Origin of the sequence: Stenotrophomonas sp. FR010 (assembly GCF_047520755.2) — a bacterium.
Taxonomy (GTDB): domain Bacteria; phylum Pseudomonadota; class Gammaproteobacteria; order Xanthomonadales; family Xanthomonadaceae; genus Stenotrophomonas; species Stenotrophomonas sepilia.
The window spans coordinates 115,749-159,392 of the sequence record NZ_JAXBQT020000010.1 but is presented as its reverse complement, the minus strand read 5'-3'; the positions used below and the strand labels follow the sequence as shown (position 1 = coordinate 159,392).

Here is a 43,644-nt window from a genome sequence, read left to right as displayed (position 1 = left end):
TGGCGCCATCGAGCCCCCATGGATGGGTTTACGGCGTGTCCCGCCCGCCCATCCCGCCTCACCCAACACGCAACAACACAGAGCCGACAACCCGCTGTTGCTGTTGCTGTTGCTGTTGATTTCGCAGCAGTCGCGGCCGCAGGCCGCGCGGAACACTCACAGATGCCGCAGTTCCTGCTTCAGCGTCGCCACGCACCGGCGGCTGACTTCCAGCGGCTGCTTGCCATGCCGCAACACCGCCTGCACCTGCCCGCCCGAGCCCCGACGCAGCTCCACCAGCTCGTGGCGTGCCACCAGGCAGTTGCGATGGATGCGGATGAAACGACTGGCGAACTCTTCTTCCAGCGACTTCAGCGATTCCTCGATCAGGTCCTCGCCGCGCGCGTGGTGCACCACCACGTACTTCTCCTCGGCCTGCAGGTAGTGGATATCGTCCAGCGGAATCAGGCGCAGGCTGCCGCGCAGGCGTGCGCACAGCACGCTGCGTGCCTGCTGCCCGCTGTGCTCCTGCGGCCGGCCATCGCGGCCGGCCAGGAACGTGCGCGCACGTGCGATCGCCGCCGCCAACCGTTCGGCACGCACTGGCTTCATCAGGTAGTCGATCGCTGCGGCCTCGAACGCCGACAGCGCATGCGCATCGTAGGCGGTGCAGAACACCACCGCAGGCCGAGGTTCGAAGCTGGCCAGGTGGCGGGCCGCTTCCAGGCCATCCAGCCCGGGCATCGCGATATCCAGCAGGACCAGGTCCGGCTGCAGCTCCGCGCACGCGTGCAGGGCCTGCTCACCGTTGCCGGCCTCGGCCACCACGTCCACGCCGTCCTGTGCCGCCAACAGGCTGCGCAGGCGCTCGCGCGCCAGCGGTTCGTCGTCGGCGATGACTACCCTCACGATCGTTCCCTCACTGGATCGGCACTGTCACCTGGCAGGCATAGTAGCCCTCGCTCCAGCCAGCCGTCATCCGCGCGGTGCTGCCGAAGCGCCAGGCCAGCCGATGGCCGATGCTGTGCTGGGCATGGCCGGCGCCGCGTGCCAGCGCCAGTCCCGGCGCCTGCGGATCGGGTGCCGGGTTGCGTACGCGGATCTGCAGCTCATTGCCCTCGCGCGCCAGCTGCAGTTCGATGGTGCCGCCGTCGGGCAGGCGCGAGATGCCATGCAGCACGGCATTTTCCACCAGCGGCTGCAGTACCAGCCTTGGCAAGGGCAGGTCCCATGGCAGCGGCTCGTCGCGCTGCCAACGCACCTGCAGGCGTTCGCCCAGGCGCAGCGATTCGATCGACAGGTAGCGCTCTGCCAGCTCGCATTCGTCGCGCAGGGTGGAATCGCCCTCGCCCGCCCCCAGCGCGGCACGGAACAGATCGGACAGGTCGAGCACCGCGCGCTCGGCGACTGCCGGGTCACGATGCAGCAGGCTGGCGATCAGGTTCATGCTGTTGAACAGGAAATGCGGGCGGATACGCGCCTGCAGCGCGTCGGCCTGCGCGCGCGCGTTGGCCTGCACCTGCGCGGCCCAGCGATCGCTTACGTAGAAGTAGCGCAGCGCCAGCGCGGCGATCAGCGCCGTGGTTGCCGCGCTGCCGAGGGTGAAACGCCAGAAGCTGATGCCGCTGGCGAAGCTGTCGCCCAGCACCGCGTACAGCGCGTGCACGATGCCGGCGCAGACCACCGCGATCAGGGTTGCCAGCACGGTCGCCGCAATGGCGCCCAGCACCGGCGGCAGCCGCGACAGGGTCTGCCGCAGCAGGCACAGGCTGGCGGTCACCGCCAGCGCCAGCCACAGCGCGAATCCGCTGGCCGACAGCAGTTCGCCGAAGGTCCAGTGACGGCTGCCGTCCGGCGCCAGCGCCAGTACCACCACCACCAGCTCGGCCAGGCCGAGCATCGCCGCCAGCCGTGGCAGGCGGCACAGTTCCGGCATCCACGGCGGTGTGCTGGCCGGCGACATGGCTCAGGCGGCGCCCAGGCGTTCCTGCAGCCAGTCACCCAGTGCCTGGATCTCCTCGGCACAGACCTGGTGGGCCATCGGGTAACTGTGCCACGCCACATCCAGGCCCAGCGTACGCAGCGCCTGCGCGCTGTGCGCTGCGACGGCCTGCGGGATCACCGGGTCGCCACTGCCATGGGCCATGAACACCGGCACCTGCACCGCGCCGTCAACACGCGTGGCGCTGTCGGCTTCGGGCAGATAGGTGGACAGCGCGATCAGGCCGGCCAGCGGCGCGGTACGCGAGAGCGCGGCCGTCAGGATGATCGCCCCACCCTGCGAGAAGCCTGCCAGGAAGATCTTCTCCGGCGCGATGCCGCGCTCGATCTCGCGCGCGATCAGTGCGTCCAGCTGCACCACCGATTCCTGCACGCCGGCCATGTCGGCGCGCGAACGGAAGTCCATGCCCACGATGTCGTACCAGCCGCGCATCGGCACGCCGTTGTTGATCGTGATCGGCCGCACGGGTGCGTGCGGGAACACGAAGCGCAGCGCCGGCCAGTGCGGCCGCACCAGTTCCGGCACGATCGGCGCGAAATCATGGCCGTCGGCGCCGAGGCCGTGCAACCAGATCACCGACCACTGCGGCGAGGCGCCGGTTTCCTGTTCCACCGTTTGCAGCATGATGCGGCTCCTTCAAGTTCGAGCCGCATTATGCCGCTGGCGCGGGGCAATCAGTGCAGCGGCGGTTGCTCGGCCGCTTCCCGCCGCAGCTGCGCGGCGCGTACCAGCACCGGTGGCGGGATGTTCTCTTCGGGGATATCGAGCAGGCCGAGGCGATGCAGGAAAGCACCGGGGCCGCGCGAGGAGGTCAGCGCCACCACCGGAACGGCCAGAACCATGCCGATCACCACCGGCGCCATCCAGGCCGCCAGCGACGGCGATACCGCCCAGGCCAGCACGCCCATGAAGGCGCCGAACACACCCAGGCCACCGTAGCCACGGATCAACGCCATCCACGAGATGCCGCCGTCGTCACGCTGCTGCGCGTCCCAGCCGGAATCGCGCCCGGACAACACTTCGGCCACGCCGCGTGACTGCACGTACATCACCACCGGCGCCATCAGCGCGGCGAGCACGGTTTCCACCAGCATCGATACGAAGGCACGGATCGGACCGCCACAACCGCGGCGGTCGACCGGGTCCAGCAGCATTGCCAGGTAGCCGAGCACCTTGGGCAGCAGCAGCACCGCCATGGTGGCGGCGAACAGGCGCACCACCTGTTCTTCATCCTGTGCGCGCCAGTACACGCTGGGCGACAGGTGCAGCAGGGCGTTGAAATCGATGCCTTCCTGGAACAGCGGGATGGCGATGCCGATCAGCATCAGCATCGCCCACATCGGTGCGGTGAAATAGTGGCCGATGCCGATCAGCATGTGCGTGCGGCTGATCCAGTGCAGCCCGCGGCTGCCGACCACCTTGCCATGCTGCAGGTTGCCCTGGCACCAGCGACGGTCGCGCACCAGCAGGTCGGTCAGCGTCGGCGGGCCTTCCTCGTAACTGCCACCGAGGTAGGGCACCATGTGCGCGGCCCAGCCGCCACGACGCATCAGCGCCGCTTCGACGAAATCGTGGCTGAGCACGTGGCCGCCGAACGGCTTGCGCCCCGGCAGCGCCGGCAGGCCGGCGTGGTCGGCGAAGGCGCGGGTGCGAATGATGGCGTTGTGGCCCCAGTAGTTGCTCTCGGCGCCGTGCCACCAGGCCACGCCGCGGGCGATCACCGGCCCGTACACGCGGCCACCGAACTGCTGCATGCGCGCGAACAGGGTGCGGCCGCCGATCACTGACGGCAGGGTCTGGATCAGTCCGACGTCGGCGTTGTGTTCCATGCCGGCCACCAGGCGCACGATGCTGTCGCCGGTCATCAGGCTGTCGGCGTCAAGGATCAGCATCTGCGGGTAGGCACCGCCGAAGCGGCGGACCCAGTCAGCGATGTTGCCGGCCTTGCGCCCGCTGTTGTCACCACGTCGACGATAGAACAGGCGCGTCTGCCCCTCCGGCACACGCTCGCGCAGCTCGGCGAACACCTGTTCCTCGGCAGCGGCGATGTCCTCGCGGCGGGTGTCGCTGAGCACGAAGAAGTCGAAGCGGTCGAGCTGGCCGGTGGCCGCCACCGACTCGTAGATCGCCTGCAGGCCCGCCAGCAGGCGGCGCGGGTCTTCGTTGTAGGTCGGCATCAACAGCGCAGTACGGCTGTGCACGACCGGCAACGGCTTGTCCGGGTCGATGCCGAGCCGATAGCCCCGGTCGAACACAGCGGTCAGGAAGCCGGCCAGGGCGCTGGCAAAGGAGAGCGCGATCCAGGCAAACAGGCCGACGAACAGCACCAGCAGGCAGGCTTCGAGCACGCTGATGCCATTGGCCGACAGCACCCGCCACATCATCCGCGTAGCCAAGGCGGTCATGCCGAGCGTGCCACCAAACAGGTACAGCCGGCGCAGGCCGATCAAGCGCGGCGAGGTGCGATGCCGCCGGACCTTCAGCGCGCCTTCGCGCAGGGTCTGTTCGGGCATCGGCAACGGCGATTCAGCGGGCAGCAGCGCCCAGCCGGCATCGAGCCGGGGCGTTCCTGCTTCCGCATGGATGGTCTGCACCCCCATCGTCGCTTACTCCGCGCCGTCGGCACGGCCGGCCATCCCGGCCGGGCTGCATGCACCAAGGTTCCCGGCGCGCTTTCCCGGCGCCCGCACTTGTCCTGGCTGTGTCGGCCTCACGCCGCACAGTCGATGTCTGTCACTACCGGAACCCACACGATCTCCAACGGGGCGGAATCGAAAATGCGGCCCAGTCTAGGGCCCAGAATGTAAGCCGGGTGCGAAGGTCTACACCGGGATTTGTCCCCATTCAGCAAATAGCAGGCGATCACGCCAGGGCATGGCCAGATGTCACTGCATCGCCCCCGGTACTGGATCGTAACAAACGCGAACGGTTATCATTTAATCAACCAGGCAGGTCACCGTCTTCCGCACGGCCGCGACCCACCCAGCTGCGCCGGTCCTGACCGCGCACCCGACGACCCACGGAAGGGGGGGGGGCTGCCTGCTGTCTGCCTGCGCCTGCTGCTTCCACCGGGTCACCCCACCTCCCATGGAAGCCGTCATGTCCCTGTCGTCCCGTTCCCGTTCCGCGCGCCTGCCGCGCACCCGCCTGGCCACCGCCTGCCTGCTGGCCCTGCCCGGCCTGGCCGCCGCAGAGGCCGCCGCCGATGCCTCCACCAAGGACCTGGATACCGTGGTGGTCACGGCTTCAGGCAGCCAGCAGTGGATCAAGGATGCCCCGGCCAGCATCAGCGTGATCAGTCGTGAGGACATCGAGCGCCAGCCGGTGCCGGACCTGGCCGCCCTGCTCAGCCGCGTACCGGGCGTGACCGGCGGCCTCAGCGCCGTCGGCGAGCAGTCCAAGATCAAGCTGCGTGGCATGCCGTCCAACTACACGCTGGTGCTGGTGGACGGCAAGCGCATGGGCAGCTCGGCCTCGACCAACTATCGCCCCGACCTCGGCCGCCAGGACCTGAACTGGATCTCGCCGGACCAGATCGAGCGCATCGAAGTGGTGCGCGGGCCGATGTCGTCGCTGTATGGCTCCGATGCGATGGGCGGGGTGATCAACATCATCACCCGGCGCATCGGCGACGAATGGAACGGCAGCGCCACCCACAGCTACACCCGCCCGGCTGACGGCAAGCGCGGCGATACCCAGCAGATCGGCGCCACGTTCTCCGGACCGCTGGGCGAACGCTTCGGCCTGCGCATCGGTGCCAACAGCATGCGCCGCGATTCGGACCGCTCCAACGGCGGTGTCTCCGGCAATGCCTACGCGGGCGAAAAGGACCGCAATGTCGATGCGCTGCTGCAGTGGAAGCTGAGCGACGCACAGGAACTGTCGCTGGAAGCCGGGCACGGCGTGCAGCAGGCCTTCATCGATGCGTCGCTGGAAAAGCAGGACGAAGGTGCCTGGGGTGCCAGTGAGCTCAAGCGCAGCTCGCTGGCGCTCAACCACGATGGCAAGTGGCGCTTCGGCAATTCGAAGATCAGTGCGTACTGGACCGAGTACAGGAACGACATCGGTGCTGCCGGCCGTTCCGAAGCCACCGATACGATCATCGAGGGCAGCCTGACCACACCGTTCACCCTCGGCGTTGAACACCAGTTCGCCGTAGGCGGCCAATGGAAGCGGCAGGAGCTGACCAACACCGACACCATCGGCCGCGCGCCGATCGACTATGCCGGCAACGCGGTCAGCGGCTCCACTCTGGACGTGGACACCTGGGCGCTGTTTGCCGAGGACGAGCTGAAACTGCACCGCACCCTGGCCCTGACCGTGGGCGCGCGCCTGGACCATCACGAGCAGTTCGGCGGCCACGTCAGCCCGCGTGCGTACCTGGTGTGGCACCCTGCCGAACAGTGGACGATCCGCGGTGGCGTCTCCAAGGGCTTCCGTGCGCCCAGCCTGACCGAGAACTCGGCCAGTGCCGCTACCCAGTCCGGGGGCCGCGGCTGCACCTCGCTGATCCCGCTGGGCTACACCCGCGGCGGGTGCTACATGGCCGGCAACCCGGACCTGGATCCGGAGACCAGCACCAACCGCGAGATCGGCATCAGCTTCGACAATGACCTGGTCGATGTCGGCGTGACCTATTTCCACACCGACTTCCGGAACAAGATCGAGTACGCACCACTGGGCCGGTTCAATGGCATCTGGTGGACGCGCATGAGCAACGTACAGCGCGCGCGCACCCGCGGCATGGAAGGCAACCTCAACGTCCGCTTCGGCGAGCAGTGGCGCTGGCGCACCTCGGCGACCTGGATGAAGGAAGCCAGGAACCTGACCACCGGCCGCAACCTGATCGATACGCCTGAGTTCTCCGGCTATTCGTCGCTGGACTGGGCGCCCAGCACGGTGTTTTCCGGCAGCCTGTCGGCGCAGTACACCGGCAGGCAGACCGGCACCGCCACGACCTTCCTCAAGGCCTATACGCTGTATGACCTGACCGCGGCATGGAACGTCAACGAAGTGCTGACCCTGCGCGGTGGCGTCAGCAACCTGGCCGACAAGAAGCTGTATGCGGAAGGCTCCACCGACTACTTCGTCGCCGGGCGCAGCTACTTCCTGAGCATGACCGCGCGGTTCTGACCGGCGGCACGCGCCGTGATCGCGCTGGCGACATGCCAGCGCGATCGACGGTGTTGCGGGTTACTCGCTTTCCAGCGCGGTCGGTGCCGCATCCCGCGTGGCGGCCGTGCGCGCACGGTCCATCGCCACCGCCAGTTGCTGGCGTGCGAGCAGTTGTTGTGCCTGCACCACTTCAGGTGTCGGCAGGAGCACCGGTCCCGGTGCGTTTTCCGGTGTAGCAGCTGTGGTCATGCAACCTCCATGGACATCCCGCCGCCGCACGGGTTCAGCCGGGGCGGCAGCGGAACTGCGCACCCTATCCTAAAAACGAGGCGGGCGGGTGACGGCGCGGCGCTTGGCCGCAGGCGCGGGAACAAGGCAGGCGTCACATTCTTGACGCTAGCGCTTGGATCCTGAATAGGACTTGTCCTATCATGAAAACGTTTTCTCACAGGGATGTTTCCCAATGAATACCACCGACCTGTCCCAGTTCAGCCCGAAGTGGCAGTTCCGCTTCAACTTCTTCCGCCAGCACGGCGCCCCCAAGAACCCCGGCTTCAAGCAGGCCTGGAAGGCACTGTCCTTTGGTGACCGCCTGAAGATCAACCTGAACTTCTTCGCGTTGTTCTTCGGTGCCATCTACCTGCTGATTCTCGGCATGTGGCGCAAGGCACTGGTGGTGATCGGCATCAACATCGCGCTGGCCATCGTCAGCATGTTCCTGCCGGATGTCGTCGGGCGCATGCTGTTCATCGCCATGAACCTGCTGGTCGCCTCCAGCACCAACTACAGCTACTACCTGGAAAAGGTGGAAGGACGCGCCAGCTGGAATCCGTTTGAAGGAATGTTCTGAGCCATCAGACCTGCGCAGGATGCGCGGCAAGGATGCATCCGACGCCCGGCAGCCGCCGGGCGTCTTCGTTTCCGGCATCAGGCCGCGCGGCGGGCCATGCCCTCCGGCTCGGCCTGCAGGCGGAAGCGCGACACCGCCACTGCCAGCTGCTCGGCCTGCTCCTCCATCGCACGGGCGGCGGCACTGGCTTCCTCCACCAGCGCGGCGTTCTGCTGGGTGGTTTCGTCCATCTGCACTACGGTCTGGTTGACCTGCTCGATGCCGGCCGACTGTTCGCGCGACGCGGCCGAGATCTCGGCCATGATCTCGTTGACCCGGCCGACCTGACCGACGATGTCCTGCATGGTGCGCCCCGCACCGTGCACCAGCTGCGCGCCGGCACCGACCTGGGCCACCGAGGCGTCGATCAGCTCCTTGATCTCCTTGGCAGCACCCGCCGAGCGCTGCGCCAGCGCCCGCACTTCACTGGCCACCACTGCGAAGCCACGGCCCTGTTCACCGGCGCGCGCCGCTTCCACTGCGGCGTTCAACGCCAGGATGTTGGTCTGGAACGCAATGCCATCGATCACCGAGATGATCTCGGCGATGCGCTGCGATGACGCTTCGATCTGCTCCATGGTGTGCACCACCTGGCTGACCACCTGGCCGCCTTCGCTGGCCACGCTGGCTGCGGAACCGGCCAGCGTGTTTGCCTGCAGCGCATGGTCGGCATTCTGGCGCACGGTGGAGGTCAGTTCTTCCATCGACGCGGCGGTTTCTTCCAGGTTGGCGGCCTGCTGTTCGGTGCGGCGCGACAGGTCGCTGTTGCCGGCGGCGATTTCACCGGCGGCCAGGCGGATGCTGGCCGCCGACTGCTGGATCTGGCCGACGATCTGGGTCAGCTGCTGCACGGTGCTGTTGGCATCGTCGCGCATCACCGCAAACACGCCGTGGAAGTCGCCCTGCATGCGCGCACTGAGGTCACCGGCGGCGATCGCGCGCAGCAGCGTCGACAGTGCCGCCAGGTTGTGGTCGCTGACCTGCATCATTGTGTTCAGGGTCTCCACCATGCGGCGGAAATCATGCTCGAAGCGCAGTGCATCACCGCGCACGGCGAAGTCACCGGCGGCGGCGGCGGCGGCCAGTTGCTGGATCTGCTCGTTGATCGCGGCCAGGTTGCGCTTGGTGGTCGCCATTGCGGCAGTGAACACCGCCTTCTCGCCCGGCAGCACTTCCATGTCCACGCTGAGGTCGCCCACGGCATAGCGCTGCATCACTTCAACCAGGCGCTGGGTGACCGCATTGCTGGAGGCCACCAGCTGGTTGCTGTCGGCCACCATGCGGCCGTACTCGCCCGGGAAGGCCGCAGCATCCATGCGATAGCTGAGTTCACCGGCATCGTGCCGGCGCGCCATTTCGGCCTGCGCAGCCATCACCGACTGCAACTGCCCACGCATGCCCTGCATTGCGTCCAGCAGGCGCCCCACTTCGTCGTTGCTGCGCGCCGGCAGCGTGCTGTCCAGCTTGTCGGCGGCGACATCACCGGCCACGCGTACCGCTTCGGCCAACGGGCGGATCGCCAGGCGGCGCAGCAGCACGTAGACGCCGGCGCTGAGGGTCAGCGCGGCGATCACGCCGACCAGCAGGGTCAGCCACAGCAGCTGGCGTGCCTCAGACACGATCACCGCATGCGGCATCACCACGCCCAGCGCGAAGCGTTGCGGGGCGTCGCCCACGCGCAGCGGCACATACACGCGTACGTTGCCGGCCGCGTCGGGGCTGAAGGCCTCGAACGGACGGTCGGCGGCGATGTCGGCCAGCATGCTGCGGGTCAGGGCATCGTTGCGCGGCTTGCCGATCTCGGCGGCATTGGCCGAGGCCAGCACCACGCCCTTGGGCGACAGCAGTTCGACGCGGCCAGCCCCCATCGGCTTCAGCGTTGACAGGTGCTTCTGCAGCGCTGCCAGCGAGAAGTCGACGGTGAACACGCCCAGGAATCTGCCGTTCTCGATGATCGGCGTGCTCAGGGTGCTCATGAGCACCTTCTGGCCGGCGATGTCATAGGCGTAAGGTTCGCTGACCTTGGGCAGCTTGTCGCGGCTGGGCACCATGTACCAGTCACCGGAACCGCTGGCAGTCTCGGTGTAGTCGGTCATCACCGACTGCTGCGGTTTGCCGTCTTGCCAGGCCCAGTAGCTCATGTAGCGGCCGGTGGCATCGTGTGCTTCGGTATTGACGAACTCCGCATCCTTACCGTCGAAGGCATCGGCCTCCCACATGGTGCTCTTGCCCAGCCATTGAGGATGAGCACGCAGCTGTTCGCCGAGCACCGCCGCCAGGCTGGCGCGGTCGGGTATGTCACCACGGGCACGCTGGGCCAGCACGGCCTCGACCATGGCGTCATTGCTGGCGAAAGCCGTGCCCAGATCAGCCGCCACCTGGCGTGCCTCAGCGTTGGCCTCGCTGGTCATGGTCTGGCGCGAGGCGCTGATCAGACTGGCGCTGGCCTGCCGGTAGATCAGGAAGGCGGTCAGGCCGAAGCACAGCAGCGCGATCACGGCGGTGCCCAGCATCAACTTGTGGGCGATGCTGCCCGGGCGTTGGGCAGTGGCAGAGCGGGAAGAAGACATGGGAGGGTCCGCAAGCAGTTCAGGACGACCGGCACCACGAGGGCACCGCGCAGGCGCGCGATCCGTCGCGCAGGCCACCGGCAGCCGGGGCGCGCCCGGCGCTGGAAGCGCACTGGGTTAGCGGCCGCCCGCCAACGAGGTTGAGGCGGTCGGCCTGCACATTCCTGAATCCGCTCAGGGTCGGCTCAGCGTTCCCCCCTCGCGATGCCCTCACTCGGCCACGCGGTCCTTGATCCACTGTGCCCGCGGCAGTACCTCGATGCTGCCGACGGCATACTGCTGCAGCACGTCGTCCGGCCCGAAGCACGGTTGCCAGCCCAGCTCGCTGCGCAGGCGGGCACTGTCGTAGACACGGTCGATGCTCAATGGCAGCGGCCAGCCACGGCGTTCGAACTCGGCCAGCAGCTGCGGCGCGCGACGGGCCAGCACGCTGCGCGGGTGCGTGGCCAGCTCCAGGCAGTCCTCGCGCCGGAACGGCGTCGGCGCACAGGCGAGGTAGCGCGCGAACGGGGCGCCTTCGTCGAGCAGCAGTGCAGCATGTGCGCTGGCCACATCGCGGGCGTCGATGCCGCGATGCAGGCGGAACATCGCCATCCGTTCGGGCGGTTCCGGGAAACACCGGCCCATGCGCAGCACGCGAACGCTGAAGCCCGGCGTGGCGGCGGCTTCGGCCAGGGTCTCTGCCTGCAGCTTGGTACGGTGGTAGATCGTGCGCGGCAGCGGCTCGGTGTCTTCGTCGATCCAACGGCAGCCACCGGCCACCACGGCATGGCCATACAACGCAGTGGTGCTGGTCAGCACGAAGCGCCGTGCACCGGCTTCGCGTGCCGCCTGCAGCAGGTGTGCGGTGGCCTCCACGTTGATCTGCTGGAACACCGCATCCGGCACCAGGCCGACATGCGGGGCATGCAGGGCCGCGGTATGGATGACCGCATCCACGCCCTGCACCGCACGCGCGACGGCCTGCCGATCGCTGACATCGGCAATGATGCGCGTGGTGGCAAACGGACTGCGGTCCAGCCCCACCACTTCGTGGGCAGCCGCCAACGCACCGAAGATCGCGCGCCCGATGCGGCCGGAACTGCCGGTCAACAGAATCTTCATTGAGTCCATTCACTCGAAGCGCCCGGGAACTACCGGGATGCTTCGATTCTAGGCATGCAATCGCGCATCCGCGATAGGACAGCCATGCAATCGTGCGTTCATCTTGACGACTTCGCAGGCGCCAGCAGTTGCCGCGCGATGAACAGCGGATCGTCGCCGCCGGCCACATCAGGCCTCACGCCAGTACGTTCCCAGTTTCCACCGGTGCGCAGATTGATGGGTTGCCGGTCGGGAATACTGATCTGATAGCCATCGGGCAGCAGCACAGGATCACCAAACATATGAGCGGCACCGCCACTGCGCGTGCCGACAATCCGCGCGCGGCCCAGTGCCTGAAGCGAATAGGCGACGAACTCGGCCGCCGAACCGGTGCGGCGGTCGATCAGCACCACCAGCGGTTTCAGGTACGCAGGCAGGCTGGCAGGCGGCAGCGGTACCGGCGTGCGCCGGCCGCGCTGGTCCAGCTGCTGCACCGCGTCGATCTTCGCGTCCAGCAGCGTGCGTACCAGCAGGTCGGCACTTGCATCGTCGCCGCCCCCGTTCTGGCGCAGATCCAGCACCAGGCCATCGGTGTCGGCCAGCAGGGCAAGGGCCGCAGCGAACTTCGGGCGCGCCAGATCCAGCGGATAGAAGGTACTCAGCCGCAGGTAGCCAATGTTGCCCTCCATCACCCGCACCTCGCGCACGCCGGCACCATTGCCGCGGGCATCGGCGCGCCAGGCCATCAACCAATCGTCCTGGCCGGCCGCTGCGTCCACGCGTTCAACATGGAAGTGGCCATCGAACATGTCCAGGTCCTGGTTCAGGCGTGCGCTGAACGCAACCGGATCCGAACAGCTGTCCGCATAGCGCTGCTGCACCGACCAGGTGCGCAGGGCATCGACGATACGGGCGCCCTCCGCCTCGTCAAGGTACTGCGCCTGCACGGCGGTGGCCGCCGCGCGCAGCACGCCGTCCTGCGCCGGGCAGGCCCCTGCCAGCAACGCAGCGAGCATCCAGGACACGGCCATCAACCACCTCCGCGTTGAAGATATATAAGCGCTTATATATCATCCTGGTCATGGATCTCCAACACGCCACGCTCGGCACGTTGCTGCGCGCCCTGCTCGACCAGCTGGACCCGGCGGTCGAGCAGGCCTACTGGGACCTGCAACTGGACTACCGGCCCCGCTACACACCGGTGCTGCGCACGCTGATGGCGCAGGGCCCCTGCCGGATCAAGGACCTGGCATCGGCCTGCGGGCTCAGCCATTCGGCGCTCAGCCAGACCGTGGCGGCGATGGTGCGCGATGGCTGGCTGCACGCGTCCAGCGGCGACGATGGTCGTGAACGCATCCTGCAGTTGAGCCCCCGCGCACAGCGCGCGATGCCTGCGCTGCAGGCGCAATGGCAGGCCACTGCCGTAGCGGCGCGCAGCCTCGATGCCGATGTGGGGCAGCCGCTGGAGCAGGTACTGCGCGACGCCCTTGCAGCGCTCGCACAGCGGCCCTTCGCGCAGCGCCTGCAGGACGCCCGCCGGCGCTGAAGCCTTACTGCTCTGCGGCCATTTCGATTTCGCTGGGGAACGTCCAGCCGCCGTTGCCCAGGCGCAGCTCCAGCGTGCGGCACTGCGCGGCCAAAGGAGCTGTATGGCCGAGCACGTACTCCTCTTCGGCCGAGCCCATCACGCCGGCCTGGGTGAAGGGTGCAGTTCATCCTAGCCACGCAGGGCGATGCGCGCAGCGGCGTATCTGCGCCGTGAAAAGCAGTACGGTGCGGCGTGAAGGCAGCCGCACCGGTGCGGACACTCCGTTAGCCGGGGACCGGCAAGGATGAGCTTCCCTTCCATGCAACGGGAGCCTTCCCATGGCCGACCAGCACCACGGCACTTCCCATCGTGGCTTCGCCTCGATGGACCGGGACAAGCAGCGCGCGATCGCCGCAAAGGGAGGACGCGCCGCGCATGCGTCCGGCAATGCACATGAGTTCAGCCCGGCCGAGGCACGCGTGGCCGGCCGCAAGGGCGGCGAGGCGATCAGCCGCAACCGCCAGCACATGGCAGCGATCGGCCGAGAAGGCGGGCACGCTCGCCACGCCAATGCACGGCAGCAGCGGCAAGCGGCCGAAGCGACGCCAACGAGGGACGGTCCACAACGCCAGCAGGGCTGACCGCGGCGCGTCCAGGCGCGCCTGTGCTGCCGGAGCAGCCCGGATGCCGCGAGCAGGGCCAGCACGCCGGTAGACGGTCATCGTCCCGCGCGCACCGTCAGGCGTGGCGAGGCACCATCCACCGCTCAGGCGTGGGCGAGGATGTTCAACAGCCGACCGAACGGATCGCGGACGAAGAAGCGCCGCACGCCCCAGGGTTCGTCGGCCGGGCCATATTCCAGCGCGATGCCGGCCGCGCGCATGCGCTGCAGCACGTCCTGCAGATTGTCCACTTCGATCGACAGGTCCGGCACCGGCGTGCCCGAGCCCCCTTCGCTGGCGAAGCTGACCTGCGCTTGCGCACTGCCCTGCCCGCCGTGGGTGACGATCCAACCATGGTCCATCACCACCGGCATGCCGAGCAGCTCGCCATAGAACGCAGCGGCACGTGAGGGATCGGGCGTGGCGATGTTGGCGACGACACGCTTGACGGCCATGTTCCACTCCACCAGGAAGAATGTGTCGAGACTGCCCGACCTTGCGCACGAACAGAAGAGCCCCGTCACGGACGGGGCCCGTCTTCAGCCGAGCATGGCTGGGCTTACACCGCGCCGCAGCGCTCCATGACACATCGATCGTATTCGTACTGGCATTCCATGGCATCACCACCACCGGACACACATGCCTGGTAAGCCTTCCAGCAGGGTAGATCGCAGGGCTGGACCGGTCCGGCCACGGCCACCGAGCCGCTGCAGGCCAACGCAAACACAACACCGGCGATCACTTTCCCGAAAGTACGCATCGACATCGCTCCTTGATAAGCCTGGTGATCCCAGGCCGGGCCACCTTAGCGCTGCACACGGGACGCTGGGTGAAGGCCGATCCCGCTCGACTCAGCGGTGCAGCAACCCCAGCACACGCAGCTGCCCGGCCAGCTCATCAATGTTGCGCCACGGCAGGATCGGCGAATTGCCGCGCTCGTCCGGCGGGTTGTCCGGCAGCGCATCGGACCAGCCACCGGCCCCCACCAGCGGCAGCAGCGGCCGCTTGTGCAGCCAGGCCAGGCAAACCTCCGAGATCGTACCGGCGCGCCCGCCGATCACGATGCAGGCATCACCGGCCAGGGCCATGATCAGGTTGCGCGCATCGCCCATGCCACAGGGCACCACCACCGTGGCGGGCCAATCGGTTGCCGGCATGCCGCTTTCCGGGATCACGCTGAGCACCTGGCCACCGGCGGCTACCGCCTGCTCGGCAGCTACCCGCGTAGCGGCACTGCCACAGCCGCTGACCAGCGTGATGCCCTGCACGGCCAGGAAACGCCCTGCTTCAGCTGCGCGCTCGAACGCGTCGCTGCCAGGATCGGCACTACCCAATATCGCCAACTGTGGTTTACGCAATGCGCTACGCATGGACGGCTCCAAGGCCTCGAAAAGAAAGGTCGCGGCGCCCGGCCCGGCGGAGCCACGTCATGCACCGATCACACAACATTAACACGTTCATAAAAATCCCTTCACATTACTGGGGGATATCGCCATGCCTTTGCGTTAACGGCCTTGATGTCCGTCAACCAAGGAAGTTGTCCGATGAATCACCCGCTGTACGGCCGTTCGTCCCGCTCCCTGGCGCACCGCCCGCTGGCGCTTGCCGTCGCCAGCTCGCTGCTGCTGGTCACCGCACTGCCAGCCATGGCCAGCGAATCACTCGAGGCTTGGCAGCAGCAGCGCCAGATGCAGGCTGCATGGGCGCAGCCTGCTGCCAACGCTGCACCCTCAGCGACGGCCGCTGCACCTGCCGCCAGCAGCACCGCCGTTCTTGGCAACCCGGGCGATCCGGCCAGCTGGCGCAGCGATGAGTTCAACGCCGATTGGGGCCTGGGTGCGATGGGCGCGGACTACGCCTATGCACGCGGCCTGACCGGCAAGGGCGTACGCCTGGCGCTGTTCGATTCGGGCTCCGCGCTGGCGCATCCGGAGTTTGCAGGACGCAATACCTCCAGCATCACCATCGGTGCCGACTGCGCGACGCCGGGTGTGGTCGCGGGGACCGGTGCCTGCGGGCAGACCCGCGGCGAACAGCCCGGCTACAACTACTACGGCCTCGGTGCCGGCGTTCCGGCCGCACTCGCGGCACGCCTGATCGCGGCCGGCCAGCCCTATGGCTTCAGCTACGCCGACCACGGAACGCATGTACTTGGCACCATCGGCGCCAACCGCAATGGCACCGGCATGCATGGCGTGGCCTTTGGTGCGGATCTCACCGCCGCCCGCGTGTTCGGCGACACCTACTATGAGTGGCGCCTGGATCCGGACAAGTACTATCGCCCGCGCGCGGTGTACCGCACTGATCCGGATGACGCCGCCACGCTGGATATGTATGCACAGATCCAGGCGCAGGGCGTGCGTGCCATCAACCACAGCTGGGGCATCTCCACGCGCAACATGACCGCCGCCGCGCTGGACCAGCAGTACGCCAACATCGGTGCCGACTACGGCGTGTATGGCAGCATCTACGCCAACAATGGCGATACCCCGGGCTCCACCCTCATCCAGGTGTGGTCGGCTGGCAACGGCAGCGGCGCCGTCGCCGGAATCACGGCCGCCATGCCGCGCTGGAAGCCCGAACTGGAACCGTACTGGCTCGCGGTCGCCAACGTCCGCCGGCCCAACGCCGCTGCGGGCGAAACCGACTATGTGATCGATGGCAGTTCCAGCATCTGCGGCGTTGCCGCCAACTGGTGCATCTCGGCACCCGGCACCGACATCGTCAGCACCATCGTGTCCGGCGATATCCAGGGCCGCGTCGAGAACACCTCCGCCTATGTGCGGCTGATCATCGACAGCGAGAATACCCAGTACGTCTATGGCACCAAGACCGGCACGTCGATGGCGGCGCCGCACATCACCGGCGCGCTCGGCCTGCTGATGGAGCGCTTCCCCTATCTGGACAACGCGCAGGTGCGCGACGTGCTGCTGACCACCGCACGCGACCTGGGTGCAGCAGGCATCGATCCGATCTACGGCTGGGGCATGGTGGACCTGAAGAAGGCCATCGAGGGCTACGGCTCGCTGCGCGTGGACACCAACGTGGTGATGAACCAGAAGGCCGGCGGCCTGAAAGTCTGGGAAGGCGATGCCTGGGACAACTGGACCAACGACATCGGTGGCCCTGGCAAGCTGACCAAATCCGGTATCGGCTGGCTGCGCCTGAGCGGCAACAACAGCTTCAACGGCGCGGTACTGCAGGACGGTACGCTGGAATTGAACGGCGCCAACACGCTTGCCTGGGCGGTCGAAGTACAGGGCGGCCAGTTGCTGCTCAACGGCAGCCTGGTCTCCACCGCACTGACCACTACCGGTGGCGTGAGCGCGGTCAGCGCCAGCGGCGTGTTGAACAACAGCAACCTGGTGATCAACGGCGGCGTGGTGTCCTTCAACGGCACGCAGACCGGCGGCACCACCACGGTCGGCGCCAACGGCCTGCTGAAGGGCGTCGGCACGCTCGGCAATACCCGCGTGGACGGCATCATCGCGCCGGGCAACTCGATCGGCACGCTGACCATCAACGGCAATTACGTGCAGGGTGCCACCGGCGTCTATGCCGCCGAGCTGGCCCCGGGTGGCCGCAGTGACCAGTTGCACGTGACCGGCACCGCCACCCTTGGCGGCACACTGGTCGCGCTGCCGGAGCCGGGTGTGTACTACCTCGGCGAGCAGTTCAACTTCCTGCGTGCCGACGGAGGCATCAACGGCCAGTTCGCCAAGACCGACTTCAGCGCGTTCTCCCCATTCCTGCAGTTCAGCCTGGCCTACGGCACCAACGGCACGCGCATCGACGTCGCCCGTGGCGCTTCACTGACCACCGCCGCGCACACGCCCAACCAGCGTGCCGTGGCGGCCGCCGCCGACCTGCTGCCGATCGCCCAGGGCCTGCCCAAACCACTGACCCAGCTGTTCCCGCAGCAGGTTGGAGGCGTGCTCGATGGCCTCAGCGGCGAGCTGCATCCGGCCACGGCCATCGCCCTGGTCGAGGGCAGCCGCTACGTGCGCGATGCCGCGTTGTCACGCCGTGCCGGCGCCGCCGCACCCGGTAGCGACGTGGGTGACGCGACGGGTGCATGGGTGCAGGCCATCGGTGGCAACAGCAAGCTGGACGGTGACGTCAACACTGCCCGCACCGAAGCCAACAGCAACGGCCTGCTGGTCGGCATCGACCGCGAGTTCTCCGGCTGGCAGGTCGGCGTGCTGGCCGGTACGGGCCGCACCGACGTGAAGCAGCAGGAGCGTCGCGCCAAGTCGAAGATCGACAACACGCACTTCGGTGCCTACGCCAGCCACAACTGGGGCGGTTTCGGCCTGCGCGGTGGTGTGGCGTGGAGCAAGCACGAGGTGAAGAGCACGCGTGATGTCGCCTTCGCAGGCTTCAGCGACAGCCTGAGCGCGCGCTACGACGCCCGCACCCGCCAAGCCTTCATCGAAGCCGGCTACCGCTTCGGTGGCCCGGAAGCCGGGCTGGAGCCCTACCTGCAGGTCGCACGCGTGGAAGTGGACCTCAAGCGCGTCAACGAACGCGGTGGAGCAGCGGCACTGCAGGGCAAGGTGGACGATACCGGAACCACGATTGCCACTGCCGGCCTGCGCTTCGACAAGGGACTGAAGGCTTCGTTCCAGCAGGAGAGCTGGCTGCACCTGCGCGGTGGCGTCGGCTATCGCCGCGCTTCCGGTGATCGCAGCCAGGTCGCCAACCTGGCCTTCGCCAACGGAAGCACGACGTTTGCGGTCAACGGCGCGCCGATCGCCGACAACGCGGTGGTGGCCGAACTGGGCCTGTCGGCCTGGCTGACCGAGCGCCAGCAGCTGGAACTGGGCTACAGCGGCCAGTACGGCAGTGAAAGCCGCGACCACAGTGCGAATGTGCGCTGGTCGGTGCGCTTCTAGTTCCCGTCACGTGTTCTCATGAAGGATTGGGGCGGCCTGATGGCCGCCCTTTTTTTATCACCGGCCGAGGCTAGCGGCGGCCGCGCAACATCGCCGCGGCGACCAGGCTGGCCACTGGCAGCAACAGCCCATAGGCCACCAGCGGCCATACCGTATCGCCTGGCAGCAGCACCGTAGCCAGTGTTCCGAAGCAGGCCACGATCAGGCTCTGCATCGCGTAGTAGAGCGCCACCGCCATACCCGACGCATCGGCAAATTCACTCAACGCGCCGCTGGCAGCCACCGAAACCACCATCACCAGCCCCACCGCGATGCCCCACATGGGCAGCACGGCGCTGGCGAATGACAGTGGCAACTCCGCAGCGAGCGCCATCAACAACACACCCGCCACCATCACGCACAGGCCACGCACGAATGTGCCAGGCACCGCCCAGCGCGCGATGAACGTCTTCGCCATGCGCGACGTGAGGACCATCACCAGTGCCACCGTCGCGAACGCCAGGCTGAAGGTGATCTGGGAGTACTGCATGCGCTCGACCAGCACGCGCGGTGCGATCGAGAAGAACACGAAGAACGTGCCCATCGCGGCACTGAATCCCAGCGTGTAGACCCAGAAGGCACCACTGCGAAGAATTTTCTGCAGTGCCGGTCCAGCGTCCCTGCGCCCTGCGGGTCGGGTTTCCTGCCACTGGCGTTGCGCGCGCAGGACGGCGACCAGGCCAAGCACACCCAGCAGCACGAAGATCGCACGCCAGCCTGCTGCTGCAGCCACCAGTGCACCCAGCATCGGCCCCAGTGCCGGCACGAAGGCCAGCATCGAAGCGAACAGTCCATACAAGGACGCCCCCTGCGGTGTATCCGCGTATACGTCGCGGACGGTGGCAAACGTCGCTACCAGCGCTGCCGACGCGCCAATCGCCTGCACTGTGCGCCAGGCCAGGAAGAACCCGCTGTTGCTGGACAACGCCAGCGCAAACGAGGCAACGGTGAACAGCAACGCCCCCAGCAACAGCACGGGGCGGCGCCCGATCCGGTCGGACAACGGGCCGAACAGCAGTTGACCGACGCCGAGCACCAGCAGGTAGATGCTCAGCGTCAATTGCACCCGCGCAGGCGATGTTCCCAAGGCGCCAGGCATCAAGGGCACTACAGGTAGATAGATATCCATGGCCAGCGAGGCCAGGAGGTCGAACGGCGCCATCAGCGCAATGGCCGATGGCAGGGTATGGGCCCAACGCGGGGCCTGTCGATTGAACATGGGGAGTCTCCGCCCAGAGTGAGTCCGGCGGTGATCCATCCACTTCGCATGCATGGCAGGGATGTTCACCGCAACAACGTCTGCGTCGTTGTTGCGGCTCAGCGAACTGTCTGCGGACCGTTCCCGTTGTTCATGGTGCTCATTGTTGGCAGTGCGGAACCGGCAAGAGTGTAGCAGCGACCAATTCAGGGTGGCCGGGGCAGCGGTGCCGCCCCGGCCGCGGCGTCCCTGGGGAGTGGGACGCCGCTGATCGTCAGGCCGCCTTCATCGCATGCTTGCGCGCGCGCATCACGTTGTGGCACTCCTGCACTTCCGGCAACAGCTGGGTGACTTCTTGGCGGACCGCCGGCGGAAGCTCGTTGTCCTTCAGCACGTCCTTGAACGCGCCCAGCAGGCGGTCCTCCGATTCTTCCAGCTCGGCCACATAGCCATAGTTGGTGTCACCGAAGGCTGCACGCACCTTGCCGTAGAACTGCTGCATCGAACCCACCACGGTGCCATGCTCGGCCGGCTTGCCGCCGCTGGCAGCCACCGAGCCACTCAATGCGGCCACGATGCGACCCTTGACACCGGCAATGCGGGTGAACAGGGCCGACAGCTCGGCATCCTTCACCTTGGTTGCGGCTTCTTCATAGAACGACTTGCCGTCACGGGCGATCTCGATCAGGTCGTTGAGACGGTGTTCGATGGTGGACTGGGTGCTCATGGCGTTGCTCCTGTATCGTCGTTTCGGGGGAGAAAAGCAGCCTCGACCGCGCTGCCTGTGGATCCACTCTGGACACACTCGTGTGGTTCGCAGGTGAGCAACGATTGATACGTACATCACTTCACCCAACCCGCACTGACTTTTTCACGCGGCGGTGGCGCGTGGATCACATCGAGCAATCCTGGGCAGGGTCACCAAGGAACAAAGAGGATGATCAGCACGATCACCAGGACCGCAACGAGTGCTCCCATCAGCACGTTTCTCTGGCGCCAACTGGGCTTCGGTTTTCCGGGGGTATTCATGCCTGTTACCTGTCTCTGCGGATGACCCCGACAGACTGATGTATCCAGGACAGTGCGTGCGTGCAGAACACGTGCAGGCAACGTGCAGGGCACCGCCCGCATGTCGATTTACGGCGCACTCGCTCGTCAGATCATCAAAGCCATCCTTGACCGCGGACTGCTCCCATGCCTCCCATCCTCACCGCCTTCGCCACCTCCCCCGACCGCGGCCAGGGCCTGGCCCGTGACATGCGCGTGCGCTGGGCACTGGAGGAACTGTCGGTAGCCTATGACGTACAACTGCTCACCTTCACCGAGATGAAGCAGCCCGCGCACCTGGCACGGAATCCGTTCGGGCAGATTCCCACCTGGCAGGAGGGCGACCGGACCCTGTTCGAATCCGGCGCCATCGTCCTGCACCTGGCCGAACAGCACCCCGGCCTGCTGCTGCGCGATCCGTACGCCCGCATGCGCGCGATCATGTGGGTGTTCGCTGCGCTGAACACGGTGGAACCCCCCATCGTTGAGCGCTCCATGGCCTGGGTGCTGGAGCGCGAGCAGCCGTGGTACGCACAGCGGCTGCCAATGCTGGATGAGCGGGCTCGGGCGCGACTGGCGCAACTGTCGACATGGCTGGCCAAGGCGCCGTGGCTGGATGGCGATTTCAGCGTGGGCGACCTGATGATGGTCTCGGTGCTGCTGCGCCTGAAGAGCAGCGGGCTGCTCGACGAGTATCCGACGGTGGCCGCCTATGTGGCCCGCGCGACGCAGCGGCCCGCCTACCAGCGCGCCTTCGCCGCGCAGCTGGCCGTATTCCAGAACGGGTAGTTCCACGCCATGCGTGGAAACACTCAGCGCAAGCTGCGCCGGCAGGCGGCCTGCACCAGCATCAGCTGCGCCACCAGGATCAGCATCGCGCAGCCCGACAACAGCCAAGGGTCGATGTACCACTGCTCATTGAAACTGAAGTCGCCTGCGGAAATGCGTTTCCAACCGTTGAAGTGCTGCATCGCTGCGACCACGAAGGCGAAGCCACTCGCTGTGTACGACAACCAGGGCACGATGAGGCTCCCAGGGCGCGCGAACAGCGTCAGCAGGCCGAGCACGCCGATGACCGTGCGCTGCACGCGGCAGTACGGGCAGACATAGGCCATCCCGCTCCATTCCACCGCCCAGGCCAGCAGGCTGACCAACATGCCCGCCACTGCGGCGGCGTGCAGGACTTTCGGCGTGATCGTCATGCCACTCTCGTGTGCCATCCCGTGCTCCTTGGTTGAAAGACCCGGGCAGGGTAGCAGTGCTGCAGCCTCATCCCTTCTTGATGACGGTCCGCTTGCCGATGGTGCTGGTCTTGCCAGCGGTCGGCCTGGCCAAGCCAGGAATCAGGAAATCGGTGACCTTGTGGCCCATCGACACCTTGGACGCCAACCAACGCGGCATGCGCCCGCGACCGGTCCAGGTCAGGCGCTTGTATTCCGGGTCGCGATACTTGGGCGCGACTTTGCCGGATTTACGGCGGGCGGGTTTGCGGGCGGGCGCAGGTGTTTCCGAGGCTTGGCCGCCAAAGAGTTCTTCGAGGGTGTATCCGGCTTCGGCGGCGGCGGCCTTCAGCATCCGCCGCACCGCACTGGCCGGACGGCGGCTGGAAATCAGCTGTTTCCGCTGTTCAGCGGCAACCACCAGGGCACCCAGCTCGCGAAGGCTGAGCGATTCAATATCGATCGTCATGCGGGAAAGGTCTACTGCAGCGCGGCAGCTGTCAAGGCGCCCTGCCCGGCGCGTAGACACGGGCTTCACCGCCGGTGGGCTCCGATCGCCTGCGTCGGCCATCTCCGAGGACCTCGACGTGAGCACTTCATCGCATTCGCTCGCCTACCTGCTTGCACGCATCCTGCTGATGGCCCTGTTCCTGGTCTCCGGGCTGGGCAAGCTCGGCGATCTCAGTGGTACCCAGGGCTACATGGAGGCAATGGGAGTACCCGGCATCCTGCTCTGGCCGACCATCGCGTTCGAAATCGGCAGCGGCCTGTGCATCCTGCTCGGCTTCCAGACCCGGCTGGTGGCGGTCGTGCTCGCAGGCTTCAGCCTGGTCACCGCTTTCATCTTCCACCACAACTTCGCCGATCAGACCCAGCAGATCATGTTCCTGAAGAACCTGGGCCTCGCCGGCGGCTTCCTGCTGCTGGCGTGCACCGGGGCGGGACGTTACAGCATCGATGGGCGTGGGCGGCGCGGATGAGCGCGCGGCATGCCGCCATCACCCCTGGCCCATGGGCGCGACGCGCCGCAGGCGCAGGTTGCGCCATGTCGGCTGGGAGCCGCGAAAATCCACCGCTTCGCCATCGCTGGTGAACAACAATCCTGGCTCCACCTCAGCAACCAGGCGGATGCCATCGATGTACAGCCAGCCGTGTCGTTGCTCCAGCACAACGAACATCGATGGTTTGCCCCATTGGTCAACGCGATAGCGTCCCAGCCAGGGTTGCCAATGGGGCGCCTGCGGCCCGGTGGGCCCATCGATGGGATCGTTCTGGTCCAGGCCATCCTCGCCGTTGCTGCATTCCAGGTACGCCGGCAGCATGTCCGTCGCCGCATGGTAACGGTACGTCGCAACCTCTCCATCGGTGTCCACAGTGAAAAGTTGATCGCCGTCGATGGCCGCAAAGCGGGTACCCTCGGCGTGCGCCCCTCGATGCAGTTGCAGCTCCCCGTTTCCGGCAACCCCGATCTTCGCCTTGCCGCTACGCCCGATCCAGCTTCCCGCCATCTGCTGCATCTGGTCCTGGGTCAACCTGATCGGCGCCAGGCTTGATAGGGGCACACGCGGCTGACGGGGCCCGAAACGCGCCGACAACAGCTGATCGAGCAGACGCTCGCCGATGCCGTACCCCGCAGACGTCGCGCGATTGAACATCGCGGCAAATCCAGCGTTTGCCTGCCTGCAGTAGGTGAACACGCACCCGAATCCGAAGCCCCCGCCGCGGTGGTGCAGCAGCCGCACCGGTGTACTGCCGTAGAGGCGTTCGCTGCGCATGACACCGAGCCCGTAGTCGCCGCCCAGGCCGAAACCATGCATCTCGTTCCAGAGACGGGGCTCAAGCAGTTGCTGCGCACCGGATCGGCCGCCACCGAGCAGGAAGCCAAGATACTTCGCCATGTCGGCGGCACTGGTCCACACGCCTCCCGACACCACCAGCGGCGTCACCGGCGGTACCTGCGTATGGCCTTCCTGGGTTCCCAGTGCCCGCACCTTGCTTGCCAGGTAGACCGACGCATCGGCCGTACTGTCGTGCATTCCCAGCGGCTCGAAGATCCGGCGCTGCAGCCAGGCCGGATAGCTGATGCCCGCAACCTGCTCAAGGACATGACCGGCAAGGTCGAAGCCCAGGTTGGAGTAGCGATAGCGCGTACCCACCGGAAAGCGCAGCCATGTCTGCGAGATGCTGCGGACGTGCGCATCAAAGCCCGGCGACGCCGGTTCGTAGTTGTTGCCCAGTGGCGCCTCGTGCGTGAATCCCGCGCGATTGGCAAGCAGCAGGCGCAGGCTGATGCGCTCCTGTGGAGCATGCTCGAAGCGGCTGCGCACCGTGAACGACGGCAGATAGCGGGTAATGGGCGCGTCCAGATCAAGGATGCCGTCCTGCACGGCCAACAGCACCGCCACCGCCGCGAAGTTCTTCGAGGTGGACTGGATGCTGAACATCGTGCTGGCGTCCACGGGCACGCTGCCCTGGCCTGATACGTGACCGAAGCCTTCAGTCCAGCGCACCTGCCCGCCTTCGACCAGGCAGACGGCAGCGGCACCGATGCCACTGCCTTTCATCGCGGAGCGGATCACGCCGCGTTCCGCTTCGATCAGGCTCCCGGTGGTGACGGTTGGCTGCGCCACCATGACAGCGCCGGTGGTCATGAGCGTGGCCGCCGGAACGGCCGCGGCGTTGGCCAGGAAGGTGCGACGACTGAGCGTACCAGGCATCAGATCACTCCACTTCAGGATGCCGCCATCTTCCCGCCAGCAGAAATGGCAGGGCATGTGTCATTCGGCACAGAGTGCGGTGATCGATGGCGCTGCGCCTTCGCTGGCTGAGCAGGCCTCAGCCCGGAGGGTCCGGCAAGCGGATTCCCTGCGCCGAAACAAAGGCGCGGGACTCGCTCCAATAGGCCTGTGGCGGTTCCCGCAGCTCTGGTCGCGCCCAGTAGTCGTTGCCATGCAATGCGCTCATCACATGGCACCAGCCGTCACGCGGATCGTGAACCTGAAATCGCCCGCGATGATGGCGCGGATGATACGCGTAGTGACCAAGCGCCTCCTGGCGCGCTTCATCCGGCAAACGACCCGCCTGATGGACCAGCGTCCATGCACGCATGTGGCGTGCATGCGCGAGCGCGCCCAGGTACTCGTCCTCATCCAGCAGTGGCACCTGCTCACCGCGGGCCAGGCACAGTGCGTCCGATTCGGCTTCGTAGTCCAGCGACGGCTGCGCCAGTTCCGGGTGCTGCTGCCAATACCTTTCGCCCTTCATGTGCAGCATCGCCCAGTGCCAGGGCTCGTCGTGGAAGATCAGCGCGTATTCGTATTCGCGGCCGGGGCTCTGGTCGGGATAGCGCTTCCGTGCCTGTTCGAGCGCCTGCGCCTCGGGCACCTGGCCATAGTGAACCAGGCACCAGGCGAACAGGTGCCGGCTGTCTTCGATTTCGGTGGTGAAGTCTTCCACCGGTGTATCGGTGTTGGGCATGGTCGATCCCTGTGTGCGGATCAGATGGTACCGACGCTGCGGGACGCACGGGGAGACCTGCAACCGGTTATGCGAGGTCAGTTGGTGGCCCACCACCACTCGCAAAATATCAATAAATCATTGGATTTTATTACGATGTTTAGCGAGCCCCGCACACAATTGCCGCCAACCGGTGACCAGTTTGTAAGTTACAAGCTCACCCTTACTGCCGAGGGTCGAGCCTACCCTCCAGTTCCGTGATCACAGCATCGATGGGGTCTCGTTGCCACGCCTTCAGTGCTACAGCAGGTGCTGCTGTGGCAAGAGCGGCGATCTTCACCTTGATCGACATTACGTCCATGTCTGAAAGAGGGTGTGCCTGCCTGGCGGCAATCGCGATCAGGCGATCCGACCACTTCATACGCCCCTCTTTGGTCAACGGCTTGCTGATGTCGACGCCGTACTCGTTCTCAAGGAGGCCCGCATACAAACCCTCGTCAATGAAATCTTCAAGCTCCGCCTCCTTGCCCCCCTGACGAGCCAGCTGGAACGCGTCTGCTGCTGCAATCAAGCCTGCGTCGATTGCTTTTCGCTTCGCTTCATCACCTGCTTTGTCCTTGTCCAGAAGCACCAAACAGCGGCACATGGAATCGCGCAAGAGTTGCAGCTTGTAGGTCAGATTGCTTGCACCTGAAAGAGAGTCGACAGCCAGCATTCCTGAATCTAACGCCTTCCCGAGCGACGCCGAGCAATGACGCAACAGTGAAGTGATCAGATGACGATCTGACTCCCCCTCGACGATCAGAACGAACTCTGCATTCCTGAGATTGTCTGATATACGGACCCCAAGCGCGTCTCGAATCTCTTGCACAGACTTCGACGCTCTAGCGCGCTTCTCATTGACGATAATATTTTTTGACACGTCCTTTCTATCAACGAACAACGGACAATGCGTCGTAATGATCACCTGGTGCTCTTTGCTCAGGTCGGCAATCACGTCCTGAAGTCTATGAATCGCACTCGGATGAAGATGCGATTCTGGCTCCTCAATTGCCAGCACCAAAGAGGCGCCCCCCTGCTGCGGCGTGACTGCGTGCTTCATCAAGGCCAGCGCAGCCAAACTCTGCACACCATCCCCCTTCTTATCTAAGAGAGTCGCAGTACCGTCGTCGATCGTGATGTTGTAGCTTGATCTAAGCGCTCGCTGTCTCGCCTCCTGCTCAGCGGAAACGGTTACGCGTTTTATGTCGGGAAGAAAGGCTTTGAGACTCGCTGTCAGACTCTTTCCCAAATGGTCGAGAATCGGCTTCTGAAGAACTGTAATTGCCTGCAGTGCTTGCTTGTACGCTGGAGAGCTTTCGATCTGAGCCAGATCATCCTGAATAAGCTGATGAATAACCCTTCGGGCCTCATCAGCGGTTCGTACAGCCGGGATGTGCTCAATTCTTAGATGCTGACGCAGGAACTCACGAATCTTGTGAGCCCGTTGGATCATCAACTCCTTGCCTCCACCCTGCTTTAACACATCGAAAGCCGGCGGAGCGTTGTCCCCAAGCTTGATTTCAATCTTCAGACGACCATTGTTCTTGCTACCAACGACGTTGCGGAACTCAGCACGCTCCTTCTCATCAAGTTGGAACTCGATATGAAAGATAGACTGCCCCGTCGGCTGCTTGGCCTGCAGTGATATAGGAAAATCCCTGTTCCAATCGTAGCCCCAGGTGCGGGTAAGCAGAGTTTCACGAGGCGAAGCACAAAGAAATCGCACGCAGGTGACCATCGCCCGAATGATGTTGCTCTTCCCCTCGTTGTTTGGACCGACAATCACTGTCGGATTTCCCAACGCAAGTTTTTCCGTGCGCTGAATACTCCGATAGTTGCTCAGTTCAAACGTCACGATCTGCATTTGGGAACTCGCTTGTAGGTTCGCCAAAGACTGCCTCAAATCGTTGACAACTTCCACGACATTTTATTGACGGAGGAACAGCAGCCCAGCGTGCTTGCCCCCACCGTCCGGGTACAGACGCGCGCACTCGTCTCCCCGCCACGCCTGCGCACTTCATAGGGTGCTTTTCCTGCGCTACCTGCGCACGGGCCAGCAGCAGAACCAGCAAGGCTGTCGGGGACAATGAGGGGTCATGCCGCCGCCTGCGAATCCCTGCACCAAATGGGGGTGATTGGTGAGGAGTTGAGCGGTCGCATGGATGCCAGACGTGCAGTCGCCAAAGAATGGAGGCAAGAGGGCATCCAATAGCGTCCAAGAAGAACGCACCACTACTTACAGTGTTTCAGGAAAGCTATGAAATGGGGTTGTGGAACACTTTTCTGGTTACAGCCCCTGTCCGGGCACTGTCGTCCCTCTTCCTCTGCCGCTTCTCCTGTCTCCCAACGGTCTTGCCGATATCACTGCTGCCCTGCCGCCTGCCGTTTCCTGCTTGAGAATTCTGACTCACTTATTTTGCTGGTTACATTGGTACGCTGGTTAAAGTGCGTCTCGAATTCATATATATCAACGATTTGCGCATTATTTGAGGGCTTACCAGTCATGGGGGAAGACTGGCTATACCGGTTACATCTAGCGTCGTAGTAGCGCATGACCTACTGCTGCTGCCCAGGCATCGCACCGCTGACGGGCTTACGTGACGACCCCGCCCACCTCCACAATGTCACTACGTCCGCACCCACCACGGATTACTCCCTCGAAACGCAAGTAGGCCGCCCTTGGGCGGCCTACTTGCTCGGCTCGGCCCGGCATCGGCTCACCGGGCAAGCCGTCAGGGTGCTACGGGCGCCAGGTCAAAAAACGGGGCGACCCCACCATGGACCTGACACAGATCGCAAACCTTCTGTTCACGGCGCGATCGGATTCGCACACTGCGCTGCTGTTGGCGCCCACCACTGAAGTAACGGAGGCCCGAGATTGGCGCAGCTGAGAGCATCCCCGAAGTACTGCTGAAGCTCGAGCAGATCGAAGCCCTGACCGGGATGAAGAAGAGCTACATCTACCGCGAAATGGACAAGGGCACTTTCCCGCCCAGGCACAAGGTCGGCGGCGGCACTCGCTGGTACCAGAGCGACATCAAGCGTTGGATCCGCGCACGCAGGAGCGCCCCGCAGTGGACGCCCGAGGATGTGGAGCGACCAGCGGCCAACTGTGATAGCAGCGGAGCGTAAACGGTCACCGAGCGGTCACCGTCCGGCGCTGGCTTGACGAAGAAGGCACTGCGGATGATCCTAAGTGCCTGATTCGATGGTGGGCCCACCAGGATTCGAACCTGGAACCAAGGGATTATGAGTCCCCTGCTCTAACCGTTGAGCTATAGGCCCTGCGCAGCGCCACAGTGTAGTGGAGGCCACGCTCGATCGGCTACCCGGCAGCAGCAAGAGCCTCAGCAACACGCCCCAACCGCTTCTCCGCCACGTCCGCAAACCACATCTGCCGCCGCAGATGTGCCTGGAACAGCGCCACCGTCCTTCTGGCCTCTTCCAGTGCCTTGTGGTTGCCGCCGTCAAAGCCCTCGACCAGTTCCGCACCAGACAGCGTCAGCAACGCATACGTCGTGCGGCGGGCAAACCCCAGCCGATCTTCACGCTCATCCTGCATCACCTCATCCCAATCAAGCAGCGACGGAAAATCAGTCTGCCGGGAATCAAACAGATCGTGCTCCACATCATTCATGGCCTCACTCCAAATGCATGACGAATCAGTGCAGCGGGCCGTATGTGATGTACGTGACCTGCTGCGCGCTTGCATCAGCGCCGATGGAGACCGGCCTGCCTACGCGATGTGTTGAGCATCTGCACGGTCAGCGTGCGGCTACCGCAGGAAGTAATCAAATGGCAGACGCGACATCGTCAGGATCCGACCGGCATGGCCGGGAACGACCAAAGAAAAACCCCGCACCAGGCGGGGTTTCTCTCAACGCTTCAACAGCCGCTGGCTATCAATCGATATCCAGGAAGCTGCGCAGCTGCTCCGAACGGCTCGGGTGACGCAGCTTGCGCAGGGCCTTCGCTTCGATCTGGCGGATGCGCTCGCGGGTCACGTCGAACTGCTTGCCGACCTCTTCCAGCGTGTGGTCGGTATTCATGTCGATGCCGAAGCGCATGCGCAGCACCTTGGCCTCCCTCGGGGTGAGGCCGGCCAGCACGTCGCGCACGGTTTCGGACAAGTTGATGTTGGTGGTGTTCTCGATCGGGGACTCCACGTTGGTGTCCTCGATGAAGTCGCCCAGATGGGAATCCTCGTCGTCGCCGATCGGGGTTTCCATCGAGATCGGCTCCTTGGCGATCTTCATCACCTTGCGGATCTTGTCTTCCGGCATGTCCATTTCCTTGGCCAGCTCCTCCGGCGTAGCCTCGCGGCCGTACTGCTGGAGCATCTGGCGGGAAATGCGGTTCAACTTGTTGATCGTCTCGATCATGTGCACCGGAATTCGGATGGTGCGCGCCTGGTCGGCGATCGAGCGGGTGATCGCCTGGCGGATCCACCAGGTGGCGTAGGTCGAGAACTTGTAGCCGCGGCGGTACTCGAACTTGTCCACGGCCTTCATCAGGCCGATGTTGCCTTCCTGGATCAGGTCGAGGAACTGCAGGCCACGGTTGGTGTACTTCTTGGCAATCGAGATCACCAGGCGCAGGTTGGCCTCGACCATTTCCTTCTTGGCCTTGCGCGCCTTGGCTTCGCCGTAGGCCATGGCACGGCTGATTTCCTTCAGCTCTTCCAGGTCCAGCTGGGTCAGCTTCTCGATGTCGATCGTCGCCTGCTGTTCGGCGATGATCTGGTCCTTCACTTCGCGCAGGGCCGACGACCACTTCTGCTTGCGCTTCAGTGCGTCTTCCACCCACTCCAGGTTGGTCTGGTTGCCTTCCCAGGAACGGATGAAGTCCTTGCGCGGCATGCGCGCGGTGACGGTGGCCAGGTTCAGCACACGGCGCTCATGCGACTTGATGTCGGCCATGGTGTCGCGCAGCTGCTTGGTCAGCACGTCGGTCAGCGGCAGCGGCAGCTTCAGGGTGACGAACACCGCCGACATCTCTTCGCGCAGGCGCGGCAGGTTCTTCTTGTCGCCCTTGGTCGCGGCCTTCTTGAAAGCGTTGAAGGCATCGCTCAGTGCCTGCATGCGCGCGGCGACTTCCTCCGGATCCGGACCGGTCGGTGCGGCTTCTTCATCGCCACCGTCGACATCGTCGTCCTCGTCCTCGTCGCCTTCGGCGTCCGCATCGGCGCTGTCATCGGCAACGACCGCCGGCGGTGCCGGCTCTTCGTCGACCAGGTCGTTGAAGCCGACGATCACTTCGGCCAGGCGCTTCTTGCCTTCCTTGTGGGCTTCGTAGTCGTTCAGCAGCGACTCGACCGAAACCGGGAACTGGCCCAGGGCCGCCTGGACCTGCGAAAGGCCTTCCTCGATGCGCTTGGCGATGGCGATTTCGCCTTCGCGGGTCAGCAGCTCGACGGTGCCCATTTCGCGCATGTACATGCGCACCGGGTCGGTGGTACGGCCACCTTCGGTGTCGAGCGCGCTCAGCGCGGCGGCAGCTTCTTCAGCCGCGGTGTCATCGACTTCGCGGTTGCCGGTGTTGCCATCGTTGAGAAGCAGGGTTTCCACATCCGGCGCAACTTCATGGACATCAATGCCCATGCCGTTGATCATGCCGATGATGTCTTCGATCTGTTCCGGGTCGACCATGTCGTCCGGCAGATGGTCATTGACTTCGGCGTAGGTCAGGTAGCCCTGTTCCAGGCCCTTGCTGATCAGTTGCTTGATTTCGGATTGGGCAGGACGTTCGTTGGCCATGTAGTGCTCGCGCCACCGGCTAGGGAGAAATAGGGAACGTAGCATTATACCAGCCCGGGGCCCCGCCTGCCGGGCGGTGGTCCCGCAGGCTCAGGGCCTGAGAAGGAAGGTCACGGGACCGTCATTGACCAGGCTGACGACCATATGGGCACCAAATCGGCCCGTTTCCACCCCGGGCGCGTGATTTTCACGACAGATCTCGACAAATCGATTGAACCCGCGTTCAGCCTCGTCCGGCGGTGCGGCGGTCGTGAAACTGGGGCGCATGCCCGAACGGGTATCGGCGGCCAGGGTGAACTGGCTGACCAGCAGCAGGCCGCCGCCGGTGTCGCGCAGCGACCGGTTCATCTTCCCGGCCTCGTCGGCGAACACCCGGTAGCCCAGCAGGCGCTCGGCCATCCGTCGCAGCTGGGCCTCGGTATCGCCCGGTTCCATGCCGACCAGGGCCAGCAGGCCGGGGCCGATCTGCCCCACCACTTCCTGGTCGACATGGACGGCGGCCTGGCTGACGCGCTGGATCAGGACGAGCATCGTGGGCTTCCAATGAACAGGGCCGGCCACGATAGCAGCGCCCTTGGCTAAACTGGCGCCGATGAATCCGCAACGCAAAGCCCGGCTGGTCTACCGCGCCACCACCCTGTTCGCCCGCCTGCCCTGGCCAGTGCTGCGGGGGTTCGCGCATGCCCTGGCGTGGACGTGGGTCCGTCTCAACGCTCGCGAGAGCCGCGTCACCCGGCGCAACCTGGAACTGGCCTACCCGGAACTGGACGGTCCGGCGCGCGACCGCCTGCACCGCGAGCTGCTGCGCTCCACTGCCCTGCAGGCCATCGAGACGCTGCGGCTCTGGAGCCAGAGGCCGGCCGACAACCTGCGCCTGCACCTGAAGCAGCGCCACGGCGAAGCCCTGTACGACGCGGCGCTGGCCAGCGGCAAGGGTGTGATCGTGGCCGCCCCCCACTTCGGCAACTGGGAGCTGCTGAACCAGTGGCTGGCCTCGCGCGGGCACATCGCCATCGTCTACAAGCCACCGGAGGACGAGGCCAGCGACGCCTTCCTGCAGCTGGTGCGGGGCGGCCAGAACGTGCAGCAGGTGCGCGCCGAGGGCCCCGCCGTGCGCCAGCTGTTCAAGGTGCTCAAGGACGGTGGTGCCACCGGCATCCTGCCCGACCAGCAACCCAAGGCCGGCGACGGCGTGTTCGTGCCGTTCTTCGGCGTGCAGGCACTGACCATGACCCTGGTCAACCGGCTGGCCGAGCGCACCGGCGCCACCGTGCTGTATGGCTGGTGCGAGCGCATCGGGCCGGACATGGAATTCGCCCTGCACATCGAGCCGACCGACCCGGCCGTGGCCGACCCGGACCCGCAGGTGGCGGCCACCGCGCTCAACGCCGGCATCGAGCGCATCGCCCGCCGCGACCCGACGCAGTACCAGTGGACCTACAAGCGCTATACGCTGCGGCCACCGGGCAGCGGCGAGGAAGACCCGTACGCGACCGAAGAGCATCCGCACTGACGGTCGCACCACGCGGGCCCGTCCGGCCCCTGCGACCGGCGGCCGCACCACGTTGAATACGACGCCGTCGCCCCCATAGAGACTGCGATGTCCGCCTCCCCCGGTCCTGCCATGCCTGCTGCCTCTTCCCTGTTCGGCGACCCCGCCGCGATCCGCTGCGAACGCGCGGTGGCCGAACTGCGTGCCGGTCGCCCGGTACTGCTCCACGATGGCCAGGGCCAGCGCCTGGCGGTGATTGCACTGGACAGCGCCACTGCCAGCAGCTTTGCCACGTTCGCCGCTGCCGCGCGCGAGCGCCACTACCTGTTCCTGACCGCCACCCGCGCCCGCGTGCTCGGCGTGGAAGCACCGGAAGGCGCGCGCCTGCCGCTGGCCGGCATTGCCTTCGATACCCTGCCCTCGCTGGGTTACCTGCGCGAGCCCGGCCCCATGCCCGACGGCTGGGCGGCCGGCGACGCCTTCGATGCCGGCGCGGTGGAGCTGGCCCGCCTGGGCCTGCTGCTGCCGGCGATGGTCGCGGTGCGCCTGGACGTGGATGACCACACGTTCGACGGTGCCGCCGAGGTGGCCCTGTGCGACCTGGCCGAAGGCGCAGCACATGCGGCCCACGACTACGAACTGGTGGCGCGTTCGCCGGTACCGCTGCGCGACGTCGGCATGACCACCTTCGCGGTGTTCCGCGGCGGCGTGGCCCAGCGCGACCAGGTCGCGATCATCGTCGGCGAACCGGACCTGTCGTCGGTGGTACCGGTACGCGTGCACTCCTCGTGCCTGACCGGCGACCTGTTCGGCTCGCTCAAGTGCGACTGCGGCGACCAGCTGCGGCGCGGGCTGCGCAAGCTGAAGGAACTGGGCGGTGGCGTGCTGCTGTACCTGGACCAGGAGGGCCGCGGCACCGGCATCGCCGCCAAGATGCGCGCCTACGGCTACCAGCACGACGGCCTGGACACCATCGACGCCGATGCGCAGCTGGGCTTCGGTGCCGACGAACGCCGCTACGGCAGTGCGGTAGCGATGCTGCATGGCCTGGGCATTTCGCGCGTGGCTCTGCTCAGCAACAACCCGACCAAGGCACAGCGCCTGCGCAACGCCGGCATCGAGGTGCTGGACTGCATTCCGGTCACCGGCGAGATCACCGCGGAAAACGAGCACTACCTGCGCACCAAGGCCGATCGTGCTGGCCACCTGCTGGATGTCGATGCGCTGATCCAGGCTGCCCAGTAACGCAGCCGACCTGCTACCGTCTGCGCGGTGCGGCCACCGCCGCCGCCGCTCGCCCTGCCACCTGACGGAGCCCGCGTGACCGACGTCGCCCCTATCGCCCCGACCACCGAAGCCTGGCAATCGCTGCCGCAACGTGCCGCCCGCCTGGCCACACTGGAAGGCGCCTTCGGCGGACTGTTCGTACCGGGTCTGCCACTGGCCGCAGCTGCCTGGTTCTTCGATCTGCCCGGCGGCCTGTGGACTGCCGCCCTGGGGCTGCTGATCGGCATCCTCTTCGGCGCCTGGCTCGGCCGCCGGCGACTGACCCGCACCCGCTGGCGCCTGGATGACCAGGGCCTGGGCCTGCGCCGCGACCTGATGTGGCAGCTGGAAACCCGCATTCCCATATCGCGCGTACAGCACCTGGACCTGCGCCGGGGCCCGTTGGAGCGCCGCGCCGGCCTGGCCACGTTGATCGTGCACACTGCCGGCACCCGCATGAGCGCGGTCACCGTCAACGGCCTGGATGAAGCCGACGCCGAGCGCCTGCGCGACACCCTCTCGCACCAGCTCGACCAGGACGCCGACGCCCTGTGAGCCTGCCGCCGCCCCTGCCCGCATCGCTGCCTGCCGGTGGCGAGGACCATCGCCTGCACCCGTGGTCGTGGTTGTTCGTGCTGCTGATGCAGCTGCGCCACTACTTCCTGCCGCTGGTCGCGCTGCTGGTGTTCGGCCAGCGTGGCGAGCGCGACCCGATGTGGGCGCAGTTGATTCCACTGTCGGCGATCGCGGCACTGGTGCTGGTCTCGGTGCTGCAGTACCTCAGCTACCGCTACCGCATCGGCAGCGATGCCATCACCGTGCGCAGCGGGCTGCTGGCGCGCAACCGCCGCGAGATCCCGTTCGCCCGCATCCACAACGTGGAAGTGCGGCAGAACCCGTTGCACCGGCTGTTCGGTGTGGCCGAGCTGCGCCTGGAATCGGCCGGCGGCGTGCGGCCGGAAGCCGAGATGCGGGTACTGAGGCTGGACCAGGCGCTGGCGCTGGAACGGCTGGTGCGCCAGCGTGGGCAGGCACCGCAGCCCGCCGACGCCGTTGCCACTCCCTCGATCACCGGGGCCGACACCGAACAGGTGCTGCTGCGCCTGTCGAGCTGGGACGTGGTGCGCATGGGCCTGCTCTCCAACCGCGGATGGGCACTGGCGATCGCCGCCTTCGGCGTGCTGTTCCAGACCGTGCCCCGGCCGGTGATGGACGCGGCCATCCAGCGTGGTGGCAGGGAGGCCTTCGGCTACGCAAGCCACCTGCATCCCGGCGTGGCCGGCGCCTTCCTGCTGCTGGCCGCAGCCCTGCTGCTGGGCTGGCTGGCGCTGCGTGCGTTGTCGGTGGTGCTGACCCTGCTGCGCTATCACGGCTTCACTCTCAGCGAGCAGGATCGCCGGCTGACCGTCTCGGCTGGCCTGGTCAGCCGAACCCGCAGCAGTGTCGCGCGTCGCCGCATCCAGGCCTGGACGCTGTACGAGACCACCCTGCATCGCTGGTTCGGCCTGCGCCAGCTGCGCGTCGACAGCGCCGCCGGCGGCCCTTCGCGGGACCAGGACCGCGCTCTGCGCGAACTGGCACCGCTGGCCCCGGCAATGCGCTGCGAGCAGCTGGTGCAGCACCTGTTGCCTCAACTGCAGTGGCCGCCGGCGCAATGGCAGTCCATTCCGCAGCGTGGCTGGTGGCGGCTGTGCCTGGGCGCGCTGCTGCTGGTTCCCTTGCTGGCCGCCGCCGCGTACTGGCGCTGGGGATCATGGGGCCTGATCGTGCTGGCCTGGCTGCCGCTGGCGCTGCTGGTGGCCCACCGGCAGATGGCGCGCATGGGCTGGTACCTGGATGACCACTACGTCGCCGTGCGTGGCGGCTGGTGGAAGCGCTGGTGGCGCTGGGCCGAGCTGGACAAGGTGCAGGGCCTGCGCCTGCTGCGCTCGCCACTGGACAAGCTGCTGGGCACCAGCAGCCTGCAGCTGGATACCGCCGGCGCGCATGGTGATGTGGCGTTGATCCTGCACTACCTGCCGCAGGCGCAGGCGCAACAGGTGATGGATCAACTGGCGGCCGCGCTGGCGCGGCGCAAGCTGCGCTGGTAGGTAGTGCCGGGGGCCGCGCATCCACGCATGGCGTGGATCTACTGTAGAGCCGAGCCCACGCTCGGCTTACCGCTGCGACGGCCCCCAATACCCCAGGTCCTTGCGGATCTGCAGGTCGCGTACCCAGCTGCCGAACGGCTTGCGCCGCAACACGCCCATTTCACCGGACAGGAAATCCTCGGTAGCCGCAATCACGCGCTCGCTGGACAGGCCATCGCGGTACGGATGGATGGCATCGGCGTAGCGCACGATCTCCGCGTGCAGCGCGGCGTCGGGATGCAGCGCGCGCTGCAGCATCGCCGGCAGCTGCACCGGGTCATCGAAGTCGATCATGTGCGGCTTGGGCACCCGGTTGCGGAAGGTCACCACCGGCTTGTGCTGGACGATGAACTCCGAAACGATCGAGGACGTATCGGACACCAGCACATCGGCGGCGCGCTGTGCGGCCATCACCTGCTCCGGCTCGATGAAGCGCGCATTGGCACCGGCCAGCGCGCGGTAGCGTTCGAACAATTCCGGTGGGCACTTCGGGTGCAGGGTCAGCAGCCAGTAGCGGTTGCCCTCTGCGATGTCGGCAGCGATCTGCGCATGCAGGTGCGGAGCTGCGCTCAGGCGTTCGGTGAAGGTCGAACCGAACAGGATCACCGGGCGTCCTCCAGCGGCGGCGCGCAGCGCGGCGCTCTCGCCACCATCGTCGCGGAACAGCGGATCCAGCTTCGGCCAGCCGGTCTCGGCCACCGCGAAGTGGCCCTGCAGGGCCGCGATCTCACGAAACGGCCCGGTGGTGGCCGGCCCCTGCGTGCAGTACAGGTCGAACATGCCGCGCACCCGGAAGTGGCCGCGCGCACTGTCCCGCTTCTCCACGTTGAAGCCATGGAACAGCTGCACCTTGGCGCCGGACAGGAAGGTCGGCACCCAGTTGGCGGCGCTGAACACCGCCCGCGGCCGCATTGCCAGCGCCTGCTTGAGGCCGATGTTGGGCACGCCCGGCAGCTGGCTGCCGGCCGCGCCGCCCTCGAACCAGGCCGCCACCTCCTGCCCGGAGACGTGCAAGGCCTGCGCCAACGGGGCGAGAATAGGCAGCGCATAGCGCTCCGTCGCAAACAACAGGTACCCGGCCATCATGTCCTCCACGACCGCTCCCATCGAACGGCCTCGCATCTCGGCCTGCATTATCGCGTTCAACGAGGCCGGCCGCATCGGCGACTGCCTGGCCTCGCTGGCCTTCTGCGATGAGATCGTCGTCGTGGACTCCTACTCCACCGATGCCACCGTGGCCATCGCCGAGGCCGCAGGCGCCCGCGTGCTGCAGCGCCCGTTCGACGGCTTCCGCAGCCAGAAGGCGTACTGCGTCGAGCAGGCCGGCCACGACTGGGTGCTGTGCCTGGACGCCGATGAGCGGATCAGCCTGGAACTGCGTGAGGCCATCGAACAGGCCCGCGACGGTGGCTTCGCTGGCCATGCCGGCTATCGCTTCGCACGCCTGTCGGAGTACTTCGGCAAGTTCCTGCGCCATGGCAATGCCTACCCGGACCGGGTGATGCGCCTGTTCGACCGCCGCCGTGGCGGCTGGCGCGGCAAGCGCGAGATCCACGAGGCCGCCAGCGTCGATGGCAGTGTCGGTACCCTGCGCGGCGACCTGGTCCACTACCCCTACCGCTCCTTGCAGCAGCAGCTGGCCAAGACCGAGAAGTACGCGCGGATGATGGCCGAGCACGAGTTCGCGCGCGGCAAGCGGGCCACGCTGGGCAAGCTGGTGCTGGCACCGGCCTGGCGGTTCTGGCGCGGCTTCGTGTTCCGTGGCGGCTTCCGCGACGGCTGGCATGGCCTGGTCTACGCTTATGTGCGCGCCAACTACGTGCGCCAGAAGACCATCATGCTGTGGATGCTGGGCAACGGCCAGGCCGTGGCCGACCCGCCGAACCCCTGATCGCCGGGCCCTGCCCGGCGCGCCGATGCGTCACGCCCCGGTGACTGCCCGGTGGCGCGCGCCTTCGACGATCGACAGGCCGGTCAGCAGGCCGACCAGGGTCACATAGAAACTGGCCGTCATCTGGTGCGCGAACATCGACTGGGTCAGGCCGCACAGCGCATAGGTGATCACCAGCATGATGCCGGCTGCGGCCGGCCCCCGGAAGGTCGTCCGTCCGCTGCGGCGATGAAGCCGCACGAACAACCCTAGCGGGATGCCATACACCGCCAGCAACAGCAGCAGGCCCGGTACGCCCTGGGTCGCTGCCCATTCGGCAACATCGTTGTGTGCATGCCCCAGGTGGCAACGCAACTCTTCCGGATTCTCGCGGCAGACCGGCACGCGCAGCATCGCGCTGTCGAAATGACCGATGCCAACGCCCACCAGCGGGTGATCGAGGAAGGTCTCCCAGGCCACCTGCAGGCGTTCCACGCGGGCCCCGGCGGAAGAATCACTGTCGCCCTGCTCCATCCGCTGCACGTCGCTGTGCAGCTCGCTCAGGCGCACCTGGTGACGCAGCTCCGGTACCGACAACAGCAGGGTCGCACCGATCGCCAGCATGCCGGCCAGCACCGACAGGCGCGCCGCACCGGTGCGCCAGCGCAGGCTCAGTGCCAGCACCACCAGCAGCGCCAGCAGGGCGGCGAACACGCCGCGGCTGCCGGTCAGCACGATGGTGCCGCAGCCGGCGGCCATGCCGAGGATCACCAGCGACCAGCGCCGCGACGGGCGACAGAACACCAGCAGCACCATCAACACCATCACGATGTCGGCCAGCACGATGGCATTGGTGAACAACTCTGCGCGCGCGGCGCCACCCAGCACCTGCCACAGCGACATCGCGAAGGTGGCGAGCAGGCCGGTCAATGATCCGTACCAGAGCCACCGCAGGTTGGGACGCAGCGCGCAGACCCAGAGCGCGATCCACGGGATCACCACGAATCGCGAGCGGTTGTCGACGTCACGCAGGCCCTGCTCGAACAAGACCACCGACAGTACGCCGAGCGCCAGCACCGCCAGCATCAGCCAGGCCAGCACTTTCACCGGCTGACCGGCCATGCCGCGCGCGCGCCACAGCAGCTCCGGCGCCAGCAGCGTGCTGAGCAGCAACAGCAGGCCATACGGCAGCAGGTTGATCGGCACGGTCAGCACCAGTGCCGGCAGGCAGAACAGGCCCAGCTGGGCCAACGCATGCGCGACCCCATGGCGCCCACCGGCGGGAACGCCCAGCGGGTCGCCGGCCAAGGGGTTCAGGTTGTCCGGTGAAGCTGGCACGTCGGGAAGTATCGCTGCAATCTGCGGGAAGAACGGGAAGGACCAACGGGGGCCGTCCCAGCCTGCTGTTTTACTGCCTTTGGGCCCGCTTGGGCAGACTGGACAAGCCGGAATCGTGGTGACTAGTCATGTTCCTGCAAACGCCGTTCACGTTCGCGCTCCTCTGCAGTGACCACGCAGGGCACCTTCACCGCTGCTGCCGGCACCAGCCACCAGCGCCGCCGGTTGGCCACGCCGGCCAGTTCAGAACGGTTGCGGTCGACGCACGACAGCATCGCGTATTCGTGCACCAGCAACCAGCGGCGTCCGGGCGCCAGCCGCTGCCAGCGCGTGGCCGCAATCAGCTGCTCGTCCCAGTCCGTCTCGAAACCGAAGGTCGCTGCAGGACGGTCGGCCAGCAGCAGATGCTGCTCCTTCCAGGCCACCAGCCCCAATTCGGCATCCGGGCCCAGACGGCTGCCAACCGTGCGCATCAGGCCGCGGGCGGAACTGGAATCGTTCAGCAGCGGATAGCCGACCAGGCTGTACAGCACCCAGACCATCGCCAGGGTCGACACCAGCGCCAGATGCCGGCGACGGCCGCAGGCCAGCAGGCTCAATCCGCCCCACACGCCCATCGCCAGGATTGTCCAGGCCAGTGCGTCGACGGCGCCGAGCGCCAGCCCGCGGCTGTGGGTCAGGCGCAGCTCGAAGGCCGGCTCGCCCAGCACCGCCATCGCACCGGCCAGGGCCAGGCCCAGTGACAGCAGGCCGGTGAACACCCCCACCACGGCCTGCACATCGCGCCGCCTCAGCAATCCAGGCAACAGCGGCGCCAGCACCAGGCAGAACATCGGCAGTGCCGGCAGGATGTACACATCGCGCTTGCCGGCGGGAATCGAGAAGAACAGCACCACCATCAGCCACCAGGCCAGCGGCAGCAGGTAGCGCGGGTCGCGGCGGCGAAGCCGGCGGCGCCACGCCGGAATCGCCCAGGGCAGGGCCAGGAACGCCGGGATCCACATCAGCGGCATCGTCGCCAGGAAGTACCAGGCAGGCTGGTGATGGTCCCAGGAATGGGCGTAGCGCCGCGCCGTCTGCTGGAACAGGATGTCGTCCATGTAGGCCCGGTACTCATCCGAGCCGGTGGCAAAGCCGGCCAGCAGCATCGGCGCCAGCCACAACGACACCGCAAGCAGGAAGGCCAGCGGTGCCAGCCAGAAACGCGCGTCGCGCGCATGCAGTCCCACCCGTGGCCACTGCAGCGCCGCGGCGATCGCCGCAGGCACGAGCATCAGCAGCGCCAGCATCCCCACGCCCTTGGTGATCACGCCGATGCCAGCAAAGAACCAGCCCAGCCACCACCAGCGCCAGCTGGGTCCCAGCAGAAGGTGGCGCAGCAGGCCGTAGTTGGCCAGGGTGATGAACAGCAGCAGCAGTGGGTCGATCTGCGCCTTCTTCGCCTGGAAGGTGAACTGCAGCGCGAACAGCAGCGCCCAGCCGGCATACAGCCCCACCCGCCGCGTCCACAGGCGCCGCCCCAGGTCGACCACGCACCACAGCGTGCCCAGGGCCGCCAGCAGCGACGGCAGCAGGAAGGCCACGCGCCAGTGCCCGACCAGGCTGTACAGCGTGGCCTGCCACCACATCAGCATCGGCGGCTTGTCCGAGTACAGCTCGGTGCCGCGATGCGGGAACAGCCACTGCCCGCTGTCGAACATCTGCTTGGCCACCAGCGCGAAGCGCGGTTCGTCCGACGGCCACGGATCACGAAGGCCCAGCCCGGCCCCCAGCACCAGCAGGGCCATCACCACGAACAACCACGTCTCGCGCGACGCGCGGGATTTCAGCATGGGACTCGGAACGTCAGCGGGGTCAGGCTGTTTTTAGCAGACGCGCGTAAAAGAAACCGTCAGCATCGTTGTCACCCGGCAGGCGCTGGCGCGCAATCCCCTCGCAATCGAGGCCGAATGTGTCATCCAGAGGCTGTGCCGCTGCGTCCGGATGCCACTTCAGGAAGGCTCGCACCTGGTCGACGTTCTCGGCGCGCAGGATCGAACAGGTGGCGTACAGCAGCACGCCTCCCGGGCGCAGCATCGACCAGCAGGCCTCCAGCAGGCGGGCCTGCACGCCGACCAGCGCATCGATGTCCTCGGCGCGGCGGTGGAACATCACGTCCGGCTGGCGGCGGATCACGCCGGTGGCCGAGCACGGGGCATCCAGCAGGATGGCGTCGAACGGCGTGCCGTCCCACCAGGCCCCGGGATCGCTGGCATCGGCCACCCGGGTCTGCGCGCCCTCGCCCACACCGGTGCGGGTGTAGGTATCGCGGGCGCGCGCGAGGCGACGCGCATCGATATCGAGCGCCAGCAGGCGCAGACTGGGGTCACGTTCCAGCAGGTGCGCCGACTTGCCACCGGGCGCCGCACAGGCGTCCAGCACGCGGGCGCCGGTCGCGGGCGCCAGCGCGTCGGCTGCGCATTGCGCCGACAGGTCCTGTACCGACAGTGCACCGTCGGCAAAACCCGGCAGCTGGTTCACCGCAACGGGGGCCGCCAGGCGCAATGCATCGGCGCAGAGCGCGCTGGGTTCGGCGGCAATGCCCGCCTCGGCCAGTGCCGCCAGTGCCTTGTCACGGCCACCGTGCTGGCGGTTGGCACGCAGCCACAACGGTGCCGGTTGCAGGCTGGCGCTGAAGATCGCCTCGGCCTGTGCCGGCCAATCGCGTTCCACCGCATCGGCCAGCCATTCCGGGAAGGCATCGCGCGCCGGCTGCTCCGGGAAACCTTCGCGCTGCGCGCGGCGCAGGATCGCGTTGACCAGGCCGGCCTGGCGCTCACGGCCCAGCGCACGCGCGGCATCGACCGTGGCCGACAGCGCCGCATGCGCCGGCAGTTCCAGCACGTCCAGCTGGGCGAAGCCCACCATCAACAGGGTGCGCAGGTCGGCGTCGCGCGCCGACAGCGGCTTCTGCATCCACGACTGCAAGGCAGCGTCATAGGTACTGCGGCGACGCAGCACCGCAAAGCACAGCGCTTCCAGCAAGGCACGATCGCGGCTGTCGTCCAGCTTCGGCAGCGCCCAGGCCAGTTCGGCCTTCAATGAACGGCCACGGGTGAACACCTGTGCCAGCACACGCGCGGCCAGCATGCGCGTGGCCGCGCCCGGCGCCGCCTTGGCCACGGAGAAATCGTTCTGCTTCGACACCGCTTATGCTCCCACGCGCAGATCACGGCGGGCGTTGAGGTAGTCGGCGGCGGTGATCGCCTTGCCGCCTTCGCGCTGCAGCGTACGCAAGCGCAGTGCACCCTGGCCACAGGCGATGTCGATGCCATCGCGGCTGGCCGCCAGCACCGTGCCCGGCGCTTGGCCGTGGGCCGCATCCAGCGCCACCGCGCCATGGATGCGCACGCGTTCGCCAGCCAGCGTCGCTTCGGCGATCGGCCACGGATTGAAGGCACGCACGGTACGCGCCAGCACATCGGCGCCCTGCGCCCAGTCCAGACGGGCTTCGGCCTTGTCCAGCTTGTGCGCATAGGTCACGCCCTGCTCCGGCTGCGGCCGCGCGATCGGCTTGATGCCGGCCCGCAGCAGGCCCAGGCCGTCGGACAGGACCTGTGCACCCAGCTCGGCCAGCTTGTCATGCAGCTGGCCACCGGTATCGGTGGCAGCGATCGGCAGTTCCTGGTGCAGCAGCACCGGGCCGGTATCCAGGCCCGCTTCCATCTGCATCAGGCACACACCGGTCTTTGCGTCACCGGCCTGGATCGCGCGCTGGATCGGCGCAGCACCGCGCCAGCGTGGCAGCAGCGAGGCATGCACGTTCCAGCAGCCGTGGGTCGGGATCGCCAGTACCGCCTTGGGCAGGAGCAGACCGTAGGCCACCACCACCATCAGGTCCGGCTGCAGGTCGCGCAGCTGCTGCTGTGCAGCCTCGTCCTTCAGTGATTCGGGCTGGTAGACCGGAATGCCACGGGCCACGGCCTCGAGCTTGACCGGCGACGGTGCCAGGCCACGGCCACGGCCTGCCGGCCGGTCAGGCTGGGTATAGACGGCCACGACCTCGTGGTGGCGCGCCGCGGCGCGCAG

The 43,644-nt window shown here is 66.5% G+C and carries 40 protein-coding genes and 1 tRNA gene; 13 read left to right on the top strand and 28 right to left on the bottom strand.

Annotated elements, in window-relative coordinates; translation table 11 throughout:
* Window positions 1-156 precede the first annotated feature (156 nt).
* The 4 genes from ACM0PK_RS11420 to mdoH are packed head-to-tail and all read right to left on the bottom strand — an operon-like array spanning window position 157 to window position 4,581.
* Entirely contained in the window at window positions 157-888 is a 732-nt protein-coding gene (locus ACM0PK_RS11420; RefSeq protein ID WP_053497027.1) for a LytR/AlgR family response regulator transcription factor, read from the bottom strand.
* Between the two features lie 10 nt (window positions 889-898).
* Window positions 899-1,942 carry a sensor histidine kinase gene (locus ACM0PK_RS11415; protein ID WP_005419547.1) on the bottom strand — a complete coding sequence of 348 codons (1,044 nt, stop codon included), beginning with the start codon at window positions 1,940-1,942 and terminating at the stop codon, window positions 899-901.
* A 3-nt stretch (window positions 1,943-1,945) separates the two neighbouring features.
* Window positions 1,946-2,605 (bottom strand): alpha/beta hydrolase, encoded by a 660-nt coding sequence (locus tag ACM0PK_RS11410; RefSeq protein ID WP_005419549.1) that lies wholly within the window; start codon window positions 2,603-2,605, stop codon window positions 1,946-1,948.
* A gap of 50 nt (window positions 2,606-2,655) precedes the next feature.
* Window positions 2,656-4,581: a glucans biosynthesis glucosyltransferase MdoH gene (gene mdoH, locus ACM0PK_RS11405; RefSeq protein ID WP_414607829.1), complete on the bottom strand. Its 1,926-nt coding sequence runs from the start codon at window positions 4,579-4,581 to the stop codon at window positions 2,656-2,658.
* Between the two features lie 499 nt (window positions 4,582-5,080).
* On the opposite strand from mdoH, the gene ACM0PK_RS11400 reads away from it, so the two are divergent.
* A complete protein-coding gene (locus tag ACM0PK_RS11400) occupies window positions 5,081-7,114 on the top strand; it encodes a TonB-dependent receptor domain-containing protein (protein ID WP_180885037.1) in 2,034 nt (677 codons plus the stop codon).
* A gap of 60 nt (window positions 7,115-7,174) precedes the next feature.
* Here the strand turns inward: ACM0PK_RS11400 and ACM0PK_RS11395 are convergent, their stop codons facing one another.
* Entirely contained in the window at window positions 7,175-7,345 is a 171-nt protein-coding gene (locus ACM0PK_RS11395; protein ID WP_172412093.1) for a hypothetical protein, read from the bottom strand.
* Between the two features lie 214 nt (window positions 7,346-7,559).
* Here ACM0PK_RS11395 and ACM0PK_RS11390 point away from each other — a divergent pair, with 214 nt between their 5' ends.
* Window positions 7,560-7,946, top strand: a complete 387-nt coding sequence (locus ACM0PK_RS11390; RefSeq protein ID WP_014648516.1) for a DUF2628 domain-containing protein — start codon at window positions 7,560-7,562, stop codon at window positions 7,944-7,946.
* A 77-nt stretch (window positions 7,947-8,023) separates the two neighbouring features.
* On the opposite strand, the gene ACM0PK_RS11385 is transcribed toward ACM0PK_RS11390, so the two are convergent.
* The 3 genes from ACM0PK_RS11385 to ACM0PK_RS11375 all read right to left on the bottom strand — a co-directional run bounded on the left by ACM0PK_RS11385 (window position 8,024) and on the right by ACM0PK_RS11375 (window position 12,669).
* Window positions 8,024-10,555, bottom strand: a complete 2,532-nt coding sequence (locus ACM0PK_RS11385; RefSeq protein WP_414607828.1) for a methyl-accepting chemotaxis protein — start codon at window positions 10,553-10,555, stop codon at window positions 8,024-8,026.
* 210 nt (window positions 10,556-10,765) lie between these two features.
* Window positions 10,766-11,659 carry an NAD-dependent epimerase/dehydratase family protein gene (locus ACM0PK_RS11380; protein ID WP_180885039.1) on the bottom strand — a complete coding sequence of 298 codons (894 nt, stop codon included), beginning with the start codon at window positions 11,657-11,659 and terminating at the stop codon, window positions 10,766-10,768.
* A 98-nt stretch (window positions 11,660-11,757) separates the two neighbouring features.
* Window positions 11,758-12,669, bottom strand: coding sequence for a S41 family peptidase (locus ACM0PK_RS11375; protein ID WP_414607827.1), 912 nt, complete (start codon window positions 12,667-12,669; stop codon window positions 11,758-11,760).
* 50 nt (window positions 12,670-12,719) lie between these two features.
* Here ACM0PK_RS11375 and ACM0PK_RS11370 point away from each other — a divergent pair, with 50 nt between their 5' ends.
* Complete coding sequence (locus ACM0PK_RS11370; RefSeq protein WP_414607826.1) at window positions 12,720-13,184, top strand: MarR family winged helix-turn-helix transcriptional regulator; 465 nt, start codon at window positions 12,720-12,722, stop codon at window positions 13,182-13,184.
* Window positions 13,185-13,188: 4 nt separating this feature from the next.
* Here the strand turns inward: ACM0PK_RS11370 and ACM0PK_RS11365 are convergent, their stop codons facing one another.
* The gene (locus tag ACM0PK_RS11365; protein ID WP_414607825.1) at window positions 13,189-13,323 is read right to left on the bottom strand and encodes a hypothetical protein; all 135 of its coding nucleotides are present in this window, start codon (window positions 13,321-13,323) and stop codon (window positions 13,189-13,191) included.
* Window positions 13,324-13,504: 181 nt separating this feature from the next.
* Between ACM0PK_RS11365 and ACM0PK_RS11360 the strand changes: the two genes are divergently transcribed.
* Window positions 13,505-13,807 (top strand): KGG domain-containing protein, encoded by a 303-nt coding sequence (locus tag ACM0PK_RS11360; RefSeq protein ID WP_180885045.1) that lies wholly within the window; start codon window positions 13,505-13,507, stop codon window positions 13,805-13,807.
* A gap of 125 nt (window positions 13,808-13,932) precedes the next feature.
* On the opposite strand, the gene ACM0PK_RS11355 is transcribed toward ACM0PK_RS11360, so the two are convergent.
* The 3 genes from ACM0PK_RS11355 to ACM0PK_RS11345 form a co-directional block, all read right to left on the bottom strand.
* The gene (locus ACM0PK_RS11355) at window positions 13,933-14,283 is read right to left on the bottom strand and encodes a VOC family protein (protein WP_072167239.1); all 351 of its coding nucleotides are present in this window, start codon (window positions 14,281-14,283) and stop codon (window positions 13,933-13,935) included.
* Window positions 14,284-14,387: 104 nt separating this feature from the next.
* Window positions 14,388-14,588, bottom strand: a complete 201-nt coding sequence (locus ACM0PK_RS11350) for a hypothetical protein (protein ID WP_061478113.1) — start codon at window positions 14,586-14,588, stop codon at window positions 14,388-14,390.
* Window positions 14,589-14,679: 91 nt separating this feature from the next.
* The gene (locus ACM0PK_RS11345) at window positions 14,680-15,198 is read right to left on the bottom strand and encodes an SLOG cluster 4 domain-containing protein (RefSeq protein WP_180885047.1); all 519 of its coding nucleotides are present in this window, start codon (window positions 15,196-15,198) and stop codon (window positions 14,680-14,682) included.
* A 174-nt stretch (window positions 15,199-15,372) separates the two neighbouring features.
* Here ACM0PK_RS11345 and ACM0PK_RS11340 point away from each other — a divergent pair, with 174 nt between their 5' ends.
* On the top strand, window positions 15,373-18,723 hold the full coding sequence (locus ACM0PK_RS11340; RefSeq protein ID WP_414607824.1) for an autotransporter domain-containing protein: 3,351 nt from the start codon (window positions 15,373-15,375) through the stop codon (window positions 18,721-18,723).
* Between the two features lie 70 nt (window positions 18,724-18,793).
* Here ACM0PK_RS11340 and cml read toward each other — a convergent pair whose 3' ends face one another.
* Window positions 18,794-19,981, bottom strand: coding sequence for a CmlA/FloR family chloramphenicol efflux MFS transporter (gene cml / locus ACM0PK_RS11335; RefSeq protein WP_134970935.1), 1,188 nt, complete (start codon window positions 19,979-19,981; stop codon window positions 18,794-18,796).
* A 253-nt stretch (window positions 19,982-20,234) separates the two neighbouring features.
* The gene (locus ACM0PK_RS11330; protein WP_005419568.1) at window positions 20,235-20,687 is read right to left on the bottom strand and encodes a PA2169 family four-helix-bundle protein; all 453 of its coding nucleotides are present in this window, start codon (window positions 20,685-20,687) and stop codon (window positions 20,235-20,237) included.
* A 467-nt stretch (window positions 20,688-21,154) separates the two neighbouring features.
* Between ACM0PK_RS11330 and ACM0PK_RS11325 the strand changes: the two genes are divergently transcribed.
* Window positions 21,155-21,796: a glutathione S-transferase family protein gene (locus ACM0PK_RS11325; RefSeq protein WP_414607823.1), complete on the top strand. Its 642-nt coding sequence runs from the start codon at window positions 21,155-21,157 to the stop codon at window positions 21,794-21,796.
* A 23-nt stretch (window positions 21,797-21,819) separates the two neighbouring features.
* Here the strand turns inward: ACM0PK_RS11325 and ACM0PK_RS11320 are convergent, their stop codons facing one another.
* Together ACM0PK_RS11320 and ACM0PK_RS11315 are read right to left on the bottom strand one after the other, a co-directional pair.
* Complete coding sequence (locus tag ACM0PK_RS11320) at window positions 21,820-22,227, bottom strand: hypothetical protein (protein ID WP_134970939.1); 408 nt, start codon at window positions 22,225-22,227, stop codon at window positions 21,820-21,822.
* 49 nt (window positions 22,228-22,276) lie between these two features.
* Window positions 22,277-22,696: an H-NS histone family protein gene (locus tag ACM0PK_RS11315; protein WP_005419573.1), complete on the bottom strand. Its 420-nt coding sequence runs from the start codon at window positions 22,694-22,696 to the stop codon at window positions 22,277-22,279.
* A gap of 118 nt (window positions 22,697-22,814) precedes the next feature.
* Between ACM0PK_RS11315 and ACM0PK_RS11310 the strand changes: the two genes are divergently transcribed.
* Window positions 22,815-23,207 (top strand): DoxX family protein, encoded by a 393-nt coding sequence (locus ACM0PK_RS11310; RefSeq protein WP_019660763.1) that lies wholly within the window; start codon window positions 22,815-22,817, stop codon window positions 23,205-23,207.
* An 18-nt stretch (window positions 23,208-23,225) separates the two neighbouring features.
* Here the strand turns inward: ACM0PK_RS11310 and ACM0PK_RS11305 are convergent, their stop codons facing one another.
* The 3 genes from ACM0PK_RS11305 to ACM0PK_RS11295 form a co-directional block, all read right to left on the bottom strand.
* Window positions 23,226-25,001, bottom strand: coding sequence for a serine hydrolase domain-containing protein (locus tag ACM0PK_RS11305; RefSeq protein ID WP_235646750.1), 1,776 nt, complete (start codon window positions 24,999-25,001; stop codon window positions 23,226-23,228).
* A 61-nt stretch (window positions 25,002-25,062) separates the two neighbouring features.
* Window positions 25,063-25,704 (bottom strand): hypothetical protein, encoded by a 642-nt coding sequence (locus ACM0PK_RS11300; RefSeq protein WP_414607832.1) that lies wholly within the window; start codon window positions 25,702-25,704, stop codon window positions 25,063-25,065.
* Between the two features lie 202 nt (window positions 25,705-25,906).
* The gene (locus tag ACM0PK_RS11295) at window positions 25,907-27,589 is read right to left on the bottom strand and encodes an ATP-dependent nuclease (protein WP_414607822.1); all 1,683 of its coding nucleotides are present in this window, start codon (window positions 27,587-27,589) and stop codon (window positions 25,907-25,909) included.
* Window positions 27,590-28,602: 1,013 nt separating this feature from the next.
* On the opposite strand from ACM0PK_RS11295, the gene ACM0PK_RS11290 reads away from it, so the two are divergent.
* Window positions 28,603-28,857 (top strand): helix-turn-helix transcriptional regulator, encoded by a 255-nt coding sequence (locus ACM0PK_RS11290; protein ID WP_414607831.1) that lies wholly within the window; start codon window positions 28,603-28,605, stop codon window positions 28,855-28,857.
* A gap of 77 nt (window positions 28,858-28,934) precedes the next feature.
* On the opposite strand, the gene ACM0PK_RS11285 is transcribed toward ACM0PK_RS11290, so the two are convergent.
* From ACM0PK_RS11285 to dtd, 4 genes are all read right to left on the bottom strand, one after another.
* Window positions 28,935-29,010: transfer RNA gene (locus tag ACM0PK_RS11285), tRNA-Ile, on the bottom strand.
* A gap of 40 nt (window positions 29,011-29,050) precedes the next feature.
* Window positions 29,051-29,362 carry a hypothetical protein gene (locus ACM0PK_RS11280; RefSeq protein WP_065178790.1) on the bottom strand — a complete coding sequence of 104 codons (312 nt, stop codon included), beginning with the start codon at window positions 29,360-29,362 and terminating at the stop codon, window positions 29,051-29,053.
* Window positions 29,363-29,627: 265 nt separating this feature from the next.
* On the bottom strand, window positions 29,628-31,481 hold the full coding sequence (gene rpoD / locus ACM0PK_RS11275; protein ID WP_005419586.1) for an RNA polymerase sigma factor RpoD: 1,854 nt from the start codon (window positions 31,479-31,481) through the stop codon (window positions 29,628-29,630).
* Window positions 31,482-31,571: 90 nt separating this feature from the next.
* The gene (gene dtd, locus ACM0PK_RS11270) at window positions 31,572-32,012 is read right to left on the bottom strand and encodes a D-aminoacyl-tRNA deacylase (protein ID WP_005419588.1); all 441 of its coding nucleotides are present in this window, start codon (window positions 32,010-32,012) and stop codon (window positions 31,572-31,574) included.
* A 61-nt stretch (window positions 32,013-32,073) separates the two neighbouring features.
* On the opposite strand from dtd, the gene ACM0PK_RS11265 reads away from it, so the two are divergent.
* From ACM0PK_RS11265 to ACM0PK_RS11250, 4 genes are all read left to right on the top strand, one after another.
* Window positions 32,074-32,994 carry a lauroyl acyltransferase gene (locus tag ACM0PK_RS11265; protein WP_005419590.1) on the top strand — a complete coding sequence of 307 codons (921 nt, stop codon included), beginning with the start codon at window positions 32,074-32,076 and terminating at the stop codon, window positions 32,992-32,994.
* 87 nt (window positions 32,995-33,081) lie between these two features.
* On the top strand, window positions 33,082-34,218 hold the full coding sequence (gene ribA, locus ACM0PK_RS11260; RefSeq protein ID WP_065196859.1) for a GTP cyclohydrolase II RibA: 1,137 nt from the start codon (window positions 33,082-33,084) through the stop codon (window positions 34,216-34,218).
* 75 nt (window positions 34,219-34,293) lie between these two features.
* Window positions 34,294-34,794 (top strand): PH domain-containing protein, encoded by a 501-nt coding sequence (locus ACM0PK_RS11255; protein WP_414607821.1) that lies wholly within the window; start codon window positions 34,294-34,296, stop codon window positions 34,792-34,794.
* Window positions 34,791-36,329: a PH domain-containing protein gene (locus ACM0PK_RS11250; RefSeq protein ID WP_061478124.1), complete on the top strand. Its 1,539-nt coding sequence runs from the start codon at window positions 34,791-34,793 to the stop codon at window positions 36,327-36,329. Before ACM0PK_RS11255 ends, ACM0PK_RS11250 begins: the two co-directional genes overlap by 4 nt.
* A 66-nt stretch (window positions 36,330-36,395) precedes the next feature.
* Here the strand turns inward: ACM0PK_RS11250 and ACM0PK_RS11245 are convergent, their stop codons facing one another.
* Window positions 36,396-37,454, bottom strand: coding sequence for a CDP-glycerol glycerophosphotransferase family protein (locus tag ACM0PK_RS11245; RefSeq protein WP_134972416.1), 1,059 nt, complete (start codon window positions 37,452-37,454; stop codon window positions 36,396-36,398).
* On the opposite strand from ACM0PK_RS11245, the gene ACM0PK_RS11240 reads away from it, so the two are divergent.
* The gene (locus ACM0PK_RS11240) at window positions 37,453-38,259 is read left to right on the top strand and encodes a glycosyltransferase family 2 protein (RefSeq protein ID WP_134972414.1); all 807 of its coding nucleotides are present in this window, start codon (window positions 37,453-37,455) and stop codon (window positions 38,257-38,259) included. The two genes, ACM0PK_RS11245 and ACM0PK_RS11240, sit on opposite strands and share 2 nt — an antisense overlap.
* A 30-nt stretch (window positions 38,260-38,289) precedes the next feature.
* Here ACM0PK_RS11240 and ACM0PK_RS11235 read toward each other — a convergent pair whose 3' ends face one another.
* From ACM0PK_RS11235 to fmt, 4 genes are all read right to left on the bottom strand, one after another.
* A complete protein-coding gene (locus ACM0PK_RS11235; RefSeq protein WP_134972415.1) occupies window positions 38,290-39,546 on the bottom strand; it encodes an O-antigen ligase family protein in 1,257 nt (418 codons plus the stop codon).
* A 152-nt stretch (window positions 39,547-39,698) separates the two neighbouring features.
* Entirely contained in the window at window positions 39,699-41,408 is a 1,710-nt protein-coding gene (locus ACM0PK_RS11230; RefSeq protein WP_180885131.1) for an ArnT family glycosyltransferase, read from the bottom strand.
* 22 nt (window positions 41,409-41,430) lie between these two features.
* Window positions 41,431-42,762 carry a 16S rRNA (cytosine(967)-C(5))-methyltransferase RsmB gene (gene rsmB / locus ACM0PK_RS11225; RefSeq protein ID WP_414607820.1) on the bottom strand — a complete coding sequence of 444 codons (1,332 nt, stop codon included), beginning with the start codon at window positions 42,760-42,762 and terminating at the stop codon, window positions 41,431-41,433.
* Window positions 42,763-42,765: 3 nt separating this feature from the next.
* Window positions 42,766-43,644: methionyl-tRNA formyltransferase (gene fmt, locus ACM0PK_RS11220; protein WP_495498527.1), on the bottom strand; the 879-nt coding region annotated here is incomplete at its 5' end.

Excerpts from the sequence above, each read along its gene's own strand:
- ACM0PK_RS11415 (WP_005419547.1), bottom strand. The coding sequence starts at position 1,942 with ATGTCGCCGGCCAGCACACCGCCGTGGATGCCGGAACTGTGCCGCCTG.
- ACM0PK_RS11410 (WP_005419549.1), bottom strand. The coding sequence starts at position 2,605 with ATGCTGCAAACGGTGGAACAGGAAACCGGCGCCTCGCCGCAGTGGTCG.
- mdoH (WP_414607829.1), bottom strand. The coding sequence starts at position 4,581 with ATGGGGGTGCAGACCATCCATGCGGAAGCAGGAACGCCCCGGCTCGAT.
- ACM0PK_RS11400 (WP_180885037.1), top strand. The coding sequence starts at position 5,081 with ATGTCCCTGTCGTCCCGTTCCCGTTCCGCGCGCCTGCCGCGCACCCGC.
- ACM0PK_RS11395 (WP_172412093.1), bottom strand. The coding sequence starts at position 7,345 with ATGACCACAGCTGCTACACCGGAAAACGCACCGGGACCGGTGCTCCTG.
- ACM0PK_RS11390 (WP_014648516.1), top strand. The coding sequence starts at position 7,560 with ATGAATACCACCGACCTGTCCCAGTTCAGCCCGAAGTGGCAGTTCCGC.
- ACM0PK_RS11385 (WP_414607828.1), bottom strand. The coding sequence starts at position 10,555 with ATGTCTTCTTCCCGCTCTGCCACTGCCCAACGCCCGGGCAGCATCGCC.
- ACM0PK_RS11380 (WP_180885039.1), bottom strand. The coding sequence starts at position 11,659 with ATGAAGATTCTGTTGACCGGCAGTTCCGGCCGCATCGGGCGCGCGATC.
- ACM0PK_RS11375 (WP_414607827.1), bottom strand. The coding sequence starts at position 12,669 with ATGGCCGTGTCCTGGATGCTCGCTGCGTTGCTGGCAGGGGCCTGCCCG.
- ACM0PK_RS11370 (WP_414607826.1), top strand. The coding sequence starts at position 12,720 with ATGGATCTCCAACACGCCACGCTCGGCACGTTGCTGCGCGCCCTGCTC.
- ACM0PK_RS11365 (WP_414607825.1), bottom strand. The coding sequence starts at position 13,323 with ATGGGCTCGGCCGAAGAGGAGTACGTGCTCGGCCATACAGCTCCTTTG.
- ACM0PK_RS11360 (WP_180885045.1), top strand. The coding sequence starts at position 13,505 with ATGGCCGACCAGCACCACGGCACTTCCCATCGTGGCTTCGCCTCGATG.
- ACM0PK_RS11355 (WP_072167239.1), bottom strand. The coding sequence starts at position 14,283 with ATGGCCGTCAAGCGTGTCGTCGCCAACATCGCCACGCCCGATCCCTCA.
- ACM0PK_RS11350 (WP_061478113.1), bottom strand. The coding sequence starts at position 14,588 with ATGCGTACTTTCGGGAAAGTGATCGCCGGTGTTGTGTTTGCGTTGGCC.
- ACM0PK_RS11345 (WP_180885047.1), bottom strand. The coding sequence starts at position 15,198 with ATGCGTAGCGCATTGCGTAAACCACAGTTGGCGATATTGGGTAGTGCC.
- ACM0PK_RS11340 (WP_414607824.1), top strand. The coding sequence starts at position 15,373 with ATGAATCACCCGCTGTACGGCCGTTCGTCCCGCTCCCTGGCGCACCGC.
- cml (WP_134970935.1), bottom strand. The coding sequence starts at position 19,981 with ATGTTCAATCGACAGGCCCCGCGTTGGGCCCATACCCTGCCATCGGCC.
- ACM0PK_RS11330 (WP_005419568.1), bottom strand. The coding sequence starts at position 20,687 with ATGAGCACCCAGTCCACCATCGAACACCGTCTCAACGACCTGATCGAG.
- ACM0PK_RS11325 (WP_414607823.1), top strand. The coding sequence starts at position 21,155 with ATGCCTCCCATCCTCACCGCCTTCGCCACCTCCCCCGACCGCGGCCAG.
- ACM0PK_RS11320 (WP_134970939.1), bottom strand. The coding sequence starts at position 22,227 with ATGGCACACGAGAGTGGCATGACGATCACGCCGAAAGTCCTGCACGCC.
- ACM0PK_RS11315 (WP_005419573.1), bottom strand. The coding sequence starts at position 22,696 with ATGACGATCGATATTGAATCGCTCAGCCTTCGCGAGCTGGGTGCCCTG.
- ACM0PK_RS11305 (WP_235646750.1), bottom strand. The coding sequence starts at position 25,001 with ATGCCCTGCCATTTCTGCTGGCGGGAAGATGGCGGCATCCTGAAGTGG.
- ACM0PK_RS11300 (WP_414607832.1), bottom strand. The coding sequence starts at position 25,704 with ATGCCCAACACCGATACACCGGTGGAAGACTTCACCACCGAAATCGAA.
- ACM0PK_RS11295 (WP_414607822.1), bottom strand. The coding sequence starts at position 27,589 with ATGCAGATCGTGACGTTTGAACTGAGCAACTATCGGAGTATTCAGCGC.
- ACM0PK_RS11280 (WP_065178790.1), bottom strand. The coding sequence starts at position 29,362 with ATGAATGATGTGGAGCACGATCTGTTTGATTCCCGGCAGACTGATTTT.
- rpoD (WP_005419586.1), bottom strand. The coding sequence starts at position 31,481 with ATGGCCAACGAACGTCCTGCCCAATCCGAAATCAAGCAACTGATCAGC.
- dtd (WP_005419588.1), bottom strand. The coding sequence starts at position 32,012 with ATGCTCGTCCTGATCCAGCGCGTCAGCCAGGCCGCCGTCCATGTCGAC.
- ACM0PK_RS11265 (WP_005419590.1), top strand. The coding sequence starts at position 32,074 with ATGAATCCGCAACGCAAAGCCCGGCTGGTCTACCGCGCCACCACCCTG.
- ribA (WP_065196859.1), top strand. The coding sequence starts at position 33,082 with ATGTCCGCCTCCCCCGGTCCTGCCATGCCTGCTGCCTCTTCCCTGTTC.
- ACM0PK_RS11240 (WP_134972414.1), top strand. The coding sequence starts at position 37,453 with ATGTCCTCCACGACCGCTCCCATCGAACGGCCTCGCATCTCGGCCTGC.
- ACM0PK_RS11245 (WP_134972416.1), bottom strand. The coding sequence starts at position 37,454 with ATGATGGCCGGGTACCTGTTGTTTGCGACGGAGCGCTATGCGCTGCCT.
- ACM0PK_RS11230 (WP_180885131.1), bottom strand. The coding sequence starts at position 41,408 with ATGCTGAAATCCCGCGCGTCGCGCGAGACGTGGTTGTTCGTGGTGATG.